Source organism: Lawsonibacter sp. JLR.KK007 (genome assembly GCF_036941135.1).
Taxonomy (GTDB): Bacteria; Bacillota; Clostridia; order Oscillospirales; family Oscillospiraceae; genus Lawsonibacter.
Genome location: NZ_JAYWSY010000002.1, coordinates 838,947 through 896,617 on the forward strand (window position 1 = coordinate 838,947; position 57,671 = coordinate 896,617).

General features: G+C 59.9%; 52 protein-coding genes and 3 pseudogenes (2 of these 55 cut by a window edge). 30 read left to right on the top strand and 25 right to left on the bottom strand.

Annotated elements, in window-relative coordinates; translation table 11 throughout:
* Positions 1-1,392: the 5' portion of a translation factor GTPase family protein gene (locus VV088_RS14035; RefSeq protein ID WP_334601321.1), read on the bottom strand. The gene continues 1,233 nt to the left of window position 1, outside the view; the window shows 1,392 of its 2,625 coding nt (coding positions 1-1,392); it begins with the start codon at positions 1,390-1,392; its stop codon lies off the left edge, out of view.
* 140 nt (positions 1,393-1,532) lie between these two features.
* Here VV088_RS14035 and VV088_RS14040 point away from each other — a divergent pair, with 140 nt between their 5' ends.
* From VV088_RS14040 to VV088_RS14060, 5 genes are all read left to right on the top strand, one after another.
* Positions 1,533-2,432 (top strand): putative ABC transporter permease, encoded by a 900-nt coding sequence (locus VV088_RS14040; protein WP_334601322.1) that lies wholly within the window; start codon positions 1,533-1,535, stop codon positions 2,430-2,432.
* A gap of 76 nt (positions 2,433-2,508) precedes the next feature.
* On the top strand, positions 2,509-3,039 hold the full coding sequence (locus VV088_RS14045; RefSeq protein ID WP_334601323.1) for a DUF1836 domain-containing protein: 531 nt from the start codon (positions 2,509-2,511) through the stop codon (positions 3,037-3,039).
* 15 nt (positions 3,040-3,054) lie between these two features.
* On the top strand, positions 3,055-3,927 hold the full coding sequence (locus tag VV088_RS14050) for a DegV family protein (protein ID WP_334601324.1): 873 nt from the start codon (positions 3,055-3,057) through the stop codon (positions 3,925-3,927).
* Between the two features lie 123 nt (positions 3,928-4,050).
* Positions 4,051-4,992 carry a 50S ribosomal protein L11 methyltransferase gene (gene prmA / locus VV088_RS14055; RefSeq protein ID WP_334601325.1) on the top strand — a complete coding sequence of 314 codons (942 nt, stop codon included), beginning with the start codon at positions 4,051-4,053 and terminating at the stop codon, positions 4,990-4,992.
* Entirely contained in the window at positions 4,989-5,978 is a 990-nt protein-coding gene (locus VV088_RS14060; RefSeq protein WP_334601326.1) for an NAD(P)-dependent oxidoreductase, read from the top strand. The genes prmA and VV088_RS14060 overlap by 4 nt, the downstream gene beginning before the upstream one ends.
* A 219-nt stretch (positions 5,979-6,197) precedes the next feature.
* Here the strand turns inward: VV088_RS14060 and VV088_RS14065 are convergent.
* The 4 genes and pseudogenes from VV088_RS14065 to VV088_RS14080 form a co-directional block, all read right to left on the bottom strand.
* A pseudogene (locus VV088_RS14065) lies at positions 6,198-6,320 on the bottom strand (alpha/beta-type small acid-soluble spore protein); the annotation flags it as partial.
* Positions 6,321-6,338: 18 nt separating this feature from the next.
* Positions 6,339-8,009, bottom strand: coding sequence for a recombinase family protein (locus VV088_RS14070; RefSeq protein WP_334601327.1), 1,671 nt, complete (start codon positions 8,007-8,009; stop codon positions 6,339-6,341).
* 36 nt (positions 8,010-8,045) lie between these two features.
* Positions 8,046-8,201 (bottom strand): hypothetical protein, encoded by a 156-nt coding sequence (locus VV088_RS14075; RefSeq protein ID WP_334601328.1) that lies wholly within the window; start codon positions 8,199-8,201, stop codon positions 8,046-8,048.
* A gap of 49 nt (positions 8,202-8,250) precedes the next feature.
* Complete coding sequence (locus tag VV088_RS14080) at positions 8,251-9,171, bottom strand: tyrosine-type recombinase/integrase (RefSeq protein ID WP_334601329.1); 921 nt, start codon at positions 9,169-9,171, stop codon at positions 8,251-8,253.
* A 298-nt stretch (positions 9,172-9,469) separates the two neighbouring features.
* On the opposite strand from VV088_RS14080, the gene istA reads away from it, so the two are divergent.
* The 3 genes and pseudogenes from istA to istB all read left to right on the top strand — a co-directional run bounded on the left by istA (position 9,470) and on the right by istB (position 11,595).
* Positions 9,470-10,081, top strand: a complete 612-nt coding sequence (gene istA, locus VV088_RS14085; protein ID WP_334601330.1) for an IS21 family transposase — start codon at positions 9,470-9,472, stop codon at positions 10,079-10,081.
* A 35-nt stretch (positions 10,082-10,116) separates the two neighbouring features.
* The gene (locus tag VV088_RS22805) at positions 10,117-10,749 is read left to right on the top strand and encodes a Mu transposase domain-containing protein (RefSeq protein WP_442913160.1); all 633 of its coding nucleotides are present in this window, start codon (positions 10,117-10,119) and stop codon (positions 10,747-10,749) included.
* Positions 10,742-11,595, top strand: a pseudogene (istB, locus tag VV088_RS14095) (IS21-like element helper ATPase IstB). The gene VV088_RS22805 and the pseudogene istB overlap by 8 nt, the downstream one beginning before the upstream one ends.
* Positions 11,596-11,908: 313 nt before the next feature.
* On the opposite strand, the gene VV088_RS14100 reads toward istB, so the two are convergent.
* Positions 11,909-12,793, bottom strand: coding sequence for a LysR family transcriptional regulator (locus VV088_RS14100; RefSeq protein ID WP_334601331.1), 885 nt, complete (start codon positions 12,791-12,793; stop codon positions 11,909-11,911).
* Between the two features lie 133 nt (positions 12,794-12,926).
* Here VV088_RS14100 and VV088_RS14105 point away from each other — a divergent pair, with 133 nt between their 5' ends.
* From VV088_RS14105 to VV088_RS14115, 3 genes are read left to right on the top strand one after another with little or no spacing between them, the layout of a single operon-like run.
* Complete coding sequence (locus tag VV088_RS14105; protein ID WP_334602072.1) at positions 12,927-13,904, top strand: alpha/beta hydrolase; 978 nt, start codon at positions 12,927-12,929, stop codon at positions 13,902-13,904.
* A gap of 14 nt (positions 13,905-13,918) precedes the next feature.
* A complete protein-coding gene (locus VV088_RS14110) occupies positions 13,919-14,683 on the top strand; it encodes a carboxymuconolactone decarboxylase family protein (RefSeq protein ID WP_334601332.1) in 765 nt (254 codons plus the stop codon).
* The gene (locus tag VV088_RS14115) at positions 14,680-16,962 is read left to right on the top strand and encodes a flavodoxin (protein ID WP_334601333.1); all 2,283 of its coding nucleotides are present in this window, start codon (positions 14,680-14,682) and stop codon (positions 16,960-16,962) included. The genes VV088_RS14110 and VV088_RS14115 overlap by 4 nt, the downstream gene beginning before the upstream one ends.
* 199 nt (positions 16,963-17,161) lie before the next feature.
* Here the strand turns inward: VV088_RS14115 and VV088_RS14120 are convergent, their stop codons facing one another.
* The 9 genes from VV088_RS14120 to VV088_RS14160 form a co-directional block, all read right to left on the bottom strand.
* Positions 17,162-17,785, bottom strand: coding sequence for a hypothetical protein (locus tag VV088_RS14120; RefSeq protein WP_334601334.1), 624 nt, complete (start codon positions 17,783-17,785; stop codon positions 17,162-17,164).
* 378 nt (positions 17,786-18,163) lie between these two features.
* Positions 18,164-18,676 (bottom strand): O-acetyl-ADP-ribose deacetylase, encoded by a 513-nt coding sequence (locus VV088_RS14125; RefSeq protein WP_334601335.1) that lies wholly within the window; start codon positions 18,674-18,676, stop codon positions 18,164-18,166.
* Between the two features lie 622 nt (positions 18,677-19,298).
* A complete protein-coding gene (locus VV088_RS14130) occupies positions 19,299-20,840 on the bottom strand; it encodes a hypothetical protein (protein ID WP_334601336.1) in 1,542 nt (513 codons plus the stop codon).
* Positions 20,840-21,820: a carbohydrate kinase family protein gene (locus VV088_RS14135; protein WP_334601337.1), complete on the bottom strand. Its 981-nt coding sequence runs from the start codon at positions 21,818-21,820 to the stop codon at positions 20,840-20,842. The genes VV088_RS14130 and VV088_RS14135 overlap by 1 nt, the downstream gene beginning before the upstream one ends.
* A 9-nt stretch (positions 21,821-21,829) precedes the next feature.
* Entirely contained in the window at positions 21,830-23,323 is a 1,494-nt protein-coding gene (locus VV088_RS14140) for a glycoside hydrolase family 32 protein (protein ID WP_325228775.1), read from the bottom strand.
* Positions 23,324-23,448: 125 nt separating this feature from the next.
* Positions 23,449-25,125, bottom strand: coding sequence for an ABC transporter substrate-binding protein (locus VV088_RS14145; RefSeq protein ID WP_334601338.1), 1,677 nt, complete (start codon positions 25,123-25,125; stop codon positions 23,449-23,451).
* Positions 25,126-25,139: 14 nt separating this feature from the next.
* Complete coding sequence (locus tag VV088_RS14150) at positions 25,140-25,355, bottom strand: hypothetical protein (RefSeq protein ID WP_334601339.1); 216 nt, start codon at positions 25,353-25,355, stop codon at positions 25,140-25,142.
* Between the two features lie 46 nt (positions 25,356-25,401).
* Entirely contained in the window at positions 25,402-26,307 is a 906-nt protein-coding gene (locus VV088_RS14155; RefSeq protein ID WP_334601340.1) for a carbohydrate ABC transporter permease, read from the bottom strand.
* Positions 26,308-26,326: 19 nt separating this feature from the next.
* Positions 26,327-27,271 (bottom strand): ABC transporter permease, encoded by a 945-nt coding sequence (locus VV088_RS14160; RefSeq protein ID WP_334601341.1) that lies wholly within the window; start codon positions 27,269-27,271, stop codon positions 26,327-26,329.
* Positions 27,272-27,658: 387 nt separating this feature from the next.
* On the opposite strand from VV088_RS14160, the gene VV088_RS14165 reads away from it, so the two are divergent.
* From VV088_RS14165 to VV088_RS14175, 3 genes are read left to right on the top strand one after another with little or no spacing between them, the layout of a single operon-like run.
* The gene (locus VV088_RS14165) at positions 27,659-28,723 is read left to right on the top strand and encodes a LacI family DNA-binding transcriptional regulator (protein ID WP_300693180.1); all 1,065 of its coding nucleotides are present in this window, start codon (positions 27,659-27,661) and stop codon (positions 28,721-28,723) included.
* A complete protein-coding gene (locus tag VV088_RS14170) occupies positions 28,720-29,382 on the top strand; it encodes a YesL family protein (RefSeq protein WP_300693179.1) in 663 nt (220 codons plus the stop codon). Before VV088_RS14165 ends, VV088_RS14170 begins: the two co-directional genes overlap by 4 nt.
* Positions 29,379-30,110 carry a hypothetical protein gene (locus tag VV088_RS14175; RefSeq protein WP_334601342.1) on the top strand — a complete coding sequence of 244 codons (732 nt, stop codon included), beginning with the start codon at positions 29,379-29,381 and terminating at the stop codon, positions 30,108-30,110. Before VV088_RS14170 ends, VV088_RS14175 begins: the two co-directional genes overlap by 4 nt.
* Before the next feature lie 69 nt (positions 30,111-30,179).
* On the opposite strand, the gene VV088_RS14180 is transcribed toward VV088_RS14175, so the two are convergent.
* Positions 30,180-32,177, bottom strand: a complete 1,998-nt coding sequence (locus tag VV088_RS14180) for a glycoside hydrolase family 31 protein (RefSeq protein ID WP_334601343.1) — start codon at positions 32,175-32,177, stop codon at positions 30,180-30,182.
* Between the two features lie 132 nt (positions 32,178-32,309).
* On the opposite strand from VV088_RS14180, the gene VV088_RS14185 reads away from it, so the two are divergent.
* The 6 genes from VV088_RS14185 (at position 32,310) to VV088_RS14210 (ending at position 38,924) form a co-directional block, all read left to right on the top strand.
* Complete coding sequence (locus tag VV088_RS14185; RefSeq protein ID WP_334601344.1) at positions 32,310-33,101, top strand: ABC transporter permease; 792 nt, start codon at positions 32,310-32,312, stop codon at positions 33,099-33,101.
* 5 nt (positions 33,102-33,106) lie between these two features.
* Entirely contained in the window at positions 33,107-33,916 is an 810-nt protein-coding gene (locus VV088_RS14190) for an ABC transporter permease (RefSeq protein ID WP_334601345.1), read from the top strand.
* A gap of 37 nt (positions 33,917-33,953) precedes the next feature.
* Positions 33,954-35,027 (top strand): phosphotransferase, encoded by a 1,074-nt coding sequence (locus VV088_RS14195; RefSeq protein ID WP_334601346.1) that lies wholly within the window; start codon positions 33,954-33,956, stop codon positions 35,025-35,027.
* Positions 35,024-36,016, top strand: coding sequence for an ABC transporter ATP-binding protein (locus VV088_RS14200; RefSeq protein ID WP_334601347.1), 993 nt, complete (start codon positions 35,024-35,026; stop codon positions 36,014-36,016). Before VV088_RS14195 ends, VV088_RS14200 begins: the two co-directional genes overlap by 4 nt.
* Positions 36,017-36,259: 243 nt before the next feature.
* Entirely contained in the window at positions 36,260-36,643 is a 384-nt protein-coding gene (locus VV088_RS14205) for a BlaI/MecI/CopY family transcriptional regulator (RefSeq protein WP_334601348.1), read from the top strand.
* Positions 36,636-38,924, top strand: a complete 2,289-nt coding sequence (locus VV088_RS14210; protein WP_334601349.1) for a M56 family metallopeptidase — start codon at positions 36,636-36,638, stop codon at positions 38,922-38,924. Before VV088_RS14205 ends, VV088_RS14210 begins: the two co-directional genes overlap by 8 nt.
* A gap of 47 nt (positions 38,925-38,971) precedes the next feature.
* Here VV088_RS14210 and bioA read toward each other — a convergent pair whose 3' ends face one another.
* The 8 genes from bioA to VV088_RS14250 form a co-directional block, all read right to left on the bottom strand.
* On the bottom strand, positions 38,972-40,171 hold the full coding sequence (gene bioA / locus VV088_RS14215) for an adenosylmethionine--8-amino-7-oxononanoate transaminase (protein WP_334601350.1): 1,200 nt from the start codon (positions 40,169-40,171) through the stop codon (positions 38,972-38,974).
* A 12-nt stretch (positions 40,172-40,183) separates the two neighbouring features.
* Positions 40,184-40,867, bottom strand: a complete 684-nt coding sequence (gene bioD / locus VV088_RS14220) for a dethiobiotin synthase (protein ID WP_334601351.1) — start codon at positions 40,865-40,867, stop codon at positions 40,184-40,186.
* Positions 40,864-41,826, bottom strand: coding sequence for a biotin synthase BioB (bioB, locus tag VV088_RS14225; protein WP_334601352.1), 963 nt, complete (start codon positions 41,824-41,826; stop codon positions 40,864-40,866). The genes bioD and bioB overlap by 4 nt, the downstream gene beginning before the upstream one ends.
* Positions 41,813-42,346, bottom strand: a complete 534-nt coding sequence (locus tag VV088_RS14230; protein ID WP_334602073.1) for a biotin transporter BioY — start codon at positions 42,344-42,346, stop codon at positions 41,813-41,815. The genes bioB and VV088_RS14230 overlap by 14 nt, the downstream gene beginning before the upstream one ends.
* A 185-nt stretch (positions 42,347-42,531) precedes the next feature.
* A complete protein-coding gene (gene glyA, locus VV088_RS14235; protein ID WP_334601353.1) occupies positions 42,532-43,776 on the bottom strand; it encodes a serine hydroxymethyltransferase in 1,245 nt (414 codons plus the stop codon).
* 84 nt (positions 43,777-43,860) lie between these two features.
* Entirely contained in the window at positions 43,861-44,673 is an 813-nt protein-coding gene (locus VV088_RS14240; protein ID WP_334601354.1) for a carbon-nitrogen hydrolase family protein, read from the bottom strand.
* A 19-nt stretch (positions 44,674-44,692) separates the two neighbouring features.
* Complete coding sequence (locus tag VV088_RS14245) at positions 44,693-45,628, bottom strand: AEC family transporter (RefSeq protein WP_334601355.1); 936 nt, start codon at positions 45,626-45,628, stop codon at positions 44,693-44,695.
* A gap of 64 nt (positions 45,629-45,692) precedes the next feature.
* A complete protein-coding gene (locus tag VV088_RS14250; protein ID WP_334601356.1) occupies positions 45,693-46,469 on the bottom strand; it encodes an enoyl-CoA hydratase-related protein in 777 nt (258 codons plus the stop codon).
* A gap of 465 nt (positions 46,470-46,934) precedes the next feature.
* Here VV088_RS14250 and VV088_RS14255 point away from each other — a divergent pair, with 465 nt between their 5' ends.
* Positions 46,935-48,464 (top strand): oligosaccharide flippase family protein, encoded by a 1,530-nt coding sequence (locus VV088_RS14255; RefSeq protein ID WP_334601357.1) that lies wholly within the window; start codon positions 46,935-46,937, stop codon positions 48,462-48,464.
* Positions 48,465-48,501: 37 nt separating this feature from the next.
* Here the strand turns inward: VV088_RS14255 and VV088_RS14260 are convergent, their stop codons facing one another.
* Positions 48,502-49,902 (bottom strand): MATE family efflux transporter, encoded by a 1,401-nt coding sequence (locus VV088_RS14260; RefSeq protein ID WP_442913161.1) that lies wholly within the window; start codon positions 49,900-49,902, stop codon positions 48,502-48,504.
* A 306-nt stretch (positions 49,903-50,208) separates the two neighbouring features.
* Here VV088_RS14260 and VV088_RS14265 point away from each other — a divergent pair.
* From VV088_RS14265 to VV088_RS14305, 9 genes and pseudogenes are all read left to right on the top strand, one after another.
* Positions 50,209-50,751: pseudogene (locus VV088_RS14265) on the top strand (M42 family peptidase); the annotation flags it as partial.
* Between the two features lie 95 nt (positions 50,752-50,846).
* Entirely contained in the window at positions 50,847-51,107 is a 261-nt protein-coding gene (locus tag VV088_RS14270; protein ID WP_334602074.1) for a hypothetical protein, read from the top strand.
* Positions 51,101-52,159 (top strand): M42 family metallopeptidase, encoded by a 1,059-nt coding sequence (locus VV088_RS14275; RefSeq protein ID WP_334601359.1) that lies wholly within the window; start codon positions 51,101-51,103, stop codon positions 52,157-52,159. The genes VV088_RS14270 and VV088_RS14275 overlap by 7 nt, the downstream gene beginning before the upstream one ends.
* A 5-nt stretch (positions 52,160-52,164) precedes the next feature.
* Positions 52,165-52,932, top strand: a complete 768-nt coding sequence (locus VV088_RS14280) for a DUF4253 domain-containing protein (RefSeq protein WP_334601360.1) — start codon at positions 52,165-52,167, stop codon at positions 52,930-52,932.
* 10 nt (positions 52,933-52,942) lie between these two features.
* Entirely contained in the window at positions 52,943-53,929 is a 987-nt protein-coding gene (locus VV088_RS14285) for a M42 family metallopeptidase (RefSeq protein ID WP_334601361.1), read from the top strand.
* 153 nt (positions 53,930-54,082) lie between these two features.
* Positions 54,083-54,850, top strand: a complete 768-nt coding sequence (locus VV088_RS14290) for a hypothetical protein (protein ID WP_334601362.1) — start codon at positions 54,083-54,085, stop codon at positions 54,848-54,850.
* Positions 54,851-54,934: 84 nt separating this feature from the next.
* Positions 54,935-56,059 (top strand): glycosyltransferase, encoded by a 1,125-nt coding sequence (locus tag VV088_RS14295; protein WP_334601363.1) that lies wholly within the window; start codon positions 54,935-54,937, stop codon positions 56,057-56,059.
* Positions 56,056-57,153 carry a phosphodiester glycosidase family protein gene (locus tag VV088_RS14300; protein WP_334601364.1) on the top strand — a complete coding sequence of 366 codons (1,098 nt, stop codon included), beginning with the start codon at positions 56,056-56,058 and terminating at the stop codon, positions 57,151-57,153. The genes VV088_RS14295 and VV088_RS14300 overlap by 4 nt, the downstream gene beginning before the upstream one ends.
* A 12-nt stretch (positions 57,154-57,165) precedes the next feature.
* Positions 57,166-57,671, top strand: the 5' end (the start) of a protein-coding gene (locus tag VV088_RS14305; RefSeq protein ID WP_334601365.1) for a hypothetical protein. It continues 820 nt past the right edge of the window; 506 of the gene's 1,326 nt are visible here — the first part of the coding sequence; its start codon is at positions 57,166-57,168; the stop codon falls past the right edge of the window.

Consider the following 57,671-nt stretch of genomic DNA (forward strand, 5'->3'; position numbering starts at 1 on the left):
CACCCCCCGGTGCCGTTTCTCCAGCAGGTGGGTAACGATCAGCCGCTGCCAGTTCAGGTCCAGCTGGTCGGTGGAACAGGCGGAGGCGATGCGCAGCCCGCTCCCCCGGGGGCCAGGCTCCAGCAGCAGGTGGACCTCGGCGTAGTGCCGCAGGGGTTCAAAGTGGCCCACTCCCTCCACGGCGTTGGCAATGGTCTCCCGGTAGACGATGTTCCCCGCGCCAAAGGACACCATCACCCCGAACCGCTCCTGGATCAGCCGGGTCATCACCTCCAGCTGGACCTCCCCCATGAGCTGGAGGTGGATCTCCCCCAAGGACTCGTTCCACACCACCCGGAGCTGGGGGTCCTCCTCCTCCAGCTGGCGGAGGTTCCGGAGCATGGTGTGAACGTCGCAGTCCGGAGGCAGGATCACCTGGTAGGTGAGCACCGGCTCCAGCTCGGGCTGCAAGGCGGGGGGCTCCGCCCCCAGCCCATCCCCCGGACGGGTCCGGGTCAGACCGGTGAGGGCGCATACCGTCCCGGCGGGGGCCTCGTCGATGGTCTGGTACTTCGCGCCGGAGTAGACCCGGATCTGGTTCACCTTCTCCTGCCAGTCCTCCCCCTCCAGCACGGTGCGCACCTTGAGGGAACCGCCGGTGATCTTCAGATAGGTGAGCCGGTCGTTCCCGTCCCGGGCGATTTTAAAGACCTGTGCGGCGAAGTCCGGCGGGTAGGACGGCGCCTCAGTGTACCGAGACAGGCCGTCCAGCAGCCCCTCCACCCCCTCCAGCCTCAGGGCCGAGCCGAAGAAACAGGGAAAGGCCAGCCGCCGGGCGGCGAGGGAGGCGGCGTCCGCCGCAGTGATCTCGCCCCCCTCCAGGTATTGCTCCATCAGCCCCTCGTCCAGGGTGGCCAGATCCTCCTGGAGAGGGGCCAGGCCGGCGGAAAAATCCAGGCAGCCGCCGTCAAGCTTGCTCTGGAGCTGGGCCAGGAGGGCCTCCCGGTCGCTGCCTGCCAGATCCATCTTGTTGACAAAGAGGAACGTGGGGACGCTGTGCCGCGCCAGCAGCTGCCACAGGGTGCGGGTGTGGCCCTGGATGCCGTCGGAGCCGCTGATGACCAGAACGGCGCAGTCCAGCACCGATAGCGTGCGCTCCATCTCGGCGGAGAAGTCCACATGACCCGGAGTATCCAGCAGGGTGAAGGCGGTCTCCCCCCAGGAGAACTCCGCCTGCTTGGAGAAGATGGTGATGCCCCGCTCCCGCTCCTGGATGTCGGTGTCCAGAAAGGCGTCCCGGTGGTCCACCCGGCCCAGCTTCCGCACCGCTCCGCCGAGGTACAGCATCCCCTCGGACAGGGTGGTCTTCCCCGCGTCCACATGGGCCAATATTCCCAAAACCAGCTTCTTCATCCGGCGTCCGCCTCTCATTGCGTTTTGTTTAAGGATACATGGTCTCCGCTCCCTCTGTCAAGGCAAAATCCTGTTCCGGACTGGACAAGCTCCCCGGAAACGGATATAATATGGAAAGTTTTTGTGAAAGGGGCATGGCAATGCCGGCAATGCTGTACCGTTTCCTCTGGATCTTCTTTATCTACGCCTTTCTGGGCTGGTGCACCGAGGTGAGCTACGCCGCTCTGGTCACCGGGAAATTTGTCAACCGGGGCTTCCTCAACGGGCCCTGGTGTCCCGTCTACGGCTTCGGCGTGGTCATCGTGCTGGGCTGCCTCACCCCGCTGTCCGGACATCTGCCCGCCCTGTTTGCCGGGTCCGTCCTGCTCACCTCCCTTCTGGAGTGGCTCACCGGCTTTGCGCTGGAAAAGCTCTTTCACCAGCAGTGGTGGGATTACTCCGACCAGCCCTTCAATCTCAGCGGATACATCTGCCTGCGCTTCTCCATCGCCTGGGGCTTCGCCTGCGTGTTTGTGGTCCGGCTGCTCCACCCCACGGTGCTGGCCCTGATCCACCTGATCCCCCGCCTTGTGGGGATCGTGCTGCTGGGGCTACTGGGGGCGGTGATGGCGGTAGACCTGGCCGCCACCGTGGCCGCCATCATCCAGCTGAACCGCCGCCTGGCCCAGATCGACGAGCTGGCCGCCAGAATCAAGGAGGCCTCCAATGAGTTTGGCGAAAATCTGGCCGACAAGGTGCTGGACGCTGTGGAGCGCAGCGCCGGCTGGAAGGAGGAGCTGGAGGAGCTGTCCTTCAAGCTGTCGGAACGCCGTGCGGAGCTGGCCGACGAGCGGGAGGAATGGGAGCAGCGCCGGGAGGAGCGGCGGGAGCAGGCCCGCCTCCAGCTGGAGGAGTGGCACGCGTCTATGCAGGAGCTGCTGGATCAAAAGTCCTTCGGCCACCGCCGCCTGCTGAAGGCCTTCCCCCGCCTGCGGTCGCTCGACCACAGCCGCGCCCTGGAACGCCTCCACCGCCGGATCGAACATTTTCGAAATCGGTAACCGATCCGCTCTTTACAATGCCAGAAATTCTGTGATATAATGACTGACATTATATTCGAGGAGGAAGATCCCTTCAATGGACGAACTATACACACTGAAACAGCGCATGGAACAGGAGCGGCCCGTCCCGTGGGAGGATCTGCCCGATCTGGCGCTGTACATGGATCAGCTGATCTCCTACATGCCCCGGCAGCTGATCCGCTTTGACGGCGGCCCCGCCCTCACCTCCGCCATGGTGAACAACTATATCAAGGACGGCCTGGTCCCCCGGGCGGAGGGCAAGCGGTACGGCCCCATCCACCTGGGCTATCTCACCGCCGTGGTGGCCCTGAAGCAGGTGCTCACCGTCCGGGACATCGGCGCGCTGATGGAAGCCGGCCGCTCCCTGGAAAAGACTCCCTCGGAGCAGTACGCCTACTTCTGCAACGCCCTGGACCAGGCGCTCACCGATACCGCCCAGTCCATCGATCCGGAGGCGGGCCGGTCCGACCTGGCCCGGATCGCCCTGGATCTCGCGGTGCGCAGCTACGCCAACCAGCTGGCCTGCCAACGCATCCTCAGCATCCTTCAGCCCCATGAGGGCAAGCGCAAAAAAGAATCAGAGTAAAGGAGTGCTTCATCATTGTCCAGCTTTGTTATTCTCACCGATTCCTCTGCCGATCTGTCCGCCAGTATGGTTCAGCAACTGGATGTTCAGGTACTGCCACTGAGCTTTGTCCTGGACGGACACACCTACCATGATCACCCCGACAACCGGGACATGGACCCCCGCCTCTTTTATGAGCGCCTGCGCAACGGGGATATGGCCACTACCAGCGCCGTCAACGTGGCCCAGTACACCGAGGCTTTGGAACCCCTGCTCCAGGCCGGGCAGGATGTACTGATCCTGGCCTTCTCCTCCGGCCTGTCCACCACCTACAACTCCTCCCTCATCGCCGTGGAGGAACTGCAGGCCAAATATCCGGACCGGAAGCTGTTCACCGTGGACACCCTGTGCGCCTCTCTGGGCCAGGGCCTGTTGGTGTGGTACGCCGCCCAGGCCCGGGCCAGGGGCGGCTCCATCGAGGAGGTCCGGGACTGGATCGAGGAACACAAACTGAACCTGTGCCACCAGTTCACGGTGGACGACCTCTACTTCCTCAAGCGGGGCGGGCGCATCTCCTCCGCCACCGCCCTGGTGGGCTCCATGCTGCATATCAAGCCCGTCCTCCATGTGGACAACGAGGGACACCTGATCAACACCGGCAAGGTCAGAGGGCGGCAGGCCGCCTTGAAGGCCCTGGTGGACCGGATGGAGCACACTGCCATCGACTCCGGCAGCCTCACCGTCTTCATCAGTCACGGCGACTGCCTGGAGGACGCTCAGACAGTGGCGGACATGGTAAAAAAACGCTTCGGGGTCCAGGAGGTCTATATCAACTACGTGGGACCAGTCATCGGCGCGCACTCCGGACCGGGCACGCTGGCGTTGTTCTACATGGGAACGGACCGGTAAGCCATGTCCGGCGGTTGGAAATTCATGTCGGAGGACGCGGAGCGGGTTTTGTTCTGCTGGAACGGCCTGCCCCGCGACGCATGGTTTCAGGACTGGCCGGGAAAATAGATTGGAGGTGCAGCAATGGATGAGATCAAATGGCTGGAGGCGGCCGTCAACACCACCCCGGACCAGCTGGACCGGGTGTGCGCCCAGCTGGCCGCCGCCGGGATGGACAGCGTGGTTATTGAGGATGAACAGGAGTTCCTCACCTTTTTGGAGCAAAACCGGCAGTACTGGGACTACGTGGACCAGGAGCTGCTGGACCGGATGAAGGGCGTTACCCGGGTGAAGTTTTACGTCACCGATGACGGGGAGGGCCGGAAGCAGCTGGAGCAATACACCCGGAGCCTGGAGGCGGAGTACACCGTCACCCCCCTCACCGACAACGACTGGGCCTACAGCTGGCAGAAGTATTACAAGCCTCTGGAAATCGGGGCGCGGCTCTATGTGGTCCCGGAGTGGCTGCGGAAGGAGCCCGTCCCGGCAGGGCGGGTGCCCTTCTACCTCAACCCCGGCCTCACCTTCGGCACCGGCTCCCACGCCTCCACCCAGCTGTGCCTGGAGGGGGTGGAGGAGCACACTCTCCCCGGCCGGGACGTGCTGGACCTGGGCTGCGGCAGCGGGATTTTATCCATCGCCGCCCTGTGTCTGGGGGCCAAATCCGCCGTGGCCGTGGACATCGACCCCAAGGCGGTGGATGTGGCTTATGAAAACGCCGCCCTCAACGGCATTGGCAGGGACCGGTACACCGTCCAGGCGGGGAACGTGCTGTCCGACACCGCGCTGGCGGCGGAGCTGGCGCAGAACAAGTACCATCTGGTGCTGGCCAACATCGTGGCCGATGTAATCATCCCCCTGGCCCCCCAGGTCCCCGGCCTGCTGGCGGAGGACGGGGTATTTCTCTGCTCCGGCATCATCGACACCCGCACCCATGAGGTGGAGGCGGCCCTGAAGCAGGCGGGGCTCACCCTCATCAGAAAGCGGGAGAAAAACGGCTGGGCGGCATTGGAGGCGACCCTATGAAGCTGCTGATTTTCGGGCCCAAGGCCCGCTATGACCTGTACCTCCCGGAATTCGTCCAACAAATACCTGTGGAGACGATATTTGCCAGCGCCCCTGCCCCCTCCCTTCAGGCGGCGGCGGACAACCCGGACACGGAAGTGATCTTTGCCGACGCCATCACTCCGATCAGCCGGGAGATGATGGACCTTCTGCCCAATCTGAGGATGATCCACTCGGAGGGGGTGGCCTTCAACGCCATCGACATTGAGGCCGCCCGGGAGCGGGGCGTCTTCGTGTGCAACAACAAGGGCTGCAACGCCGTCTCGGTGGCGGAGCATGCGGTAATGCTCATGCTGATGGCCCTGCGCTGCGGGGTAACCGGACACCGGGCTGTTTTGGCCGGACAACAGATCCAGTTCAAGGAGCAGTTCATGGTATCCAGCTCCCCAGAGCTGGGAGAGCAGACGGTCGGCCTCGTCGGGCTGGGGGACATCGGCGCCGCCGCCGCCCGGCTGCTGCGCCCATTTGGCTGTCAGCTGTACTACTACACTGCCCACCGCCGTCCGCTCGAGACCGAGCAGGAGCTGGGCGTTACTTATCTCCCCTTGGAGGAGCTCGCCGCACGGTGCAGCATCCTCTCCCTCCACTGCGCCGTCAACCGCCAGACCACCCACATGGTCAATGCGGAGCTGCTTGCCCATGTCAGGCCGGGGACCATCCTGGTGAACACCGCGCGGGGACAGCTGGTGGACAACCTGGCGGTCCGTCAGGCCCTTATCGATGGCCGGCTGGGCGGCATCGCCATCGACACCTTCGACCCCGAACCCACCCCAGCCAACCACCCCCTGGTGGACCTGCCCGCTGGGGTCGCAGAACGGGCGGTCTTCTCCCCTCATCTGGGCGGCATCACCGGCGGCTCCTTCCGCCGGGCCCACCAGAATATGTGGAATTCCGTGAAGCTGATCCTGGAAGGTCAGCGGCCTAATTTTATTGTAAATGGATTATAACCCCGGAACGCCGCCCACTGGGCGGCGTTTTTTCACCCCATCGGAGCAAACGCTGACGGGCCCGATCCGCAAATCAAAAGGCCGGACGCCGCCTCGGAGAAAACTGTCTCTGGAACCGGAGTGCCCGGTCCCCACTGACAGCGCTCTCTGATCTGCGTGCGTCCGGCCTGTTATGCGCCTACTTCATCAGGCTGCGGCCATACGTCTGAATGGACCCAGTTACTTCAGGCCGTTCTCGTAGGACTCGATCATCTTCTTGACCATCTGGCCGCCCACAGAACCAGCCTGCTTGCTGGTCAGGTCGCCGTTGTAGCCCTGCTTCAGGTTGACGCCCACCTCCCTTGGTGTGCCTCCTCCATCTTAAGCAGGCTTCTCTTCAGAACATTTTTCGCCATTTTCAGCCAATTCCCCGATGAATTTGTAGAAAATCCGCACACTCTGCCGATAGGGCTGGTTGGCCCGGGCCGGGACCTTGTGTCCGCCGTTTTCGTACACCTTGGGACCGATCTCAATGCGCTCCACAAAGGTCAGCAGGGTATCCCGGTCCAGCTGCTCCAGGTGGGTGTACTGCTTGGCCAGCTCAAAAAAGCGGGTGTAATTGTCCACCGCTTCCTGGACGGCATCGGGGGCGCTCAGCTCCTCCAGCGCGGCTTTCAGACCGGCGGACTCCTTCTCTAGGTCACATACCATACGCTCCAGCCGGTCGTCATCCAGCTTGCCCATCGCGTTGTCGGTGTACAGCTTGGTAACGATCTTGTCGATGGTAGCAAGTCGCGCCTCTGCCCGCTCCTTTTGCAGCTGCCGGGCCTTGAGATTCTCCTCGCTGCCCATCCGCCTGACCGCCTCCTGAACCAACTCCTCCACTTCCTCATCGCTGAGAGCCAGCAGGCTGTTCAGGTCTCGCCGCACCAGTTCCACCAGGTCGGCGTAGCGGATGCGCACCCCTTGGCAGGGTTCGGCGATGTCCTGCCGCTGGTGGGTACAGGAGAGATACCAGTACTTTTCCCGCTCCCCTTTGTACACCGTGCCGCAGGAGCACAAGGCGTGTCCGCATTTGGCGCACACCGCCACGCCGCCGAAGATGCTCTTTCGTACATGGTCGTAGGCCCGGTAGTCCCGGCTGCCCCGGCCCAGATTTTCCTGGGCACGCTGGAATAGGGCATTGTCCACCAGCGGCGGGTGGGTGTCCTCGGTCACCGCCCACTTGTCCCTCGGGACGGCTGCTTTTTTCTTGGACTTAACGCTGACCTTTTTGCTCCGGCCCAGCAGGGTGTGACCCAAGTACACTGGGTTTTTCAGGATACGCTTCACCGTGGTGTAGTTCCAGGTATCCGACGCATGGGACGCGCCCTCCTCGCTGAACTCGTCCCGGTACAGCACTCGGTATTTCAGCGGCGGGATGATGCCGTCGGCGTTCAGGTCCAGGGCGATTTTCCGGGAAGAATCCCCCGCCGCCGCCCGCTGGAAGATGCGCTCCACCACCGGGGCAGTGGCCTCATCGGGGGTCAGGCGGTACCGGTTCTCCCGGTCCTTCCGGTAGCCGTAGGGTGGACAGGCGCAGTACTGGCCGCTCTCCCGCTTGCTTCTCAACACATCCTTGACCTTGCGGGAGCCATCCCGGAGGTAGACCTCATTCATGGCAAAGAGGAACGGGGCCATAATGTTGTCGTGCTCCGTGTCGAAGTTGTCCGCGATGGCGAGGAACTGGATGCCGTGCTCCGGGAAAAACTGCTCGGCGTAGTAGCTGGCCTCCCGCATATCGCGGCCCAGCCGGCTGAGGTCCTTGGTGATGACCAGGTTGGCCTTGCCCTGCTCCAGCTGCTTGAGCATCTCCTTGAAGCCGGGGCGGTTGAAGTTGCCGCCGGAGTAGCCGTCGTCCACAAATTCCCGGACGAGAGTAATGCCGTTTTGCCTGCAATAGTTCTCAACGATCATGCGCTGATTGGTGATACTGGACGATTCCCCGCCCTGGGCCTCCTCGTTGGACAGCCGCAGGTAGGCAAAGCCCAGTGTGAATCTGCCGGTTTTCATGCTCGCCTCCTCCGATGAACCGGCCCACTGGGTTGATTATACCCCATGGCGCTCGACCCCGTCAACGGACCGGGCAGCTGGAATATTTTGGGCTATCCGCTCCGCCATTAGCTCGGAGAGCGGGCGTGTCCCCTGAAAGACCCGCCGCAGCTCGTAGGTGACCTGGCCCATGGTGATAGTCTGCTGTTCCATTACATCGCCTCCAGGGCTAGTTTGCACTGGAATTCGGCGGTTTATCCCACTATTTCCCATCGGCACCGTCCTTTGGAATGGAGGCCAGGTAGCCCCGGGGCACATCGGGCCGCTCATGGCCCAGGAGTTGGGAAACCCGTAGGCTGGCGCTGAGGGGACTTAGGCCGCCGTCAATCAACTCCTGATAGGTCCGGGCGGCATAGCTGTGGCGCAGGCCGTGGTGGGTCATGGGACGGATGGAGTCCTCGTCCTGAATTTGGGGCCTCACTTTATAGATGTACTGCTGGAGCCGGGCGATGGCAATGTCGGTGGACACACCGTCAGGGACGAACAGCTTATGTCCCCGGGGCGTGACAGACAGCAGCTTTTTCAATTCGATGGAAATACTCTCGTTGATGGGTGCGGTGCGAACCTTGCCGCCCTTGCCCTTGATGGTGATGGCGTTTTCCCGGAGTGCCTGCTCCGCGGTGGCCGTGTCAATGCGGAAACACTCATGGATACGCAGTCCAGCGTACCATGTCAGGCAGGCGATGGCGGCAAAGTCTTCATGGCCGTCCACCATACAGGTCGCCAGAAACCGGTGGAACTCCCGGACACTCCAGGTGCAGTCCACACCACCAAAGCGGCGGCGCTCCAATTCCACCGCCAGCTCGTCATTAGAGGGCAGGCGATATTTCGCCCGCTCCATCTTGTCGTTGAAAAAGCGGATCGCCGCCAGATCGGTTTTAATAGTGGAGGCGGATTTTTCCCGCTCCTGCATATAGAGAACGTAAGCGGTCAGATGCTTGCCGTTGATGTTCGCCAGCTTTTGCAGCCGGTATTCCTCGGACAGAAACCTACAGAACCGCTGCATGGCCTCGTAGTACCGCTCCTTGGTGCGGAAACTGCCCTGGCGGTTGTGCCGGGCGGTCTTGTCCAGTTGAGCGATGAGGGTTTGGTAAATACCGGGATTTTTCGTTTTTATTGTCATAGCATTGCTCCTTATTTTTACAGATAATGGTCAAATGGGCATAGTCTGCCTAGTGGCATAGGCAGCTGTTTCTGCCCGATTTCTGATAAAACAGACCGTTTTCTATGTTGTCACTGCCGCTGAACGCCTTGAAATTGCGGGACTCTGAGGACAATGAACAGCGTGTAGAGAACGTGTCAGTGCCAATGATAAAATGAAAGAAAACGCCGAGGAAAAAATGTAGTTTTGTGGCGGAGAGGAGGGAAAAAAGATAGACTCCCAATCAGGGCGAAAAAGAGCCCGGAAAGGGAGTCAGGAAATGAAAGGAGCACAGTGGATGGATATCCGAAGCGACAGACAAAAAGGGCTGAGCTATGTGGAGCTGGGCCGGAAGTACCACATGGACCCGCGAACAGCAAAGCGGTACGCGGAATCGCCGCAGAAGCCGGAGTACACATTAAGCGAACCGAAGCCCACGAAGATGGACCCGTACAAGCAGATCGTGGACGAGTGGCTGGAAGAGGCGCCGTATTCAGCGCTGCGGATCCTGGAGAAGCTGCGGGAGATGGGATTCAACGGAGGTTACAGTATTGTCAAGGCGTATGTGAGCAGCCGGAAGATGGACTTGAATGAGAAAGCAACGGTGCGGTTTGAGACGATGCCCGGAAAGCAAGGGCAGATGGACTGGGGATTCTTCGAGGATCACCTGGTGTACGAGGACGGGAAGTGGAAGAAGCTGTACTGTTTTCTGATAATCCTGGGGTATTCGAGGATGCGGTATATAGAATTTGTCACGGATATGAGCACAAATACGTTGATACGGTGCCATCAGAACGCGTTTCGGTATTTCGGAGGCTACCCGGAGGAGATTCTGTATGATAACATGTCCCCGCAAGGGGGATGCGATGGCTCTAAGCGGCAAAGCCGCTAAGAGCCATCCAAAAGCAGGTAGTCATCAAGCGGCTTTTGAAGCAGGAGGACTCCACGCTAAACCGGCAGTTTGAGGACTTCGCGGGATTCTATGGGTTCAAGCCCATTCTGTGCCGGCCATATCGGGGTCAGACGAAGGGGAAAGTAGAGCGGACGGTGCAGTTTGTCAGAGATAATTTTATGGTGGGGATCCAGTACAACAGCCTGGCGGACTTGAACGGACAGGCTCTGGCCTGGTGCAATAAGGTCAATGGGAAAGTCCACGCCACCACCAACGAAATTCCCTTTGAGAGGTTGAAAAAAGAGGGGCTGAGCCCTCTCTCCCGCGAGTACATTATCGACAAAATCAACCTGAGGCGAGTACAAAAAGACTGCCTCATCTCCTACGCCGGCAATCAGTACTCCGTGCCAGCGGAGTATATCGGCAAAGATGTGGCAGTCGTGGCCCTCGACAGTATGCTGGCTGCGTATTACGAGGGAAAGCAGATCGCTCTGCACCGAATATCGTATCAGAGAAAGGACATGGTTGTCAATCCTCAGCACTATAGAAGGCTTACGCTGAAACAGACAATAGATGCGGAAAATGTTCTGCTGGAACAGGGCAAAGTGATAGATTTCCCCTTGAAGCCCTCCGATTTATCCAGATATGACGAGGTGCTGTATGACTGAATTTACCATGGACAGGCTGAGGGAAAACCTGGAAAGCCTTAAGATGAAAAACACCCTGGAGATTCTGGACAACTACCTGGAACGGGCGGTGGCGGACAAGCTCAACATTGTGGAGGTTTTGGATCACATTTTCTCAGAAGAAGCCAAATCCAAGCGGAGACGGGCCTATGAGAAGCAGATCCACTGGATAGCTCTTAGCGGCTTTGCCGCTTAGAGCTATCGCGTCCCCCTTGCGGGGAGATGTCCGGCTTCCCCATTAAGAAGACCCTGGACGACTTCGATTTCTCTTTCCAGCCCTCCATCGATAAACGCCAGATCGACGAACTGGCCACCATGCGCTTCCTGGAAAACGGGGAGAATGTGGTCTTCCTTGGCCCGCCCGGCGTGGGCAAGACCCATCTGGCCTCCGCTTTGGGCCTGGTGGCGGCACAGCACCGTTTCTCCACCTACTACATCAACTGCCACCAGCTCATTGAGCAGCTGAAAAAGGCTCATTTTGAGAACCGTCTGCCGGACAAGCTCAAGGTTCTCGCCAAGTACAGGATGCTTATCATCGACGAGATCGGCTACCTCCCCATGGACATCCAGGGCGCAAACCTGTTCTTCCAGTTGATTGCCAGGCGATATGAGAAGACGTCCACCGTCTTTACCTCCAACAAGACCTTCTCCCAGTGGAACGAGGTCTTTGCCGACGTCACCATCGCCTCCGCCATCCTGGACCGTGTCCTGCATCACTGCACCGTTATCAACATCAAGGGTGAGTCTTACCGCCTGAAGGAACGCAAGGAATTTATGCGCCAGAAACAGCAAATCGTGAACACTCTTTTTGAACAAGGAAACGCTTAGTTTTGTTACCCCCCCCCTCCGCCGAAAAACTACAAAATTTCTTCGGCGTTTTCTTACAATTTCAAATCGGCGTTGACACACAAAAACCCATCATCATCGTTGTCTACAACAGAGAAGACCCACCGGAAAACATCAATCGGTTGGATGGGGCCGAACCGCTGGGCTAGGAGTCAAAAAAACAATTCCACCACATTTTCTTGTATCCACGATGACGGTCCAATCCTATCTAATGAAGGAAGTGGCTCAGATCTGCCCAGCAGTTTAAACCTTCCTGGTTTGGAGTTTGTATGGGCTACCATGAGCTTCCCTCAATTTACTCTAAAGCAGAGTAGTGCTCCTTCATCTCATTCAGCAGCACCTCTGCCGCCGGGGAAAACACCGCATACTTTTTCCAGGCCAAAAACAGTTTGGAATGAAGGGTCGGCGTCAGGGGCCGGAAGCACAGGGGACTGTCCGGGCCGGTGTCCGTCAGCTTGCCAAAGGAGAGCAGGCAGCCCAAGCCCTCCCGAGCCAAAACTCCGCCGTTGTAAGCCAGATTGCAGGTCGCCACGATGTTGAGCCTGTCTACTTTCTCCTGGAACCAGTCTGAAAGCTCCTTTTGCAGACCTTGCCGCGGACAGATCAACGGAACATCCAGCAGGTCCTCCGGCACAACTGCCTCCCGTTCCGCCAGCGGGTGGTCCTTCCGCAGAATGATGCCCCAGGTGTCCGCACCGGGCAGGGGGAGGTAATTGTATTTGGACAGGTCGTTGGATTCCACCAGCACAGCAAAGTCGAGCAGGCCTTGCTCCAAACGCTCCGCCAGATCGCTCCGATCTCCGCTGTACAGATGTACCCGGATACGGGGGTACTGCGCCTGCACCGCCTTGATCCGCCGGGCCAGGTGTTTGATGCCGTCCGATTCCGCACAGCCGATGTGGATATCCCCGCCGGAAATCTCACCCATAGCCTTGAATTCCTCCGCCGTTTTGTCTACCATGTCCAGGATGTCCTCCGCCCTCCGGCGCAGCAGCATCCCCTCGTCCGTCAGCCGGACGCTGAAGCTGCTTCGAACAAAGAGCTTCTTACCCAGCTCCGCCTCCAGATCCTTGAGCTGCTTGGACAGGGTGGGCTGAGATATATGGAGCCGTTCCGCAGCGTGGGTAACGCTGCCCTCCCGGGCCACCTCCAGAAAATAGCGTAGTACCCGAATTTCCATGATCGACACCTCCGGCTACAGTATAACAAACCATGTTATTCTGTGTAAGAATAATATGATATAGAAAACAAGTATTTGCTATCTCGTTTCGTTATGCTTTATCATAGGAGCAAACAGTTTTAAGGAGGAACCTATCATGGAAGAGAAACTGACATTGACCCAGGAATGGGATAAGACCTTCCCCAAGAGCGAGAACGTTGACCACAGCAAGGTGACCTTCCACAACCGCTATGGCATCACCCTGGCTGCCGACCTCTACGTCCCCAAGGGCGCGTCCAGCAAACTGCCCGCCATCGCTGTCTGCGGACCCTTCGGCGCGGTGAAGGAACAGTCCGCCGGCCTGTATGCCCAGACCATGGCGGAGCGGGGCTTCCTCACCCTCGCGTTCGATCCCTCCTTCACCGGTGAGAGTGGAGGCGCTCCCCGGTATATGGCCTCTCCCGACATCAACACCGAGGACTTCCAGGCGGCGGTGGACTATCTCTCTCTGCGGGACGATGTGGACCCGGAGAAGATCGGCATCATCGGCATCTGCGGCTGGGGTGGTCTGGCATTGAATGTGGCGGCCCTGGACACCCGCATCAAGGCTTCCGTGGCCTCCACCATGTATGACATGAGCCGGGTGAACTCCAACGGCTACTTTGATGGGGAGGACAGCGAGGAGGCCCGCTATGCCAAACGCAAGGCTTTGAACGCTCAGAGGCTGGTTGACTACAAGAGCGGCGAGTACGCCCTGGGCGGCGGCGTGGCCGACCCCATGCCGGAGGACGCTCCCTTCTACTTCAAGGACTATCACGATTACTACAAGACCCCGCGGGGTTATCACCCCAGGTCCCTCAATTCCAACGGCGGCTGGAATGTCACCGGCTGTATGTCCTTCCTCAACCAACCCATCCTGGCCTATGCGGGGGAGATTCGCTCCGCCGTTCTGGTGATGCACGGGGACAAGGCCCACTCCTGCTACTTCGGAAAGGACGCTTTTGCCAGGCTGAAGGGGGACAACAAGGAACTGCTGCTCATCCCCGGTGCTGTCCACACCGACCTCTACGACCGGACGGATATTATCCCCTTCGACAAGCTGGTTGAGTTCTTCCAAAAAAATCTGAAATAAAAGGAGGTCCCGGCATGGTAAAACAGACTGCGGGCAGGGATGCCCTGAATGATTTTGCTCCCAAGTTTGCGGAGCTGAACGATGATGTGCTGTTTGGCGAGGTCTGGTCGAGGGAGGATAAGCTGTCGCTGAAAACACGCTCCATCGTGACCATCACCGCCCTCATCAGCAAGGGGATCGTGGACAGCTCCCTGACCTATCACCTCTCCACCGCCCGGGAGAACGGCGTGACCCGCACCGAGATGGCGGAAATCCTGACCCATCTGGCCTTCTACGCCGGATGGCCCAACGCCTGGGCCGCATTCCGTATGGCAAAGGAGGTCTATGCCGGGGACGGCGAACAGGAACAGCACGGCGGCTTCTTTGGGCAGGGTGAACCGAATACAGCCTTCGCGCAGTATTTCACTGGCGGCAGTTACCTCAAGCCCCTGACTGATCCCCAAAAGACGGTGTTCATCGCCAACGTCACCTTTGAGCCGCGTTGCCGCAACAACTGGCACATCCACCACGCCCAAAGCGGTGGCGGGCAGCTCCTGATCTGCGTGGACGGCGAGGGCTGGTATCAGGAGGATGGGAAACCTGCCCAAAGCCTAAAACCCGGCGATGTGGTCACAATTCCAGCTGGTGTGAAGCATTGGCATGGGGCCAAGGCAGACTGCTGGTTCAGCCATCTGGCGGTGGAGTGTCCGGGTGAGGACACATCCAATGAGTGGCTGGAGCCGGTAACAGATGACATCTATGATGGGCTGTCTTTGCGCAGAAAGGAAGAACCAAAATGAAAAACAGATTTCTTTCCCTTTCTATGGCAGTCTGCATGATTTGCCTTCTCATATTGACCTCCTGCTCTGCGGCGGAGGTCCCCGCTGACAATGGCGGAACGAACTTGGATAGCACAGCGCTCACATCTGCGGCTCAGCCTGTGGAAGCGTTTACCGATGTGCCCTCTGACGCCTGGTACGCCGAGGCCGTTCAATACTGCCAGGGGAAGGGCTTGATGGCCGGCACTTCCAACACCACCTTTGCCCCGGAGGCCACCCTGACCCGCGCCATGTTGGTCACGATTCTGTGGCGGCAGGCGGAAAAGCCGGTGGTGAATTACCTCATGCAGTTTTCCGACGTCCCTGAGGGCCAGTGGTACAGCGAGGCCGTCCGCTGGGCAGCCAGCGAAACGCTGGTGGCCGGCTATGGCGATGGCCGCTTTGGTACCAATGATCCCATTACCCAGGAGCAGCTGGATTTGATTTTTCAGCGATATACAGATCAGCCTGTCACTGACGGTATTCCCGGCTTTGACGGCAGCTCCAGGCACACTACACGGGCCCAAGCCGCGACGGCGGTGATGAACTATGCCCAGCTTTCCCGGCGGGGTACGGGGAAGGTGCTGGTGGCCTATTTCTCCGCTACCGGAAATACCCGTCCGGTGGCGGAAAAAGTGGCGGAGGTGACAGGCGGCGACCTCTTTGAAATCGTCCCCGCCCAGCCCTACACCGCCGCCGACCTGAACTACAACACCGAATGCCGGGCCAACGCCGAGCAGAACGACCCCGGCGCCCGGCCCGCCATCGCCAGCACCGTGGAGAATATGGAGCAGTATGATGCGGTGTTCATCGGCTACCCCATCTGGTGGGGCCGCGCCCCCAAGATCATCCATACCTTTCTGGAGACCTATAACCTGAGCGGCAAGACCGTCGCCGCCTTCTGCACCTCCGGGGGCAGCCCTCACGAGGACGCCACCCTCCGGGGCTATGAGCCGGACGCCGTTTGGCTGGAGGGCCGGCGGTTCTCGGGCGCCTCTCAGGTGGAGGACTGGGTCAATGGATTGGATTTACCCAAAGCTGCGGAGGAGGAAAACAAGATGTACCTTCAAATCGGCAATACGGTCTGGACTGCGACCCTGGAGGACAATCCCTCGGCCACAGCGTGGAAGGGGCTGTTGGCCAAAGGACCGCTGACCGTGGATATGAGCGATTATGGCGGGTTTGAGAAGGTAGGCAGTATCGGCACGGCTCTTGCCCAAACCAACCGGCAAATTACCACCAGGCCAGGGGATATCATCCTCTATCAGGGCAGCAGCGTCACCATCTACTATGATCAAAACACCTGGAATTTTACCCTTCTGGGGCACATCGACGGCGTTACAGAAGCTGAGCTTCGTCAAGTGCTGCAAGCCGGCGGAGGCAATGTCTCCGTTACTTTTTCGCTGGAGCGGCCAGGGGACAGCGGAGCCGGAGTGTTCAATTTTGAAGCCAGAAGCGTTACCCTCAACAGCGGCTATACCATGCCCATCAACGGCCTGGGGACCTACAGCCTCCGCGGAGCGACCTGTGTCCATTCGGTAAAGTCCGCTCTGCAAAGCGGGGTCCGGCTGATTGATACTGCCTCCGCCTATGGCAACGAGGAAGAAGTAGGCCGAGCCATCCGGGAGGCCATTGACGAGGGCGTCATAAAACGGGAAGATGTGTTCATCATCACGAAGATCTACCCCGGCAGCGAAATGGCAGACCCGGAGCAGTCCATCCAGGCGTGTCTGGACCGGCTGGACATTGACTATGTGGATATGATGCTCCTGCACCACCCGGACCGGAACGATGTGAAAGCGTACAGGGCAATGGAAAAATTTGTGGAGGACGGAACAATCCGTTCCCTGGGTCTGTCCAACTGGTATGTAGAGGAGTTGGAATCTTTCTTGCCCCAGGTGACAATCACCCCGGCCCTGGTTCAGAACGAGATCCACCCCTACTATCAGGAGAATGATGTGATCCCCTATATCCAGAACCTTGGGATCGTGGTCCAGGGTTGGTATCCCCTGGGGGGCCGGGGCCATAGGTTGGAGCTGCTGGGGGACGAGGTGATCTCCGGAATCGCCAAGGCCCACGGGGTCTCCTCCGCCCAGGTGATCCTTCGCTGGAATCTGCAAAAGGGCGTGGCAGTCATCCCCGGCTCCAGCAACCCCGACCATATCAAGGAGAACGCCGAATTGTACGGCTTCGAGCTGACCAATGGGGAAATGGCGCAGATCAACGCCCTTGACCGGAACGAAAAGCACGATTGGTATTAAAATGAACCTCCCTATATACTGCTCCAGGCTGTGTATAGGGAGGTTTTTTATTTGCTCAAAAATTCATCCTGAAAGAATCAAATTTACCCTTGACAAAAGTTCTCGGTTCGACATTTGTATCGGATTCCATGGGCTTTTCTCCTTAAAAAGATGGGTTGTGAATCCCAGAAGGGCCTGATTCTGGAGGCCTGGGACTATATCAAATCTCCAGCCCAAACTCCTTTGCCAAAGAAGCCAGTTTTGCCTTATCAGAGGTAGCAGCAATCAATTCGTCAAGTCGGCCAAGAGGCGCCAGCAGCTGCATAAGTTTCCCATAGAAAGAATCCCGTTCGGCTTTCCCTTCAGCCTGCCCAGCAGCAAATCCTCGTTGTTCCACTTTGTCAAGAACTTCGCACATGGAAATACCTCCTTCTTCTTCACTGCGTAATAAATCGCTGTTGTTTACAACATGGATGAATCTGTCGTCCCTTGTCAGGGCCGCCATCAGCTTCAACACTTCGTCCACATGGGTCAGTTTTTCGGGGGATGGGATGTAGTCTCCACTGATCCGGCTTTGAACAAAGTAGTCGGTCACAATTCGAAAGTCACTTTTGAATCGCTTGACCTGCTCCGGGGTGAGATATGCGATATCGATGATGTTGAGCCTGTAGTCGTTAACGAACGGCTTCAGTTCATCCGGGACATCGACTCCAAAGCACTCAAACAACGTTGTTGGTCCATCCCATGGTTTCTTCCTAAAGTGCAGCACCAGAGTGATTGCCGGATAGGCGGGGAAGGGGATAATATTGGAATCCCTATTCCGCTTTGCCGACTCATGCTGCAAAACCTGCTCCTTATAGGATGCCCCATCATAGCTAAACACCACAGGGGCATATCTTGGTCAACATCTGTTTGATTCGCTGTCCCATAGAGAGCCAGCCGAATACAACCATTCTTCCAGAATTTTGCTACATCCCGCTCCTGCTCATGGATGGCGCCGCCCGCCTTGAACTGCGATTGTGGCATTGCCGGCTCCAATTCATCTTCCTTCCACCCTCTTATTATATCACGATAGAGGAAATTTGGGAAGAGCTGTGCCAAAAGGCAATTATTCCAGAATACATCAACCAGTAGGGATGGACTGAACACCCATCAAGACGATCAAAAAACATCTCCACCACATTTCTTTGTATCCACGAATAAGTCTGCCCTTTCGGTGCGGTTAGGCCAACCCTTCTATGGCATCTTGGCACAGCTTGTAAATCCTTTGATTAAAGCAGGACATGATTACAGCGATTGGATAATCCTGATTTTCAACCAGCCAAGCGCTCACCGTCCTTATGGCTATAGGTTCAGCCTCCTCCAACGGGTAGCCATATACTCCGGTGGAGATGGCGGGGAAGGCAATGCTGTGGATACCATACTTCTTGGCTAACTCCAGGCTGTTTCGATAGCAGCTTGCCAGCAGCTCCGCATCGCGGGGCCTTCCTGCATAGACCGGCCCCACCGTATGGATGACATATTTGGCTTTCAAGTGATACCCCCTGGTGATTTTGGCCTCCCCAGTCTCACAGCCGTGCAATGTCCGGCACTCCGCCAGTAACTCCGGGCCGGCAGCACGATGAATAGCGCCGTCTACCCCACCGCCGCCCAGCAGGCTCTTATTGGCCGCATTGACGATGCACTCTACATCCAGCTTGGTGATATCCCCCAGGTCAATAGTTATTTGCTTCATGTGGCTCTCCTCCTGTTTATCTATGAGCAGAGTATATTCCAGAAACAGCCCAATTTCAAGAACAATACTTGCAATTTTAGCTGTCTTGTGCTATACTCCACGACAGTAAGTGGATTTCTCTTGAGATACTCTGTCATTGTCCCTTTCAACCCAGACACAGTATCCCAACTAAAATGACCTACAAAAGGTCCTGAGTAATTCACCATTACTCGGGGCCTTTTCTTTGTTTTTATCGGCTTTCCTATCTAAATCGGTTGAAATCCACCTCTAAAAATTCCGATTCCTTTCATTTAAATTCCCTCCAATTCAGATAGCCGCAGTCCAAAATGGTTGGGACATTGGGGGCGTTTTGGGAGGGACTATGACACCATTTGTGGTTGTCCCTTTCAAACTGGACACAGTATCCCAACTAAAATGACCTACAAAAGGTCCTGAGTAATTCACCATTACTCGGGACCTTTTCTTTGCTTTTATCGCTCTTTCTGCTTGAATCAGACAAAATCCGCCTCTAAAAGTTCCGTTGGCTGCGTTCAATTTGGCTGCGGGCAAGCTCTTGCCGCCAGTGTTCTGAACAACCGCCTCTTTCGGCATCACATTCTTCTCCCAAAAACAGAAGAAATGATCAAGGCCGTGTGTACTGTTCCAGCGATGTGAACTGTACGCTGTTATCCTTCGCGAACAGTTGAACAGGCTTGCCGCTGGCGCCATACAGGCGGACCGTAAGGGCCGCCGCGCCGTCGATGTAGAAGACACCTACGGAGCCCTCTTGTATATAGGTAAAGGAATAGGTTTTCCCCGGCTGGAGTTCCGCCGCCGTCTCAGCAATCAGGGTGTCCCCCTCATTGAACCAAAGCTGGAGCTTGTGTTCAGTGGGATTGACCCCAATGAACTTGTTCAATCCGGGGTCGCCGTCAAAGTCAAAGCTCAGGCCAAACATTCCCTCTTTCTCATAGCAGAACTCGCCGCGGATCAGAAAGCTCTCATAGCAGGTAAAGACGTCCGTATAGACGTAGGAATCCTTAGCCTTTACAAGCACCTCCGGTTTCTTTGCCGCCAGCGCCCGGCGGGCGGTAAAGCCTTCCGCGACAGAATCCACCGGCGCCAGCGCCAAATCCCCGTTTTCTTTCTGAATCATCTTCTGTACTGCCAGATTGCCCGCCCAGTCGGTGACTCCCACGGTGGAGGACATCACCTCAGACCGGCGGGCCCAGCCCACCATGTAGGAATTTACGCCGTCCTCCACATGCTTGGCGGCGTAGAACAGCTTGCCGTCCAGCCGCTTGGCCTCTCCATAGGGGCCGTAGGGGGTGTCGGAGCTGGCAAACCAGAGGGTATCGTCCTGGCCCGAGTAGGTGAGATACCAGGTGTCACCCAGACGGAAGGTATCGCTGCACTCCAGGTTCCAGAAGCGTTCCGTGGGGTCGGAGAAGATGATGCCGTCATAGGTGCTGGTCTGCAGGTCGGCGCTCAGTGTAAACTTCAAGATCCGGGCCACGCCGTCCTGGGCGGCGGTCACCGTCAGGGTGATGTTCCCGCTGTCAGGATCGTAGTAGGCCTGGGGGTCGCGGAAGTCCCGCTTCTGGCCCAGCTCCTCGGGCGGGATCAGCTCCCAGTCCGGCCGCTTTGTAAACGCCAAGGGGCTGTCCCCCTCCGCCACCATGATTTTTTCCTTAAACTCCATCGGTCCATCGGTGTGGCCGGTGTAGAACAAATAGTATTTCTCACCCACCTTTACCACAGAACCGGTACCGATCCAGTCATCCTGGGCGCCCGGGGTAGACTCCAGGATCGCCTCGTCATATTCGGTGTAGCGGACAAAATCCGTTGTGGTGGCCAGATAAATGGAGTGGTTGCGGGAATCGCCCTTATCCTTCAGGTAATAGATGTAATAGACGCCGTCCTCATAGAAGGGCATAGTGTCCCCCACATAGGGCTGCTCGCCTCCATCCGGGGCGGGCCGGAAATACGCCTGATAGTTGTAAGCCGCCTCCTGCTGCTCCGGCGTGGTCAGTTGGGAAAAATCTTTGTCCGTTCCCGGGGTGGCAAAGCTGCCGTCACCATCGGAATTTTGTCCGCAGCCGCTAAGTAAAAACGTGGTCAATAAAAACAACACCAGGCAGACCGGCGCGGCCCCAATATTCATTCCAGCGTTTCCCTTCCGCATCACAGACCACCTCTGGTTCCGTTCACAAGCGTTTCCACCTCCGTCTGTTCCGGCATGGAGCGGATCGCGCCCTTTCTGGTGGTGACAAGGTAGGCGGCGGCGTTGGCGAAGCGCAGCATATCGGTCAGATCCGATTCGGTCAAATTTTCCGTGCCATGTTCCAGAACAAAATTCAGCGCGCAGGCGCAGAAGGTGTCCCCCGCGCCAGTGGTCTCGATGGTGCCGCCCAGCTTGACGGCGGGGACAAACACCCGTCTGCCGCCGTAGTAGGAGTAGCTGCCCGCCCCACCGGCAGTGACGTTCAAAATGCGGATGTTGGGGTGCTGCTCCTGAAGGGCGGCGGCGCCCTTGTCAAAGTCCGTCTGGCCGGTCATGAATTCCAGCTCATTGTCGGCAATCTTCAGCACGTCGCATTGCCCCAGGCCCCAGGCGATCTGCGCCCGGGCATCCTCCAGGCTGGCCCACAGGGGCGGGCGGAGGTTGGGATCAAAGGACACCAGAGCTCCGGCGTCTTTTGCGCAGGCCACTGCCCGTTTGGTGGCCTCACGCACGCCGGGATGGGTCATGGACAGAGTGCCGAAGTGGAAGATACGGCTATTGGCGATCACATCCTCCGGCACCTCGTCGGCGGTAAGCAGCAGATCCGCACCGGGGTCACGGTAGAACGAGAAATCCCGATCGCCGTTGGCGAAGGTCTGCACAAAGGCCAGGGTCGTGTGGGCGGCGGGGTCCATCACCAGATTCGTCAGGTCGATGCCGGCCTGTTCCACCACCTTGCGGAGCTGGCGGCCAAACATATCCTCCCCCACCTTGCCCACAAAGGCGGTGGACTTCCCCAGCTTTTGCAGCATGGCCAGCACATTGCAGGGCGCGCCGCCGGGGTTGGCCTCCAGCAGCGGATTTCCTTGTTCACTGACTCCGTTCTGCGTAAAGTCGATCAGCAGTTCTCCAAGGGCCACAACGTCAAATGTTTGCTTCATTTCTGCCTCCTATTCCCCGTCCAGATCGTACTTTTCAATGTCCATGGCGACCTTTCCGTCGGCAAAGAACCGGAAGCCGTCCGCGGACTGGTCAGTATACATGGTCGCCGACAGGGTCTGCTCGCCGTGATTGACAAAGATCTCCACACTGAAGCGGTCCAGAATCATGCGGAAGGTGATCGCTCCGCCAGTTTGGGGGACCTTGCACCTCCGCTGGTGGATGATGGCCCGGCGCGAGCCGGAAAATTTGCGGTCGATTTTCAGGATGGACTCGTAGGGCCGGAAGCTGATCGCTGTATGGTAAGTATTGTCCTGCCCGAACCAGACGGAGAATTTTTTGTAGATATGCGCCTCATCGCCGGGTCTCAGGGTGATGGTGACGTCCACCTTTCGGCCCTTGATCCCCTCCAGGGTCAGCTCTCCCTGGAAGTCCACGTTTTGATAGGAGACACGTCCGCTTCGCAGCCCGTCCAGCTCCCGGACCGGCCACTGATACAGCCGGCCATTTTTGATGGACAGCTCCCTGGGCACCGTCATCTGCCCAAACCAGGGGGCCTTCAGGGAGGCGATGGACAGGGTGTCCCAGTTCTGCATCCAGGCGATCATAATCCGCCGCCCATCGGGGGCCAGCAGAGTCTGGGGGGCGTAGAAATCAATGCCGTAGTCAATAGCCTGGTCGTGCTCCTCCCGGAAGGTCTTGCTCTGCTCATCAAAGCTGCCAATCAGGCACAGAGTCCCGTTGCCGTTGTGGTACTCGAACCCGCTGGGCAGCATGTCCTGAGGGCTGGTCAGAAGGACGTAGTTCCTGTCCAGTTTGAAGAAGTCCGGGCACTCCCACATCAGACCGAACCGGCTTTTGTTCTCGGCCAGCACGCTCTCGAACGTCCAGTGGAACCCGTCCGGGCTGGAGTAGAGGAGAATCTGGCCGCTGCCGTCCGCCGGGCGGTTCCCCGCCACGCAGCGGTAGGTTCCGTCCTCCTCCCGCCAGAGTTTCGGGTCCCGGAAATCCACCTTGCTGCCGCCCTCGGGGATGTCGGCGGCGGTCAGAACTGGATTGCCGGAGTACTTCTCATAGTTCACGCCGTCTCCCACCGCGACGCACTGGGTCTGCCTGTCGTCGCTGGTTCCGTCGGGCAGCTTGGGTCCGGCGGAGACCCCCGTATACATCAGCAGCTGCCGGCCGTCAGCCAGCTCCACCGCGCTGCCGGAAAAGCACCCGTCCTTGTCGGCCAGAGTATCTGGAGCCAGGGCGGCGGGGAGGTGCTCCCAGTGGAGCAGGTCCTCGCTGACCGCGTGCCCCCAGTGCATGGGGCCCCATTTGGACTCGTAGGGGTAATACTGATAAAACAGGTGGTATTTCCCCTTGTAATAGGAAAAGCCGTTGGGATCGTTCATCCATCCCACCCGGGAAGACAGGTGGAACGAGGGGCGGGCCTGAGGCGGGATCAGCTGCTCCGCGATCTCCTCATGTCTCCGCGCTTCCCTTAAAATGTTACTGCTCATAGGAACCTCCATCATTGCACACGCCCGCCATAGAGGGCGTTTTATTCTGACCTTTTTAAAACGCCCCCGCCCCCACAGGGAGGGACGGGGGAACGTAGGAACGGCAGCTTTCTGCCTGGGAACGTTTACTTCTGGGCCTCCAGATAGGCGTCGAAATACTTCTGATACAGGGCCACATACTCGTCCAGCTTATAGGACTGGAGGTCGGCCTGGAACTGCTCCCAGTCGGCGTCGGAGAAGCCCTCCAGGACGGCGCGGGCCTTGAACTCGTTGACGCACTTGCCGATATCGGCGCCCAGGTTGGAATCGGTCACGGAGTCCTCCTGAGTCATGAAGAAGCTGGGCAGGCAGTACTTGGCGGTGCAGACGGGGGTGTAGATCTCCTTGATCCAGTCCAGGCGGTAAGCGGCGTCATCGGGCAGAGTGACGTACTCGCCGTAGTAGCTGTCCAGGATGGCCAGGGGGCCGTTGATGCTCTCGGCTTCCCGGACCTCCACGGGGGACTTGTCGCCCAGAGGGGCGTGCTGGAGCATGGGCTCGCCCTTGGCGTTGGTGCCCATGGTGAAGATGTCGAAGCCGTCATCCTCGCCATAGGTGCCCCAGTTGTTCTGGGGGGACTGGAGGGGAGCGTACATCTGGTCCAGCCAGGCGCAGACCAGGGCGGGATTCTCGGCCACGGAGGTGACAACGCAGCGGCCGCGCTGGAAGCCGGAGGTGTAGGAGGCGGTGGCGGGAGTGAGGTTCACGGTGTCAGCCTTCAGCATGGGCAGGGGCGCCCAGCCCTCCAGGGAGGGGGCGACGTTGCCCACGTCCCAGGTGAAGCAGACGCCGTAGCGGCCGCTCTTGCCCTTGGCCACGTAGGTGGACCAGTCCTGGGTGAAGGCTTCCACGTCGATCAGCTTCTCCTCATACAGCTTGTGCAGCCAGGCGGTGCCCTTCTTGAAGCCCTCGGAGGTGGCCACGCTGACCACCTTGCCCTCGTCGGTCACGGCCAGGTGCTTCAAGGCGTCGGGATCGCCATAACCCTCGCCAAAGCCGTTGATGAGGATGAAGGGGTCCTGGCCGCCGTCGTTGACGATGCAGGACATGGGGATGATGTCGCCGTCGATGTTGAACTGGGCTTTCAGGGCAGCGGCGTTGTCACGGAAGGCGATGAGGACGGCCTCGAACTCGTCCACGGTGGTGGGCATCTCCAGGCCCAGGAAGTCCAGCCACGCGGTGTTGATGAAGGGCATGTTGCCCAGCAGCTGGATGGCGGTGTTGTGGTAGCCCAGCTGCTCGATCCAGGGCAGGCCCCAGATGTGGCCCTCCGAGTCCCTGCACATGGCCTCATACTCAGGCACCTGCTCAAAGACCTTTTTCAGGTTGGGCATATACTTGTCAATATAGTCCTCCAGGGGGATGATAACGCCCTGCTTGGAGTACTTCAGCAGATCGACCTCGCCAAAGCCTGCGTCGAACACGAAATCGGGCAGGGTCTTGGCGTTGGACATCTCCAGCTGGATGGTGTCGCCCCACTGGTCTTTCTGAATGGCCCGCCACTCCACATGGACGTTGGTCTGCTCCTCCAGGCGCTGGAAGATGGTGCGGTTGTTGGGGTCGGACTCGGTGCCGGCGGGGAACTGGGTCAGGCCCTTGATGGTGGCCTTCTCCGCCAGGGGCATGGCCACCTCGGCGGGGTCTACCTCCAGGCCCTTGCTGTTTCCGCCCAGCTTGTTGCCGCCGCCGCAGCCTGCCAGCAAACCTGTGGTCATAACCAGCGCCAGGGCAAGGGAGATGCTTCTGCGAACAAACTTTTTCATATCAATTCTCCTTTTTAATTTATTTCAAGTTTCTCAATGATTTTATTCAGGAGTGCCAGCATCTGCTGGTTGGTCTTTTCCCTTGCCTCCACCATATTTCCGGCGGCAATGGCCGCCCCTTCATCCAGGTGTTCCAGCATGGCAATTCCCTCCCGCAGCGCGGTGGTTCCCTCCATGATTTGGTCGATTTTCTGCATGACATATGCGATGGTGATTTTCTCATTTTCCATGGTGCGTCTCCTTTGTCTGAGCAGGTATATCCGCCTGTACGGGGCCTTATCCCTTCACGGCGCCGGCCATAATGCCGTTATCGAAGTACTTTTGGAAGAAGGGATACATGATCATCAGGGGAATGCTGGAGATGATAATCGTGGCGTACTTGAGCAGCTCGGCCAGCTGGGCCCGCTCGGCGGTGCTCTGGATGTCGGAGACCATACCGGCCTCAGGCTGGCTCTGGATCAGGATGGAACGGAGGACCAGCTGCAAAGGCTGCTTAGCGGGGTCCTTCAGGTAGATCATGGCGTCAAAGTAGCTGTTCCACATGCCCACGAAGTTCCACATGGAGATGGTGGCGATGATGGGGGTGCAGACGGGGATCAGGATCTTGAAGAAGTAGGCCATTTCGGTGGCTCCGTCAATGTCCGCCGCCTCCTGGAGGTCCCGGGGGATGCCCTGGTAGTAGGTGCGGGCAATAATCATGTTCCACACGTTGAAGGCGCAGGGCAGCAGGATGGCCAAGGGGTTGTCCAGCAGGTTGAGGTCGTTGATCAGCAGGTAGGTGGGGATCAGGCCGCCGCCGAAGAACATGGTGATGACAAAGATCACATTGAAGAAGCCTCTGCCCCGGAAATCGGGCCGGGACATGGGGTAGGCGGCCAACAGGGTGACGACCCCGCCCAGGATGGTGGCTTCAATGGAGTAGAGCAGGGCGTTCTTAAAGCCCACCCAGATCTGGGCGTTGCCCAGCACCCGCTCATAGGCCATCAGCGTCCACTTGCTGAAATCGAAGGTCACGCCCTTGTTCTGGAGGGTGATGGGGTCGATAAAGGACGAAAGGATGATATAGATAATGGGAAAAATAATGGCAGCCAGAAACAGGCCAAGGATGGTATATGCCACGATCAGGAGGGCCCTGTCGCCGGCGGACTGCCGGGCAAAGGCGCTGCTTTTTTTATGCTTCACACATTCTCTCCCCTTTCTGTCAAATGCCCTTGCCGTCGTTCATTTTCTTGACAACGGCATTCATGGAGATCAGGAGGATCACGTTGATGACGGTATTGAACAGGCCCACGGCGGTGGAGAAGCTGTAGTCGCCGTTGATCAGGCCCTGCTTATACACATAGGTGGAGATGATCTCGGAGGAGGCCATATTCAGGTCGGTCTGGAGGGCGTAGGCCTTCTCAAAGCCGATGCTCATGATGTTGCCCACCGACATGATGAACTGGATGAGCACCGTGTCCTTGATGGCGGGCCACTCCACCGCCTTGATCTGCTGGATGATGTTGGCGCCGTCCAGGATGGCGGCCTCCTTCAGGTCCTTGCTGGCGTTGGAGAGGGCGGCCGTATAAATAATGGAGGCCCAGCCCGCGCCCTGCCAGATTCCGCTGGCAATATAGATGGTCCGGAATGCCTCCGGCATGGTCATAAAGTTATAGTTGGTACCCAAAAGCATGTTGATCATGCCCGTGGGGGACAGAAGAATCCGCACAATACCGCACAGCACGATGACAGAGATGAAGTTGGGCATATACAGCACCAGCTGGATCTTTTGCTTTCTGCTCTTGCTCAGAATGCGGTTGAGCAGGAAGGCCAGCAGAATGGGGGCCGGAAACCCCCACAGCAGGCCGAACACGCTCAGCTTCAGGGTATTGGCCAGGTAGCTCAGGAAATCCGGGGACGTCAGGAAGCGCTCAAAGTGATACATCCCCACAAATTCGCTGCCAAAGATGCCAGCGAAGGGGTTGTAGTCCATGAACGCAATGGCGATGCCGCCCATGGGGATGTAGCGGAAAACAATCGTCAGCACAAAGGCAGGCATGATAAAGAATGCGTACAGCTGCCAGTGCTGCCGGATGTACACCAGAGAGTTGTGCAGCTTGGTGTTTCCGCCCTTTGGGACAACAGCGCTTGTCTGGGGCTTGCTCATAGATCTTCCTCCTTCTGTTTTTTCCTCTCCCAAAAAAATGAGCAAATGCACCATTATAATTTGAACACATGTATTTGCACATTTCTTGGATTTGGTAAGTTTACATTAGCACGACACTTTGCATATGTCAACTGTATTATTGTATTTGCAGTGTAGAATTTTTGGAGCAAATATTGTGACAATTGATGTTGTCATTCGCACAACCTCAAACTTGACATTTGCACCTATTTGTGGTACGATGTGCAAAATAAAATAGAGGAACCTCTGATTGATTCGTGTTTCCCCCGTTTCCGGCGGGGGAAGCGCCTGAACATTCAGGGCTTAAAACAGTGAGAATCGATTCCATCAGAGGTTCCTTGAAAAGGCACAAAAGTGAGGAGGCATTCCATGAAGCGGGTCACCATTCAAGATATTGCGGACGCCCTGGGTGTTTCACGAAACACCGTGTCTAAGGCAATCAACAACTCTGACGGTCTGGCGGAGGCGACAAGGGAAAAAATTCTCCAGAAAGCGGTGGAAATGGGCTATAAGCAGTTCTCCTATGTGGCCGCCCTCTCAGGAAACAGCAGGTTTGTGCCCTCCGGGGACTCAGAGCCCCCTGCGGCAGCCAGCGAAATTGCCGTGTTCACCGCAAACCTCTCTCTGCTGTCCAACCACTTTGCCATCCCCATGCTGGACCGGTTCAAGCAGGAGCTGTCTCAGCTGGGCTATTCGTTCAATATTTATAAGGTGGACCGGGAGAATCTGGCCCAGCACACCCTCCCGGCCACATTTGACCCGGAGCGGGCCAGCGCCATCATGTGCATAGAGATGTTTGACCGGGCCTATGACGAGATGGTCTGCACGCTGGGACTGCCTGTGCTGTTCGTGGACGGCCCCCATAAGCGGTATGGCGATTCTCTCCCCGCCGACCAGCTGCTGATGGACAATACCACCGGGATTACCAAGCTGGTCCATGATTTATTGGGGAAGGGCATCCGGAAAATCGGCTTTATTGGCGATTATGAGCACTGCCAGTCCTTTTTTGAGCGCTATGTCGCCTTCCGTTCCGCTATGACCCTGGCCGGCGTCCCCGTGGACGAGGCGTTCTGCATCAAGCAGCATTCCGCGGATATGGATGTCCCCCTCTCCGCTTTGCCGGAGCTGCCGGAGGTGTTTCTCTGCGCCAACGACTTTATCGCTGTGGACACTATGCAGGCGCTGCGCAAGCTGGGCAAATCGGTCCCAGGCGATATCCTGTTATGTGGGTTCGACGACGCCCCGGAATCCAGGATCATGACCCCCGCGCTGACCACCGTCCACATCCACACCCAGATCATGGCCTTTACCGCCCTCCATCTCTTGCTGTCCAGGATGAAAGAGCCCTATCTGGACTACCGGACCGTCTATACGGCTACTGAGCTGATCTGCCGGGATTCCACAAAGCTGACCGTGAAGGAGGGCGCGACATGAAATTTCTTTCCTACGACAGTCCCTTTGGCCAGCTGGTGATGAAGCTGTGCTACAGCTGCTGCCTGAATATCCTCTGGTTCCTCTGCTGCATTCCCATCGTTACCATTGGGGCGTCCACCACGGCGCTGTACTACACCTCCCTGAAAATTGTCCGGGGGGAGGACCACGCCCTGACCCGCATGTTCTTCCGCTCCTTCCGGGAAAATTTCCGCCAGTCCACTACCCTGTGGCTGATCCTGCTGGCCGTTGGCGGGCTGCTGGCCAGCGACGGATACATTGTGTATCACCTCCGCGCCTCCTCTACCGGCGCCGCCGCCGTTCTGTGGACCTTGACCCTGGCCCTGGTGATCGCCGCGGCGGTGGCTTACACCATCGTTTTGCTGTTTGTCTTTCCCCTGGTGGCCAGCGTCTCCAACACCAACTGGGCTATGCTGAAAAATTCCTTTTTCATCGGGACGCACTATCTCTTCTGCACCATTCTGGTGTTTGCAGTACATTTTGCCATGTTCTTTCTGGTGGTCAGCGTATTTACCCCGCTGATTATCTTCGGAGAGGGCCTGTGCGCCCTGCTCAGCGCCTATCTGATGAACAATGTGCTGCGCGCCTGCTCCTATGACCCGGAGGAGGAGAGCGCCCCAGAGGCTGGTGGGGACATATGAGTCTGACGAGAGAGGAAACGGCCGCCCGGAGGGCGGCCGTTCAAAAGATGAGCCTGGCTGGTAAACTGGAATATATCTTCACCTACTTTAAGCTTCCCATCCTGCTGGGGCTCGTGGCGCTATACCTGGTTTCCTCCGCGGCGTACCGGCAGATCACAAAAAAAGAAGTTATTCTGTACACGGCCCACATCAATATTTCCGCCGGGGATGAGCTGGAAGCCCGATTGACCGGGGGCTTTCTCTCCGCCAGCGGAGCCAATCCCAAACGGACTGAGATCGACCTGTCCCGGGGACTCTATTTGTCGGACAACCCCTCCCTGGAGAACCACGAATATCAGTACGCCTCCAGCCTGAAGCTCATGGCCGCCATCAGTGCGGAGCAGCTGGACGTCGTCCTGATGAACAAGGAGGGGTATGATCTTTTTTCCCAGAGAGGCTATCTCCTGGACCTGTCCGGCCTGCTCCCTTCGGACGGCGCCCTGTACCGCCGTCTGGAGCCTCACCTGGCCGTAAACACAGTGATTCTGGAGGACAACTCCATTGAATACACCCTCAACCAGGCGGAGCAGTACAGGGCGGTGACGGAGGAGGTCGTAAACGGGCTGGACCTCTCCCTGTTCCCCCTGTTTCAGGGGGCCGGCTTCTCGGAGCCCGTATATCTCGGCGTGGTGGGCAACAGCCCCCGGCTTCCCGCCGTTGTCCAGTATATTGCGTATTTGGCATCGTAATCTGCCCAAAACAGGGAGGGGGACAGGCGGTGAAACTCGCTTGTCCCTCTCTGATTGGAGCAGCCCTTTTTATGACATTTTTTTCAGCAGCCTTCTGTTTGCCGGATTATCATAGTCCTTATACGTTCCGTCATCGTCATACAGCCAATATTCAGCCCCCGGATCCCCCAGCAGTTCAAGGGCGTCTGACTGAAGCTCAGCCACGCATTCGGCCGCCTTGGCAACTGGAATACATTTCCCGGAGCGAATAAACAGAGGCACTTCATTCAGGGCAATTTCCACATAATGGTGCCCCGGAGACAATGTCTCTTGCTGGATGGAGCCGTCAGGCATAAACTTGACGAACCGCATTTCTTCTGGCAGATAGACATACCGTCCCTTTGCGTTCTGGGTATAGACGGGGGCAATCATGATCTCCCCGCCCAGCATCAGCTGGTCCTCCACCCGGGGAGCGAACGTGTCTTGTGGATACTCAAAGGCCAGAGGCTTGAAATACAGATCGTCCGAGAGGGCTGCTTTCATATATTCGCTGTAAAGATAGGGCAGCAAACGGTAGCGGACCCCCACAATATGGCGGAAATCCTCCACGCCCTCAAATTGATAGCACTCCTGCGCCCTTGTGTCGATGGCGGAGTGATTCCGCATCAGCGGCGTGAACACACCGAGAGCCAGCCAGCGCAGCAGAAGGTCCCGGGTCGTGTGGCCGCCAAAGCCGCCCAGATCCGCTCCCGCATACAAAAAGCCGCACATATTCAGCGCCGGCATCATTTGCAGATTCAGCAGGATATGGCTCCACCAGGACTTGTTGTCCCCGGTCCAAATCCCGCCGCAGCGGTGCATTCCAATGTAGGAGGAGCGGGAAAACAGCAGAAACCGCTTGTCCGGAGCGATCCGCTCAAAGCCCTCGTCCGCCGCCCTGGTCATGTTGCAGCCAAACAGATTATGTACCTTATCATGGCGGACCATGCGGCCATCTATCTGGTGATAGAAGGCTTTGTAATAGTCCTGATGATTCTGAAGCCCTGTCAGGGCCTCCCGGACCTGAAACATGGATACCGTGCCCGTCTCATCCTCCACATATTCCCGCATCAGCCGGGAGGCCGCCTCCAGCCCCTCCGGCGTATAAAAGATCGCGGGCTCGTTCATATCGTTCCAGAAGCCCTCGATCCCCTGTTCAATGAGGGGACGGTAACAGCCGCCGAACCAGCGTCTGGCCTCCGGATTCAGGACGTCCGGAAAGTGGGTATCTCCCGGCCATACCGCCGCCACAAAATCGCTGCCGTCTGCCCTCTTGCAGAAATATCCGTTTTTGACTCCCTCCTCATAGACCGGGTATCCTTTCTCCACCTTGACTCCCGCGTCGATAATGGGGATCAGTCTGATGTTGCGCTCCTTCATTTCCTTGACAAACCCGGGAAAATCCTCAAATTCCCCTCCGTTTACGGTGAAATCCTTAAAATCCTGCATATAGTCGATATCCATGTAGAGCATATCAATGGGAATGTGATTGGATCGGTATCCGTCCGCGACCCGCCGGAAATCCTCCTTTGTCCGGTAGCCCCACCGGCTTTGGCCGAATCCAAAGGCGAATTTAGGAGGAATATAGCTCCTCCCGATGATTTTCCGGAACTGCTTCACCACCGCATAGGGTGTTTCCCCATCTATCATATAGAAGTACAGATCTGCCTCCTGGCAGCTGATCTCCAAAATATCGGAACAGGTAGAGCCGATATCAAAGGTGACCTTGGCGGGATCATCCACAAACAGGCCAAAATTGTGTTCTCCCGCTATCACGATGAAGTTGTGGGCGCCGTACAGGGACTGTGTGCTCTCCATATGGTGCGGGTCGTCCGAGGCGTGGCTGATGTAGCAATGCCCCCGCTTGTTGATCCCCCTGACTGCCTCGCCCAGCCCATAGACGATATCATCCTTGGCCAGCTCATACCGCCAGCGAAAGCCCTCCTGAAGGCTGACGGTTCCCAGGGGCGGGGCTTCTTCCGTCTCTGTTATATGTTCGGTCACAGCTTCCGTCTCAAAGGGATGTCCGTACTTGAATTTCCAAATCATAGCCATGTGCTCCTTTCGTCTGCCGCAAATGGGTCACCGTTTTTCTTGCGAGTACTCGCGCGTTTACTATAACAGAGCAGCAGGGCTTTGACAACATAAAATAAAAATTTTTGATATCAATGGGGTCTCGAAATGAATGCCTACTTATTTGTCTCCAAAATCAGGATACAGACCGCGCTGGCCTACCGGTTCAACGTGATCTCCACCATTCTGATTCAGTGCCTGATCATGTACGCCATGTCCTGCTTCTGGGCCGCCGCCTACAGCGGCGCGGAGACGGTGTCCGGCGTGAGCCAGCGGGACATGATTACCTACACCACCATCTCCGTCATTATGGGAAACCTGCTGACCATGGGCGTCCAGGACCGGATCGCCCGAAGCGTCCGGACGGGCAGCGTGGCCCTGGACCTGCTCAAGCCGGTCAATATCTACGGAATCTATCTGGCGGAGGACCTGGGTGACTGTGCCGCCGCCTTTTTCCAGAAGGCCGTCCCCCTGCTGCTGGTGGGGACCGTCCTGTTTGGAGTTCCAGCGCCCGCGTCCCCGCTCCACCTTCTGCTATTCCTGCTCAGCTTTGCCATTGGTTACCTCATCAACTGGATTCTGGCGGCCCTGCTGGGGCTGTGCGCCTTCAAGACGCTGACCCTTGGCCCGTTGGCCAACGCCAAAGGCTTTATCATGAAGCTGCTCTCAGGCAGTATTTTTCCCCTGTGGTTTTTCCCCGCCGGGTTTCGCCGGGTACTGGAGGCGCTGCCCTTCATGAACATCTACCAGCTCCCCCTGGGCATCTACATCGGGCAGTACGCGATGGATGAAATCCTGCTCCGCATGGCGCTTCAGTTGTTCTGGTGCGCGGCGCTGTGGGTCCTGTTTCACGTGCTGCAAACGAAAATGGCGGCGGCCATACTGATTCAAGGGGGGTGAGCGGGGTGAAAACCATACGATATTACGCCTCTGTGGCCGCTATCTCCATCAGGCAGTCCATCCAGTCCCGGCTGGAGTACCCCTTTATGCTCATCGGCCATGTGTTGGCCAACTGCATCCAGTGGGTGGTGGGCTTTGCCACCATCAAGTTCGTGGTGGACCAGTTCGGCAGCATCGGCGGCTGGGGCTACGAAAGCTTGGCGTTTTTGTACGGCATGTCGGTGTTGAGCCACGGCCTGGCGGTGGTGCTCTTCATCCAGACCTGGTTCCTGGGTTACTGGATGATCGACGGGGAGTTTGACCGGTTCCTGCTGCGGCCCATGAACCTGGTCTTCCAGTTCCTGTTCGACGACTTCAACCTGATCGGCTTCACCGACATCCTCCCCGGCCTGATGGTGTTTGTCTACGGGTGTGTCAAGGTACACCTGAGCCCAAGCTGCGGCAATATTCTGCTGATTCTCTGCACATTGGCGGGTGGGACGCTGATCCGGGGGGCGGTGTGGATGTTCTGCGGCTCCATGTCCTTCTGGACCAAGAGCCCCGCCAATTTCACCGACATGGTGGGGGAGCTGTTCGAGCGGGTGTCCATGTACCCCCTTACCATCTATCCCCGGTGGGTCCAGACCCTGTTCACCGTTCTCCTGCCTCTGGCGTGGATCACCTTCTGGCCCGTCAAGGACCTCCTGGAGCCGGGAACCGGCATCCTTCCCGTGCCGATGGCGGCCGTCACCCTGGCGGTGGGGCTGCTCCTGTTCGCGGGGAGCTGCGCGGTATTCCGGGCCGGGATGGGGAGGTACGAGAGTGCCGGGAGCTAAGAGAGCGATCATAGCACGAAAGAGGTGTATCTGTTTTATGGATGTTACGGAGATAGTTCAGCTTTATCGCAGGGACCCGCCATCCAGCTGGGAATACAAAGACACCAGCCGGGGGGAGGAGGATTTCCGCCGCACGGTCTTCCCGGAGTGGGCGGATCAGAGGCTGGTCATTAAAATTGCCTGTAATGATTTTACGTCCCCGCGCCGCGTACAGATCTGGCAGAAAACGGCGGCGGCTTACAGCGCGATGGGGTATTACTGTCCCCAGATCATCGCCGGTAAAAATGGGAATCTGGCGGAAACCGTGGAATATGAGGGCAGAGCCTGCGTTGTGTACGCGGAAGAGCGGTCCCGATTTCAGACGGCGGACCAGCTTGGAGAAAGGGTAATCCTGCAAAACGGACGGTATATTTACCATGACGACGCCCTCCGGTTCCTCTGCGAGGTTGGTTCGGCGGGACTGGATTTCGGGGAGTTTCCCTCTGGTTTGTGCATTTTGGAGCGGTTCTGCCCCTCTGACCCCTGTGATGAAATCATGGAGTGCGCCCTGGAGTTCAAGGGGGTCATAGAGGAACAGCTCCCCCAATTTACACAACGGTTTCAGAGAATATGGTCCCGCTTTCTCGCGAATCGCGGTGTTTTGGAGCAGCTGTACAGCCAGCTCCCAGTCTCTGTCTTTCAGGCCGACCTGAACCCGGGCAATATTCTGCTGGACGCTGATATGCGCTTTGCCGGCGTGCTGGATTTCAACCTTTCCGGCAGGGATACCGCGCTGAATGTTTTGTTCCGGGAGCTGTGGATCAATTTTGACGAGGACATCTTCGACAAGAGGGAAAATAACATGTATTATGTGGAGCAGAACAGTGAAAAGGCGCTCCAGTCCTTCCTTGAGAACCTTCTTCTGATAAAAGACAGCTATCACTTTACCCAGGCGGAAAAGAAAGCCGCGCCGCTGCTCTACCGGTATTTGAGGCCCTTCTGGTGGCGTCCCCTTCATGCGCTGAAACGGGATCAGAACGATCCGGCGAAGGTGGGAAAGATCCTGGACTGGATCGAGAATGAGCAGACGCGCAGCATTGATTTTGAGGGGATCATGGAGGCCCGGTCATGAACATCATTGAAGTGAGCCATCTGGTGAAGGAATACAAAAAAATCAAAAAGGAGCGCGGACTGCGGGGGGCGGTAAAAAACCTCTTTGTACAGAACACAGAAACTGTCCGAGCGGTGGACGACATCTCTTTTTCCATTGAAAAAGGGGACATTGTAGGCTACATAGGCCCCAACGGCGCGGGAAAAAGCACCACTGTGAAGATGCTCTCCGGCATCATGCGGCCCACCAGCGGCGAGATCCTGATCGACGGCATATCCCCCCAAAAGGACCGCAAACGGGTGGTGCGGAATCTGGGGGTGGTGTTTGGACAGCGCAGCCAGCTGAACTGGGACCTGCGGCTGGGCGAGACCTTTGAGCTGCTGAAACGAATCTACCAGATCGAGGATAAAACCTACACCGAAAACCTGGGAACGCTCAACGAGATTTTTCAGATCGACCGCTTTATTGACACTCCGGTGCGCCAGCTCTCCCTTGGGCAGCGGATGCGGGGGGACCTGGTGGCGGCTATGCTCCACTCGCCGGAGGTTCTGTTTTTGGACGAACCCACCATCGGTTTGGACGTGGAGGCGAAATATTCCGTCCGGAAGTTTATCAAGGAGGTCAACCAACGGGGCAAGACCACCATTATCCTGACCACCCACGATTTAGGCGATATCCAGGAGCTGTGCCGGCGGGTCATTATCATTAACGAGGGAGCGGTCATTGAGGACGGTTCGCTGGACGAACTGATTGACAAGATCGCCCCTTACCGCCATCTCATTATCGACTTCTATCACCCTGTTACCATTCCCCACCCCCATGCGGAGATTGTCTCCGTCCGTGAGGCCCGCTCTGTCTACCGTTTCCGCAAGGATGAGATCACCGCCGCCCGGCTGATCGAGGATATTTCCCATACGGCTCCCATCAAGGAAGTGGGCTTGGAGGAGGCAAAGATCGATGATATTATTCGGACGGTGTATCACCAAAGAAAAGCTTCAGTGCAGAGCTGAGGAATGCCGGTGTTCCACTGCTCCGAACACGATTCCGCCTTCCGCATCCTTATGTTGTTCCCTTCCAATCCGACACAGTATCCCCACCAAAATGATCCACAAGAGGGCCTGAGCTGACTGCAGCTTAGGCCCCGCTTTGTTGTGCGCTGAAATCTTGCCCGAAAAAAGGTTGACAAGTGTTTACCTTTCTGGTATACTGATGGCAAAAGAGGTAAGCAGATACTTACCAAAGGAGGGATCGTTTTGAAGACAGAGCTTTCGGATGGAGAGTGGACCCTGATGAAGGTGCTGTGGGAGTCGGCTCCCATGACCATCACCCAGCTCACCGGGGCGATGAAGGACCGCACTGGCTGGAGCAAGCACACCATCATATCCATGCTCTCCCGGCTGGAGGCCAAGGGGGCGGTAAGCTACCAGAGCAATGGCCGGGCCAAGGCCTATTCCCCGGTGCTCCGGCAGGGGGAGGCGGTGAAGCGGGAGATGAACCAATTTCTGGACAAGGTGTTTGACGGCCGGCTGGGCGTTATGCTCAACGCGGTGATGGACAGCCGGCCGCTGACCCAGGAGGACCTGGATGAGCTGTCGGCCATATTGGAAAAGGCGAAGGGGGAGGGCATCCATGACTGAGATTTTGATCACATCATCTGTGCTGATTTTGGCGCTGCTGGCGCTGCGGAAGCTGTTCCGGACCAGCCTGTCCCGGCGGGTGCAGTACGCTCTGTGGGGACTGGTCCTCCTGCGGCTGCTGGTGCCGGTGAGCCTGCCGGCGGTGGATTTTTCCGTCCTCACTGCGGCCAAGCCGGTGGAGCAGAGGGTGGCCCGGGGCATTGCCTCCCGGCCGGTCTACGTTCCGGTGGCCCGTGCCCCGCTGGCCGAGCACCCCACCGCCCCCGACGTGGCCCCGGAACAGGCGGAGATCCCGGAAGGGGGATCTGCATGGCTGATCAAGACGGAGGAGACCGCCGTGCAGTACCGGCGGCTGTCCGCGCAGACGGTGCTGGCCAGCCTCTGGCTGGCGGGGAGCGGCGCGGCGGCGGTGTTTCTGCTGGCCGTCAACGGGCGCTTCTGGCTGCGGCTGCGGCGGACCCGGCAGTCCTGGCCGGTGAGGGGCTGTTCCCTGCCCGTCTATCTGGTGGAGACAGGGCTGTCCTCCCCCTGCCTGTTCGGGCTGTTCCGGCCCGCCGTCTATCTGACCCCCGCCGCCATCTCCTCTCCGGAGCGGATGCGCCACGTTCTGGCTCATGAGCTGACCCACGCCCGCCACCTGGATCACATCTGGACCCTGCTGCGGGGGGCGTGTCTGGCGGTGTACTGGTTCGACCCGCTGGTGTGGATCGCCTCTGCAGCGGCCAAGACCGACTGCGAGCTGGCCTGCGACGAAGGGGCTCTGGCCCGGCTGGAGGAGGGGGAGCGCATCCCCTACGGACAGACGCTGCTGGCCTTGATCCCTGTGCGGAGGACGGCTAACCCCATGCTGGCGGCCACCACCATGGCCGCCGGGAAGAAGCAGCTGAAGGACCGCTTTACCCGCATCGCCAAAAAGCCCCGGCAGTTTGCGGCGGCGGCCGTGACAGCGGCCCTGCTGGCGGGGGTGGTTTCCGCCTGCACCTTCACCGGAGCGGTGACACCCGAGGTGAGCCTTCCGGAGCCCCAGGAGGACGTTGGCCTGCAAGCCCTCACCGGGGAGGAACTGCGCTGGTTTAACGAGGAGTTTTTCAACTGCGCGGACTCGGAAGACGCCTCCACTGGCGGTATGGGCTACACCATCCGCAACCAGTTTGCCAGCCCCTGGTACCCCTATGACGACGTGAAGGACATCGACCTGTTTGAGCTGTTCTACTGCGATGGAACCACGCAGTTCAGTGTGGAGGAGCTCAGGGCGTTCCTGGGCGGCGAGATGGAGGACCTGCCCTGCCCCGCCTACCGGCTGACCGCTGCGGAGCTTGACAGCACCTTGGTCCGGTACACCGGCCTTACCCTGGACCAGACCAACCGGATTGGAATGGAGAATTTCACCTATCTGGCGGAATACGACGCTTATTACTGGATGCACGGCGACACCAACTACTGCGGCGATCTGGCCTTCCTGGCTGGGACGCGGGTGGGCAGCACAGTAAAGCTCTACCAGAGCGACGGCGGCTACTGGACCTGCGTCACCCTGGAGGAGCAGGAGGACGGCAGCTATTGGTTCGTCTCCAACCAGGCGTGTGAGAAGCCGGCCATCCCCACCCCCATACCCGCCGGAGAGCCGGAGGTGGTCATCCCCCTGGACAGCCTGGAGCCCTACCAGGCCCCCGCCGTCACCCTGGAGACGCGCACAGGGGATTTTGAGGATACCTACGAAAACCGTCTGGCCAACTGGAACATTGACGGACGCAACGTGGTGGTCTACCGCGGGGTGGACGGCGTGATTCGGGCCGCCGTCCGGGAGGGGGACACGATGCATGTGTTCTTGACCGGCCTGAGCGAAAACACCAGCGTGTTTTTCTTCTACGACCTGTTTGGCCGCGACGGCTTTACCATCTCTTATGAGGTGGAGACGAATGGGGCCTACCCGGCGCCTGTCACAGACTATTTCTACTTCGATGAAGCCGGCGCTCCCGTTCTTCTGCTCCGCAGCGAGGACGGCGGAATCATGCAGCTGGACCTGGATGGAGACGGGAGCAGCGAGTTGATTTCAGACCGGCAGATGTTCCTTCAGCGGGACGGCAGGCTTTATGAGCTGGATGGGGCGGACTGGTTCAACATCGTGCTGGAGGCTCACGCCCCTCCTGCAAGCATGGAAAGCCACTGGGACCAGTACTCCAAATGCCTCTGGCTTCACGCGGCCGGAGAGGGGTGGGACGCGGCTGGCGCGCTGTACTTTGACGGCGAGCAGGTCCTCTTCTTCCAAGAGGCGGCGGATTAGCAGAAACGCGGGACAGAGCGCAATGCTCCGTCCCGCGTTTTCCGTTGTTACCGCTGAAACCACGCCTTCATGGTGCTCAGGACCTGTACCAGTTCCTCCTCCTGGATGACGTAGGGCACCATGGCGTACATATAATTCAGGAAAGGACGGCTGAACACCCCCCGCTGGCAGGCAAACTGCTGATAGCCCTGTAGCACAGCGGGGTCCAGAACCTCCACACAGACGCAGCCGCCCATGATCCGGACCTCCTTGACCCTGGGGTCTGTGAAGCCCTCCAGCTCCCGGCGGGTAACCGCCTCAATGCGGCGGATCTTGGACATGTAGTCCTCCCGCTCAAACAGTTCAATGGACTTCAGCGCCGCCGAGCAGGCCAGCGCGTTGCCCATGAAGGTGGGGCCGTGCATCAGGGCATGGGCCGGATCGTCGTCGTAAAAGCCTTGGTAGACCTTCTGGCTGGCCACCGTGACCGCATGGCCGATGTAGCCGCCGGTCAAGGCTTTGCCCAGCACCAGGATGTCCGGCAGGACCAGGTCGGCCACGAACCGGTTGCCGGTCCGGCCGAATCCGGTGGCCACCTCGTCAAAGATCAGGAGCACGCCGTACTGGTCGCACAGCTCCCGGGCCCGCTTCAGGAAGGAGACGTCATACATCCGCATCCCGCCGGCCCCCTGGAGCAGCGGCTCCACCAGCAGGCAGTTCAGCCGGTTGTGGTAACGGCCAAAAGCCTCCTCCAGGGCCTGAATCCGGGTGGGGATATGGACGACATGGGGGCTGGGACCGTAGGCGTTGAGGACGAAGTGGTAATCCTCGTCGTCCCCGGCCTCCATGGTCTTGAAGGTGTCCCCGTGGTAGGCGTGCTCCAGGGCCAGGATCATGGTGCGCCGGGTGTCCCCCTGGTTCATGTAATACTGCAGGGCCATTTTCAGCGCGACCTCCACCGCCACGCTCCCCGAGTCGGAGAAGAAGCAGTAGTCCAGATCGCCGGGCAGGAACTGCTCCAGCCGTTGGGAGAGCGCCTGGGCCGGTTCGTGGGTCAGCCCGCCCAGCATTACGTGGGAGAAGCGGCCCACCTGGGCGGTGATGGCCTCGTTCAGCTCGGGGTGCTTGTAGCCGTGGATGACGCTCCACCAGGAGGAGACCGAATCGATCAGCTTTTGCTCTCTGGTGTACAGGTAGACGCCGCTGGCGTCTATGATCTCGTAGGGCGCGCCCATAGTCTTCATCTGCTGGTAGGGATACCAGATCATGCTGTTTTCCTCCTATTCATACAGGGAGCGCAGCCGCTCCGCCGGGATGTTCAGATGGGTATCGCCGTCCCGGACCAGGGCGGCGGCGCGGACGCCGGTAAGGTGCTCGCACAGCTTGACGTTGTCCTCGTGCATCCTGTTTCCCGGCTGGAAGCGGTTAAAGATGATCCCTTTCAGCGGGATGCCCTGCCGGTCCAGGTAGGAGGCGGTCAGCCCTACGGCGTTGATGGCGCCCAGCCCGGCGTCCGCCACCAGCAGACAGCCCAAGCCGCAGGCCCGGATCACGTCGGTCAGCCAAAGCTCCTCTCCGTCAAACCGGAGGGGGCAGAGGATGCCGCCAGAGCCCTCCACCGTGATATAGTCATAGCGGCGGCAGACCGCCTGGTAGCCCTGCAGGACCCGGTCCAGACAGACCGGCCCGCCCTCCAGCTGGGCGGCCAGATGGGGGGAGACGGCGTGTTCGTAGACGTAGGGGCACATCTCCTCCAGGGGCTGGTCCAGGCCCGAGACCTTTTTCACATACAGGGCGTCGCCAGGGATCAGCGTCCCGTCCGGACGGCGCTGGTTGCCGCTCATGGCGGCCTTGTAGTAGGCGGCGGAGGCGCCGTCCCGGCGCAGTGCGTCCACAATCAGGCCGGAGACGAAGGTTTTGCCCACATCGGTCCCCGTCCCGGTGATAAACAGTCCCTTGCTCACAGCCGCACCTCATAGCCCAGCTCCTGGAGCAGGCGCAGGTCGGTCTCCACCGTGATGCCCGCCGTGGTGAGCATGTCCCCCGAGATGGCCGCGTTGGCGCCGGACTGGAAGCAGCCCCGGCCCTTGTCCTCCAGCAACCCCCGGCCGCCCGCCAGGCGAATGGAGGCGTCGGGCAGGAGGAAGCGGTAGACCGCTGTGATCCGCAGGAGCTCGTCACCGCCTAGCGGTTCGTTTTGGGCCAGCGGGGTGCCGGGGATGGGGTTGAGCATGTTTACCGGCACGCTTTTGATCCCAAGCTCCCGCAGGGAGAGGGCCATATCGATCCGGTCTTCCACCGTCTCGCCCAGCCCCATGATGCCGCCAGAGCACACCGTCAGTCCGGCGGCCTGGGCGGCGCGGATGGCCGCCACCTTGTCGTCAAAGGTGTGGGTGGTGCAGACGTTGGGAAAATTCCGGCAAGAGGTTTCCAGATTGTTGTGGGCCCGCTCCGCCCCGGCCTCCTTCAGCCTGCGGTACTGCTCCTCGTCCAGCAGCCCTGCCGAGACGCAAACCGAAATACCCACCTCGCTCCGGATCTGCCGGATGGCCTCGCACAGCGCGTCCACCTCTCCGCTGGACAGGCGTTTGCCGGAGGTGACGATGGAGTAGCGCAGCACCCCCTGATCCCGGTTCACCCTGGCCTGGGCGGTCAGCTCTTCGGCGGAGAGGAGGGGGTACTCTGCCGCGCCGGTGTGGTTGTGGGCGGACTGGGCGCAGAACCGGCAGTTTTCCGAGCATTTTCCGCTTTTGCCGTTGATGATGGTGCACAGATCAAAGCGGGTTCCGCAGAAGTGCCGGCGGATCTGATCGGCGCACCGGCACAGCTCCTCCAGGGGCTGCTCATACAGCTCCAGCGCCTCCTGCCGGGTGATCTCCTGCCCGTCCAGGACCTGCCGGGTCAGTGTCTCAAGTCTGGTCATAGACAGCACGCTCCTTCTCCTTGACCAGCGGGATCAGCCGCTTGCCCAGGATCGCCCCTACGATGCACAGCGCGATGTCCCCGGGGACGGCCAGGATAAAGCAGTACAGGAACAAGGGCCACAGCCCGATGGGGGAGTTCAGATAGAAATTGCTCATGAAGTAGTAGTAGACCATTCCGAAGAGGTAGACAATGGCCAGCCCCGCAAAGTTGGCCGCCAGCAGACTGCCGTAACCGGGCCGCTCAGTCCTCCCGGCGATTACGCCGGTGACATAGGCCCCTGCCGCAAAGCCGATGAGATAGCCAAAGCTGGGCTGAAATATGTAGGCGGGTCCGCCGCCCTGGGCGAAGATGGGCAGTCCGGCCAGCCCGAGGAGCAAGTAAGCGCCTGTGGCGCAGATGGCCAGTCTGCCGCCCAGCAGCAGTCCGGCCATCATGGTGAACAGGTACTGCAGGGTGAATGGGACCACCGGGATGGGGATCTTGATAAATGCCCCCGCGGCGATGAGCGCGACAAACATCGCGCACAGGACCAGTTCCTTGGTTTTTCCAGATTTCACAGTATTACCTCCCAGAATAAAGTTGTTTTGGCTTGTGCTGGCACCGATAGTAGCACAGTACGCCCTATTTGTCAACCTATTTTTTAAACGGTTTACAACTAGAGAAAAAGAAAGGACCTGGAACCGTCCGTTCCAGGTCCTTCCGCTCAGCGGTACAGGGGATAGCGGGCGCACAGCTCTGTGACACCCTGGCGGGTGGCCTCCGCCGTTTCCTCAAAGTGGAAGATGGTGTCGGAGATCCAGCCGGCGATCAGGTCCATCTCGGTGGGACCAAAGCCCCGGGTGGTGACGGCGGGGGTGCCCAGCCGCAGGCCGGAGGTGATGAAGGGGCTGCGGGGCTCGTTGGGGACCGCGTTTTTGTTGGCCGTGATATACACCTCGTCCAGGCGGTTCTGCAGCTCCTTGCCGGTGACGTCCAGCCCCCGCAGGTCCAGCAGCATCAGGTGGTTGTCGGTGCCGCCGGACACCAGCTTCAGATTCCGATTCAGCAGGCCCTGGGCCAGCGCCTGGGCGTTTTCCGCCACCTTGCGGCCGTACTCCTGGAAGGAGGGCTGCAGGGCCTCCCCGAAGCACACCGCCTTGGCGGCGATGACGTGCATCAGCGGGCCGCCCTGGGTGCCCGGGAAGATGGCCTTGTTGAATTTCTTACCCAGCTCCTCGTCCCGGCAGAGGATCACGCCGCCCCGGGGCCCCCGCAGGGTCTTGTGGGTGGTGGTGGTGACCACGTCGGCGTAGGGCACCGGGTTCTGGTGGACCCCGGCGGCCACCAGACCGGCGATGTGGGCCATGTCCACAAAGAGGTAGGCCCCTGCGCTTCTGGCGATTTCGGCAAAGCGGGCGAAGTCAATGGCCCTGGGGTAGGCGGAGGCCCCGGCGATGATCATTTTGGGCTTCTTCTCCTGGGCCAGCTTATCCAGAGCATCGTAGTCGATCAGGCCGTCCTCGTCCACACCGTAGGGGACGATATTATACAGCAGACCGGACTGGTTCACCGGGGAGCCGTGGGTTAGGTGGCCGCCGTTGTCCAGGCTCATGCCCAGCACCGTGTCGCCGGGCTGGCACAGGGCCTGATACACCGCCATGTTGGCCTGGGCTCCGGAGTGGGGCTGCACGTTGGCGTAGCTGGCCCCGAACAGCTGGCACACCCGGCGGATGGCCTCGTTTTCCACCAGGTCCACATCCTCACAGCCGCCGTAGTACCGCTTGCCGGGGTAGCCCTCGGCGTATTTGTTGGTCAGCACCGAGCCCATGGCCGCCATCACCGCCTCGCTGACGATGTTCTCCGAGGCGATCAGCTCAATGTTCCGGTTCTGCCGCTGAAATTCCAGGTCGATCATGTCCCCGATGACGGGGTCCATCTTTTTGACCAGTGCCAGATTGTCTTGAAACATAAAAAATCCTCTCTTCTGTTGGTAATGGTACTGATTGTAACACAGATCGCGGCGCTGTGCAAGGGAATCGGGAAACAAAGGCGGTCAGACCCGGCGGACGGCATACAGGTCGGTCCTTCTGGCGGACAGAAGGGGGAGCTGCCGCCGCACCGCCTCCAGCTGGGACAGGTCCAGCTCCACCACCGCCGCCTCGGACGCCTCCCCGGCCCGGTAGAGCACCTCGCCCCAGGGGGAGACGGCCATGGAGTTGGCGTAGGACACGTAGCCCTCGTAGGAGCGGGCGGGAGCCGCTCCCACGGTGAACAGCTGGTTGTCCACCGCCCGCTGGCGGAACATCAGCTCCCAGTGGGCTGGGCCGGTGGTCATGTTGAAGGCAGCGGGAACGAAGATGCACCGGGCCCCCTCCAGGGCCATGATCCGGGCCAGCTCGGGGAAGCGGAAGTCAAAGCAGATGCACAGCCCCATTTTGCCGAACTCGGTGTCAAAAAGGGTGACCTCATTTCCCGCCGTGAAGGTATCCGACTCCTTGAAATACTGCCCGCCCTCCACATCAATGTCGAACAGGTGGACCTTCCGGTGGACCGCGATCACCCGACCGGACCGGTCGAAGACGAAGGAGGCGTTGTAGAGCCTCCCGTCCTCCAGCAGGGGGATGGAGCCGCCTACCAGATACACGCCGTTTTCCCGGGCGGCCCGGCTGAGACAGGCGGTGGAGGGCCCCTCCCGCGTCTCGGCGTTGGCGGTAAAGGCGGCGTTCTCGTAGGGACAGCAGAACATTTCTCCCAGAATGACCAGATCCGCTCCGCGTCCCGCCGCATCCCGGATGTGCTGGGACGCCCGGTCCAGATTGGTCTGCTTATCGGCGGAGACCGCCATTTGAATGATTCCGACCTTCATAAACATACTCCTTTCCCAATTACAGCAGCAGGGAGACGAGGGGGATGGTGACGATGCACAGCAGGCTGGACAGAAAGACGGTCCGGGCCGCCAGCTGGGTGCAGCCGCCGTACTGCTCACCCAGGAGGGCGGCGGCAGCGGGGGCGGGCATGGCCAGATTGATCAGGGCCGCGCCGGCTATCAGCGGGTCCACGCCGGGGATCAGGCGGATCAGCGCCCAGGCGGCCAGCGGGAAGAGGAGTAGACGGGTCCCGGAGGCGGTGAAGACGTCCCGGTCCCGCAGGATGTCCGCCGCCTTCCCCTGGGACAGGTTCATGCCGGTGATGATCATGGACAGGGGGGTGGTGGCGTCGGACAGGTAGCCCAGCGGGGCCGAGAGGGCCTGGGGCAGCGGCAGCTGGGTGAAGTACAGCAGCAGGCCGATGGCCATGGACAGGTTGATCACGCTGAACACCGCCCGCCCCCAGGAGAGGGGGTGGCCGGAGCGGCTCTGGGGCAGGTCCATGCACACCATCCGCGCCCCCACGCTGTACAGCAGCAGGTTGAAGGGGATGCCCAGGATCACCGTCAGGGTGAGGCCCTCCTCACCGAAGAGGGCCAGCGCCACCGGAAAGCCCATAAAGCCATTGTTGCAGAAGGTGGTGCAGCAGCACCACATCCCCCGCCGCCCCTCCGGCACCTGGAACAGCCGGGCCAGCGCCAGAGACAGCCCGGCGAACAGGGGGTAGATCACCGCGCCAATCAGGAAGATGCACCCGCCCAGCCGCAGAAAGCCCGGATCAAAGGGGCGGATCATGGAGTGGATGATGGTGGCGGGAACGGTGACCTTCATCAGCAGGGTGCTCATGGGCTTGGAGGCTTCGGCGGGGAGCAGTCCGCTCCGCACCACAAAAAACCCCACTCCAATGAGCAGGAACAGTCCAACCAGATTGGAAAACAGGACGGCCAGGTCCATGGGTAATCATCTCTCTATCCAAAATAAACCGCCGGCGGATAGTCCGCCGGCGGCCGGTTTCAGTTCAGCGGTTTTTGAACGCGGTGATTTTTTCCTTGTTGACAAAGGCCCTCATAGCGTCCTTCTGGTCCTCGGTGGCGAAGCACAGGCCAAAGGCTTCGGCCTCGAAGGCGGCGCCGGTGGCCATATCGGTCTGCATCCCCCGGCGGATGGCCGCCTTGGACTGGCGGACCGCCACCTGGGCGTTGGCGGCGATGGCGTTGGCCAGCTCAATGGCCTTGTCCATCAGCTCCTCGGCGGGGTAGACGTGGCTGACCAGACCGATGCGCTGGGCCTCCTCCGCCTTGATGGTTTTGGCGGTGAGGATCAGCTCCATGGCGTTGGACACGCCCACGATCCGGGCCAGACGCTGGGTGCCGCCGAAGCCGGGGGTGATGCCCAGACCCACCTCGGGCTGGCCGAACTTGGCCTTGTCGCTGGCCAGACGGATGTCGCAGGCCATGGACAGCTCGCAGCCGCCCCCCAGGGCGAAGCCGTTGACGGCGGCGATGGTGGGCTTGGTCAGGTTCTCCAGCTTCAGGAAAACCCCGTTGCCGTAAGCGCCGAAGGCCTTGCCCTCCACGGCGGTGAAGCCGGACATCTGGCCGATGTCCGCCCCGGCCACAAAGGACCGGCCCGCCCCGGTGACAACGGCCACCAGGATCTCCGGGTCATTCTCCACCTGATCCAGCACGGCGTTCAGGTCCTCCAGCACCTGCTTGTCCAGGGCGTTCAGCGCCTCGGGCCGGTTCATGGTAACAATGCCCACAGGGCCCTTCTTCTCAAGCGTTACAAAAGACATAGGAAAATTCCTCCTTATTTTTAAGTGGTGTCTCCATTATAGCGGATAGTTCAGGAAAGGGCAAGGAAAGTTTTCACCGATGTTACCTCATATTTATTTTACATGCCAGAATTTCTGCCAAAAGTCAACAAAAGAAATTTTATCATGTATAATAAAAGAATGGAGATGGTTAAAAAGTGAAAAAAGAAGACTATATAAAGCTATTTATCTGCAATGTACAAAGACGTAGGATGCAAGGAGGTATATCCCTTGCCGAATTGGGAAGCCGCAGTCATGTCCCACTGTGGATGTTGGAAGAACTGGAGCAGGGAACGCTTCCCAAAGAAATAATGGTAACGGATGCTCTGCGTCTGGCAATGGTATTTCACTGTCCGGTCCATGAGTTGTTTCGATAGGGGAACACAGCAAAAGCTTCTGTCCTAACCCTGCCCCCTCCCGAATAGAGTGTCAGGAGGGGGGATCGTCTTGTCTGAAAAAATGCTGTCCGCCGGAAAGGGCGCGCTGTTTCTCACGGCGCTGAGCGCCGTCTCCCAGCTGCTGGGCTTTGGCTACCGGGTGGTGCTCTCCCGGCTGGTGGGGGCGGAGGTGATGGGGCTGTACCAGCTGATCATGCCGGTGAACTCAGTGCTGATGGCCCTCACCGCGGTGGGGCTGACCTCGGCGGTATCCAACCTGACCTCCCAGCACCTGGCCCTGGGCAGCCGCAAAGCGGCGGACCAGACCATCGCCACCTGCTTAAGGCTGTTTTTTCTGCTGCTCCTCCCGGTGGGAGCGGTGGTGATCCTGGGGTCGGACGCCATTTCCGTCTACCTCCTGGGGGACGCCCGCACCCAGCTGGGGCTGATCCTGCTGGTCCCCTGCGTGGCCCTCACCGGGGTGGAGAACTGCCACAAGCACTACTTCTACGGCTCCGGCATCGTGCGGCCCCCGGCCATCGTGGAGCTGCTGGAGCAGTTTGTCCGAACCTTTGCGGTGATTTCCCTGCTGCTCCTCTTCCTGCCCCAGTACCCGGAGCGGGTGGTGGGTCTGATTGTGGCGGGGATGATCCTTTGCGAGGTCTTTTCCTCCTGCACGTTGGTGGTGCTGTACCGTCGGCGGCGGGGACCCCTCACCGGCCGGGGGGAGGAGGGAAACATCCGGCGGCGGCGGGTGCTGTCCATCGCCCTCCCGGTGGGGCTGAACGCCCTGCTGGGCAATCTGCTCAACGCGGCCAACTCCGCCCTTATCCCCCAAAAGCTGGTGGAGGGGGGCGCGGACCGGTCCGCCGCCGTGTCCCAGTTCGGGGTGGTGTGCGGGATGACCATGCCCATGCTCTCCCTGCCCATCGTGTTTCTGGGGGCGCTGAACCTGGTGCTGGTGCCCCGGCTGTCCCGGGCCTGCGCCCTGAACCGCCCCGGGGAGTGCCGGAGGCTGGTGTCCCAGGCTATCTCGGCGGTGTCCCTGCTGACCCTGCCCTCTATGGCCTTTATGGTGGTGGTGGGCCCCGACCTGGGGCGGGCCATGTTTCACCAGGACGGGGTGGGGGAGTACCTCGTCCCGCTGGCCTGCGTTATGGCCATGAGCTGCGGCTGCTCGGTGCTGTGCGCCTCGCTGAACGGCATAGGCCGTCAGCGGGCGGTGGCGGCGATTTCCCTGCTGGGGGGAGCGGTCCAGCTGGGCTTTACCCTGGCGTTAGTACCCCTGTCCGGAGTGGGGATGGCGGGCTATGTGGCCGGAGCGGTGGTGTCCACCGCGCTGGAGCTGGCGCTGTGCCTGTGGCAGATCGTCCGGGCCACCGGGCTGCGGCTGGAGCCTTTCCGGTGGATGGCCGCCCCCGGTCTGGCCGCGCTGCTGTCGGGGCTGACGGGCAACCTGCTGTTTCGGCTCCTGAAGGACAGCGGCGGCGCTCCCGTCCCGGCGGGGGTGGGGACGCTGGTCTTCTCCCTGGTTCTCTACCTGGCCGCCCTGCAGGCCCAGGGGGTCAAGGCGTGGGACGTCCTGCGGCTGGACTGGTAAAGCAAACAGCCCCGTCCAGGCGGACGGGGCTGTCAGGTCAGGAATTCTGCTTCATGGGGGCGATCTCCTTTTTGTAGACGTGGCAGAGGAACAGGGCGCTGGAGGCAACCGCGAACAGGTCGGCAAAGGGAAAGGCCCACCACACGGCGTCCAGACTTCCGGTCTGGGCCAGAAGAAACGCTGCGGGCAGCAGAACCACCAGCTGGCGGATGGCAGAGACAGCCAGAGACAGCACCCCATGCCCCAGCGCCTGGAATACCGAGCTGCTGACGATGCAGAACCCGGCGAACAGAAAACTGATGGAGATAATGCGCAGGGCGGGCACGCCAATAGCCAGCAGGGCGGCTGGATCCTCCCCCTCAGCGGTGAACAGGCCGAGGAATACCTGGGGGAACAGCTGGAACAGGGCAAAGCCCGCCACCATAATACCCATGGCGTAGGCGATGGCCAGCTTGGCGGTTTTTACAATCCGGTCGGGCTTGCGGGCGCCGTAGTTGTAGGCCACGATGGGTACCATGCCGTTGTTCAGTCCGAATACCGGCATAAAGATAAAGGACTGGAGCTTGAAATAGATGCCGAAGACCGCCGTGGCGGTGGAGGTGAAGGCGATCAGGATCTGGTTCATGCCGAACACCATCACCGAACCGATGGACTGCATGATGATGGAGGGCAGTCCCACGCTGTAGATGTTGCCGATGATCTCCCGGCTGGGCCGCAGGCCCTTGAAGGACATCTGGATCTCCGGGTTGTGGGTCAGGGCCAGGTACAGGCCCACCAGTCCTCCGGCGATCTGACCGGCCACGGTGGCCACGGCGGCGCCCGCCACCTCCAGCCGGGGGAAGCCGAACAGGCCGAAGATCAGGATGGGGTCCAGGATCAGGTTGATGACCGAGCCGACCCCCTGAATGACCATGGCGTACACCGTCCGGCCAGTGGCCTGGACCAGCCGCTCGCAGGTGACGGACAGGAAGATACCGATACAGGCCCCGGTTACGATGGTCAGGTAGTCGGCGCCGTAGCGGACGATGCCAGGGATGTCGGTCTGGATGATGTAGTAGGTCCGGGCAAAGGTCAGGCCCAGGACGGTGAACACCAGTCCGCTGACGATTTCCAGCAGAGTGCCGTTCATGGCGGTGCGGTTGGCCCGCTCCTGATCCTTCTGGCCCAGACTGCGGGAGAGCAGGGCGTTGATGCCCACGCCGGTGCCCACCGCCACGGCGATCATCAGGTTCTGCACCGGGAAGGCCAGCGAGACCGCATTCAGCGCGTCCTCGCTCAGCTTGGACACAAAATAACTGTCTACCACATTGTAGCACGCCTGGATCAGCATGGAAATGATCATGGGAACTGCCATATTCAAGAGCAGCTTGTTCTCGGGCATAATGCCCATTTTATTTTCACTTGCGGGCTGTGACACCAGAAATTCCTCCTTTTTCATCCTTCTTCTCAGCAGAGGATTATTATAGGGGAAAGAAAAATTTATGTCAATGGCAGTTTCGACTGAATTTGTATTTTTTGAAAGAACTTGCGTCTTTTCAAACTTTGTATTAGGATAGAGATATCTTGGAACGCTATTCTTTAAGAATGGAGGCATTCTGCTTTGAACTATGAAGAGACGCTGAGCCGCTTGTGCGCCCTGTCCGCACCCAGCGGCTTTGAGGGTCCGGCGGTCCAGGCGGCGGCGGAACTGCTCCGTCCCCTGGCAGACGAGGTGTACACCACCCGGCTGGGCAGCGTGGTGGGGGTGCGCCGGTGCGGCCGGGAGAACGCCCAAAAGCTGCTGCTGGACGCCCACCTGGACGAGATCGGCCTGATTGTCACCGGCCACGAGGAGGGCTTTCTCCGCTTCGCCCCTCTGGGCGGGGTGGACCCCCGGATGCTCCCCGACCGGGAGGTGGTCCTGCTCACCGACCCGCCCATCCACGGGGTGGTGGCCTGCCTGCCCCCTCACGTCCAAACGGCGGACGATATGAACAACTCCCTGCCCATCAAGGACCTCTATATCGACGTGGGACTGTCCCAGGAGGAAGCGGAGACCCGCATCCCTGCCGGCACTCCCGTCACCTACCGGGGGGGCTGCGCCCCGCTGGGGGAGGAGCTGCTGTGCGGCAAGGCGCTGGATGACCGGTGCGGCTTCGCCGTCCTGCTGGACGTACTGGAGCGGTTAAAGGACACGCCGCTTGACGTGGACCTGTACGTCCTGGGTTCCACCCAGGAGGAGACCCACAGTACCGGGGCCATTACCGCCGCCTATGAGCTTGCTCCCAACCTGTGCGTGGCGGTGGACGTCACCCATGGGGACAGCCCCGACGCCTCCAAACACGAGACCTTTAAGCTGGGCGGGGGCCGGTTGTCGGGGTTGGCCCCAACTGTGCCCGGTCCCTGTCGTGGCGGCTTAAGGAGCTGGCAGAGCTGGCAGAGGAAGAGATCCCCTTCCAGATTGAAGTCATGTCCGGCTCCAGCGGCACCAACGCCTGGCCCATCCAGGTCAGCCGGGAAGGGGTAGCCACCGCCGTGCTGTCTATCCCGGAGCGGTATATGCACACCCCAGTGGAGGTGGTCCACCGCAAGGATTTAGAGGATACCGCCAAGCTGCTGGCCGCCTTTGTGGAGAGTTTGGGAGAGGGGGAAGAGACATGCTGAACACCTTAAAGGAGCTGTGCCTGCTCAACGGCGTATCCGGAGAGGAGGACGAAGTGCGCTGGTATCTCGCCAACCAGGCGAGAAAGGCCGCCCCCTCTGTCCACGTCCGCACCGACGCCATTGGAAACCTGATCGTCTTTAAAAAGGGCAAAAAGTCCACCGGGAACAGGCTGATGCTGGCCGCCCACATGGACGAGGTGGGGATCATCGTCACCCGCATCACCGACGAGGGCTTCCTCAAGTTTGACTTTGTGGGCGGGGTGGACCGCCGGGTGGCCATCGGCAAGCCGGTGGTCATTGGACACAACAAGGTTCCCGGAGTCATCGGCCTGAAGGCCATCCACCTGACCACCAAGGAGGAGCGGAAAAAGGTCCCCAAAACCGAATCGCTCTATATCGATATCGGGGCCAAGGACAAACCGTCCGCCGAACGGCTGGTGCAGCTGGGGGACTACGGCGCGTTTGTCTGTGAGCCGGAGGAGTTCGGGGACGGCCTGTTCAAAGCCAAGGCCATTGACGACCGGGTGGGCTGCGCCGTCATGCTCAAGCTGCTGGAGGAGGACCTGCCCCTGGATGTGACCTTCGCCTTCACCGCCCAGGAGGAGGTGGGCACTCGGGGGGCCTTCGGGGCGGCCTTCTCGGTCACCCCGGAGATCGCCCTGGTGCTGGAGACCACTACCGCCGCCGGCCTGCCCGGGGTGGAGAGCCACCGCCGGGTGTGCGCCCCCGGCAAGGGGCCGGTGATCTCCTATATGGACGGCTCCGCCATCTATGACCGGGAACTTTTTGAGACCCTGCGCCGTCTATCTGAGGAGAACGGCATCCCCTGGCAGACCAAGGAGTATATCGCCGGGGGCAACGACGCCCGCACCATCCAGCGCGCCAAGGCCGGGGTGAGGGTGGCGGCAATGTCCGCCGCCACCCGCTATCTCCACGCCCCCGCCAGCGTGGGCAGCGTGGCCGACTTTGAACACATGCTCCAGCTCACCCGGCTGTTCCTGGCCGAGATGGCCCAGCGGCTGGAGGAGGGAATAAAGATAGAAAGAGAGTGATTTCGATGCACGGAGAACACACGATTGAAGAACAGGTGGAGCAGCTGAAGGAGTATCTGGGCTGTCCCTGCACCTACTATCCTCCTTCCAATGACTGCCAGCTGATGGGCTCCGACTTCTATCAGGCCCGAGCCCGTGGAAAAAAGGAGGGCTTTGTCCCCATGCTGATCGCGGTGGACGAGCTTCTGCTGGAGTGCTTCGAGCTCAACGGGGAGGACAAGAGTGCCGAACAGGCGCGGCAGGAGCTGCTGTCCGCCCCGCTGGAGTCGGGGAAGGAGCTCCTGCAAAAATGGCTGAGGGAAGCAAAGGAGGGCTGGGCGGAGGCCGACCCCGAATTCTATGCCAACTGGGACGCCCATGTGATCGGCGAGGTGTCCGGCGGCGAGAAAATCGACCGCTTTTTGAGCCTTTGGGACTATGACGGAAAACAAACCATTCCCATCGTTCTGGCTGAGATTCCGGTCAAACATCCCTGGGAGGTCTTCGCTTACCTGCCCTTCGGCGGCTGGAACGAATGTCCCGCCGCCGAGGAGCACATGGCGGTGGCCAAGTACTGGTTCGAGAAGTACGAGGCCGTCCCCGCCCTCATGACCCCCGATGTGCTGGAGTACACCATCCCCTTTGGCACCTCTGTCCCCAGCTGGCAGGCCCTGGACCTGGCCCTGGAGCAGTACGCCTACTGCAACGACATTGTGGACCAGGGGGTGGAGACCGTTGGGCGGCTGGCCGACGGCCTGATGAAATCTCATAACTGGTATTTCTGGTGGGATTGAGGAGGAAAGCATGGAACTGATTGAAATTTTACGGACTTTGAACCAGGCCCACGGTCCCTCCGGGGACGAGGGGGAAATCCGGGAGAAGATTGCGGAGCTGGCCCGGCCCTTTGCCGATGAGCTCACCGTTGACACGATGGGCAGCCTGATCGTCCATAAAAAGGGGGAAGGCCCCCGGGTGATGTTTGCCGCCCACATGGACTCCATCGGCTTTATCGTCACCCACATTGAGGAGGAGGGCTTCCTCCGGGTGGGCAGGCTGGGGGGCGTTGTCCCCAAGGAGGCGGCCTACAGCGCGGTGCGGTTCAAGAACGGCGTGCGCGGGGTGTTTGTCCCCGAGGAGAAGGCGGACTTCGGCCGGCTGAAGCTGGACGAGTGCTTCCTCGACATTGGCGCAAAGGACGAGGCGGACGCCAAAAAACTGGTCCAGGTGGGGGACACCTGCATCTATGACCAGCCCCTCCACGTCCAGAGGGAGCGGGTGACCTCCCCCTATCTGGATGACCGCCTGGCCTGCGCCGTGCTGCTGTGCGCCCTGGAGCGAATTGAGAGGCCAACCTGCGACCTGTATCTGGTGTTCACCGTGCAGGAGGAGGTGGGCCTGCGGGGGGCCAAAACCGCTGCCTGGCAGGTGGAGCCGGAGGTGGGCATTGCGGTGGACGTCACCGATGTGGACGACACGCCCGGCTCGGAACGGTGCGGCACCACCCGGCTGGGCAAGGGAGCGGCGGTGAAGGTGATGGACTCCTCCATCATCTGCCACCCGGAGGTCGTGGCCCGGCTGGAGGAGCTGGCGCGCCGGGAGGAGATCCCCTTCCAGCGGGACATCATGCGGGGAGGCGGCACCGACGCTGGAGCCATCCATACTACCCGGCTGGGGGTGAGGACCGGGGGGATCTCCATCCCCTGCCGCTATATCCACACCCCGACGGAGACCGCCAGCCTCCAGGATGCGGCGGCCTGCGTCCGGCTGACGGTGGCTTTTGCCCAGCAATAAACGGCCAGGAACCGGAAATTTGGATACTTTTCCCGTTTTATGTCTTGCAAAAAAAGAAGTTATCTGGTACAATACTAAAATGTCCGAATATTTGGGCACAGATGCAATACTCGGCCGGGCCAAGGCGGCCCGCAGCAAGGAGAATGAAGACACATGGATAAGAAACAGAGAGAAGCACGCCGCCAACAGGAAGATATCGCCCTGCAGAGAGGTCTGCTGTGGGTGGTGGGAGCCGTGGTGCTGGAGGTCCTGCTGGTGCTGCTCAACCGCTTCTATATCAATTACTCCCTCAGTGAGGCCGGAGTCAACACCTTCCTCGCCCTGCATGAGGTGCTGAAGGCGGCGCGCATCGCCGTGCCAGTGGCGGCTCTGGCGGCCCTGCTGTGGACGGCCTGGCAGCTGAAGCAGGGGAAGAAGTATGCCCTGCCCCTGATCGTGACCATTGCGCTGGCCGCCCTCTCCATCTGCGTCCACGTGGCCGTCAAGTACCGGGCGGACGGCATGTCGATGCTGTATTGGCTGGTGATCGCCTGGGCGGTGCTGGCGATGGTGTTCTATATCTACCAGCGGGAGTTTTTCCTGGCCGCGTCCGCCTGCGGCATGTCGGTGCTGGCCCTGTGGTTTGTGCGCTTTGGCGCTTCCGGCCGGCCGGAGGCCATTCTGCTGGCCGCTGCGATTATCGTGGTGGGCCTGGCCTCGCTGTGGCTGAAGAAGAACGACGGCGCGCTGGGCGGTGGAGAGACCTTCCGCTTCCTGCCTAAGGGGAGCTCCTACAGTGTGCTGCTGGCCACCTGTCTGGCCAGCTTGGCTGCTGTGGCCGCCGCGATGCTGGCCGGCGGCATGGTGGCCTATTATCTGGTGTACGTTATGCTGGCTTGGCTGTTTGCCCTGTTCGTGTACTACACCGTCAAGCTGATGTAAGCTGTTGGAATACCCAGACCTCCCCGCTGTCCGGTGGGGAGGTTTTTCACATCCGCCGCGGCGAAAGCAAGGAGAGAGAAGCACATGGAGGAGCAGGAAAAAAGAGACTCGGTGGCGGTGGTGGTGCCGTCGCTGAACCCCGACCGGCGGCTGCGCTCGACGGTGGAGGGCCTTCTGTCCGCTGGCTTTACAGACGTGATCCTGGTCAACGACGGCAGCAGTCCGGAGACGCTGGAGCATTTTCAGGCGCTGGCCCACCTGCCGGAGGTCACCCTTCTGTCCCATGCGGTCAACCGGGGGAAGGGGGCGGCGCTGAAGACCGCCTTCTCCTGGCTGTTGGAGCACCGGCCCTTCTGCGCCGGGGTGGTGACGGTGGACGGTGACGGACAGCACCACCCGGAGGATGCGGCGGCCTGCGCCCGTCAGATGCTGGCGGAGGAGCGGGTGATCCTGGGCTGCCGGGACTTTTCCCGGCCCGAGGTGCCGCCCCGCTCCCGGATGGGCAACCGGATCACCAGCGCCGTCTTCCACATTTTCTGCGGTATGAAGATCTCCGACACCCAGACCGGTCTCCGGGCGATTCCCCGCCGGGACCTGGCAGTGATGGCAGCGGTGGCCGGAGAGCGGTATGAATATGAGACCAACATGCTGCTGGTCCTGAAGGACCGGCACATCCCCTATGGCGAGGCGCCCATTCGCACCATTTACCTGGAGGAGAACCGGGGTTCCCATTTTCACGCCGTGCGGGACTCCTGGCGAATCTACCGGCTGATCCTGGCCCATTTTTTCCGCTACACCCTCAGTTCCCTGGCCAGCGCGGCTGCGGACACCGGGCTGTTCGGCCTGCTGTCCTTTCTTTTGGCGGGACTGCTCACCGGGGCGGCCCTCACCGCGGCGGCGGCGGCCGGAGCGCGGGTGCTGTCCTCCCTGCTGAATTTCTCCCTGAACCGGTGGGTGGTGTTCCGGGGGGGAGGCCCGCTGGGCCGGTCCCTGATCCGGTATTACATGCTGGCCCTGCCCATGCTGCTGGCCCAGTTCCTGCTGACCGAGGGGGTCTTTCGGGCCGCTCGCATCAGCGACCGGCAGACCCTCCTGCGGACCGCCGTCTACGCGGCGGTCATGACGGCGCTGTTTGTGGGCAGCTATGTGATCCAGCACCGCTGGGTGTTCCAGGCAGGTAAGACAGAGGAAAGGAAGCCTTCTACATGAGTGAAACGAATCAACGTCAGGGCCGCCGTGAGGCGCCCGGCACGCCCCGGCGCGTCCTGCGCTGCATCGGGCGGACGCTGCTGGCCGTCCTGTCTGTGGCGGCGGTGCTGCTGGCGGGGCTGTGCATGATTATGGATGAGGTCTTCAACGGCCCCTCTGAGACGGCCCGGAACCGGCTGACTATGTCCCTGCTGGAGGCCAGCGCCACCAAATGGGTGCCGGCGGTGTTCGTCGGGCAGGAGACGGTGGATCAGATCCAGGCCAAGGTGGCTGCCGACCTGCCAGAGGGACAGTCCGATCCCACCCAGGTGGTCATCCGCAGAGAGGGGGGGCTGGAGGACGACGAGTGGGCGGAGCACCCCGATGGCCTGCGGGTGGAGGAGGTCCATGGTGATACCTACAACGCCTACGTGATGCTGATCCGGGACCCGGCCCGGGTGTACCTGTCCCCGTCCTCCAAGAGCTACTCCAAAAGCAGGCCGGGAACCCGGATCACCAAGCAGATCGAGACGGAGGGCGCAGTGGCGGCCATCAACGGCGGAGCCTTCTTCGACAATGGCACCATCAGCCCGGAGGTGGGCAGCGTGCCCTGCGGCCTGGTGGTGTCCCGGGGGGAGGTGCTGTGGAACGACGGCAGCTCCTACTACGGCTTTGCCGGCTTCAATGAGGACGATATCCTGGTGGTGTCAAAAAAAATGTCCGCCGCCGAGGCCAAGGAGGCCCGCATCCGGGACGGCTGCTGCTATGGCCCTGTGCTCATCAAGGACAGCGCCGTCAACGAGGAGGCCTACAACACCAACTCCGGCTACAACCCCCGCACCGCCATCGGGCAGCGGGCCGACGGGACTGTGATCCTGCTGTGCGTGGACGGCCGTCAGGCGGGCAGCCTGGGGGCCACCTATGCCGATGTCATCGACGTTATGGTGGAGTACGGCGCGGTCAATGCCTGCAACCTGGACGGAGGCTCCTCCACTGTGATGCTGCTGCGGGATGAGGAGGGGCAGGTGCAGACGGTGAACAATGTCTCCCTGCTCCAGGAGGAGCCCCGGCGGATGCCCACCTTCTTTATGGTGCGGCCGCTGGACGGGGAGTGAGGAGCGTACGGCATGGAACAGAAGAGAAAACGAAGTGTTTTTTATTGGGTGCTGCTGGGGATACTGATCCTGCTGCTGCTGGTGTTTGTCTATATCCGCTTTGGCCTGCTGCGGCCCTGGCTCACCCGCTATGAAGCGTCCCAGCCCAAGCATGTCAGCCAGGAGGTGTTTGACGACCTCTTTTCCCCCGCCGACTGGGGCCGGGTGTTTGACCTGGCCGGGCTGGAGGGGGACCGGGAGCGGTTTGTGGAAGCGCTGGAGGAGCTGATGGCGGGCCAGGAGCTGACCCTGGTGGAGACCTCCGCCGGGCTGTCCGGCGACCGGCGGTATCTGGTGAAGTCGGGGACGGACAGCGTGGCCGCCTTTACCCTGACCGGCGAGACGGAGGAGAAGACAGCCGCCTGGAAGCTGGGTCAGGTGGAGCTGCTGCTGGAGCTGCCCTCCAACACCCTCCTGGTCCGGACCCTGGACAGCCATCGGGTGCTGGTCGACGGCGAGGAGCTGGGGGTGGACTGCCA

Excerpts from the sequence above, each read along its gene's own strand:
- VV088_RS14040 (WP_334601322.1), top strand. The coding sequence starts at position 1,533 with ATGCCGGCAATGCTGTACCGTTTCCTCTGGATCTTCTTTATCTACGCC.
- VV088_RS14045 (WP_334601323.1), top strand. The coding sequence starts at position 2,509 with ATGGACGAACTATACACACTGAAACAGCGCATGGAACAGGAGCGGCCC.
- prmA (WP_334601325.1), top strand. The coding sequence starts at position 4,051 with ATGGATGAGATCAAATGGCTGGAGGCGGCCGTCAACACCACCCCGGAC.
- VV088_RS14060 (WP_334601326.1), top strand. The coding sequence starts at position 4,989 with ATGAAGCTGCTGATTTTCGGGCCCAAGGCCCGCTATGACCTGTACCTC.
- VV088_RS14070 (WP_334601327.1), bottom strand. The coding sequence starts at position 8,009 with ATGAAAACCGGCAGATTCACACTGGGCTTTGCCTACCTGCGGCTGTCC.
- VV088_RS14075 (WP_334601328.1), bottom strand. The coding sequence starts at position 8,201 with ATGGAACAGCAGACTATCACCATGGGCCAGGTCACCTACGAGCTGCGG.
- VV088_RS14080 (WP_334601329.1), bottom strand. The coding sequence starts at position 9,171 with ATGACAATAAAAACGAAAAATCCCGGTATTTACCAAACCCTCATCGCT.
- istA (WP_334601330.1), top strand. The coding sequence starts at position 9,470 with ATGAAAGGAGCACAGTGGATGGATATCCGAAGCGACAGACAAAAAGGG.
- VV088_RS14100 (WP_334601331.1), bottom strand. The coding sequence starts at position 12,793 with ATGGAAATTCGGGTACTACGCTATTTTCTGGAGGTGGCCCGGGAGGGC.
- VV088_RS14110 (WP_334601332.1), top strand. The coding sequence starts at position 13,919 with ATGGTAAAACAGACTGCGGGCAGGGATGCCCTGAATGATTTTGCTCCC.
- VV088_RS14115 (WP_334601333.1), top strand. The coding sequence starts at position 14,680 with ATGAAAAACAGATTTCTTTCCCTTTCTATGGCAGTCTGCATGATTTGC.
- VV088_RS14125 (WP_334601335.1), bottom strand. The coding sequence starts at position 18,676 with ATGAAGCAAATAACTATTGACCTGGGGGATATCACCAAGCTGGATGTA.
- VV088_RS14130 (WP_334601336.1), bottom strand. The coding sequence starts at position 20,840 with ATGCGGAAGGGAAACGCTGGAATGAATATTGGGGCCGCGCCGGTCTGC.
- VV088_RS14135 (WP_334601337.1), bottom strand. The coding sequence starts at position 21,820 with ATGAAGCAAACATTTGACGTTGTGGCCCTTGGAGAACTGCTGATCGAC.
- VV088_RS14140 (WP_325228775.1), bottom strand. The coding sequence starts at position 23,323 with ATGAGCAGTAACATTTTAAGGGAAGCGCGGAGACATGAGGAGATCGCG.
- VV088_RS14145 (WP_334601338.1), bottom strand. The coding sequence starts at position 25,125 with ATGAAAAAGTTTGTTCGCAGAAGCATCTCCCTTGCCCTGGCGCTGGTT.
- VV088_RS14150 (WP_334601339.1), bottom strand. The coding sequence starts at position 25,355 with ATGGAAAATGAGAAAATCACCATCGCATATGTCATGCAGAAAATCGAC.
- VV088_RS14160 (WP_334601341.1), bottom strand. The coding sequence starts at position 27,271 with ATGAGCAAGCCCCAGACAAGCGCTGTTGTCCCAAAGGGCGGAAACACC.
- VV088_RS14165 (WP_300693180.1), top strand. The coding sequence starts at position 27,659 with ATGAAGCGGGTCACCATTCAAGATATTGCGGACGCCCTGGGTGTTTCA.
- VV088_RS14170 (WP_300693179.1), top strand. The coding sequence starts at position 28,720 with ATGAAATTTCTTTCCTACGACAGTCCCTTTGGCCAGCTGGTGATGAAG.
- VV088_RS14175 (WP_334601342.1), top strand. The coding sequence starts at position 29,379 with ATGAGTCTGACGAGAGAGGAAACGGCCGCCCGGAGGGCGGCCGTTCAA.
- VV088_RS14180 (WP_334601343.1), bottom strand. The coding sequence starts at position 32,177 with ATGATTTGGAAATTCAAGTACGGACATCCCTTTGAGACGGAAGCTGTG.
- VV088_RS14185 (WP_334601344.1), top strand. The coding sequence starts at position 32,310 with ATGAATGCCTACTTATTTGTCTCCAAAATCAGGATACAGACCGCGCTG.
- VV088_RS14195 (WP_334601346.1), top strand. The coding sequence starts at position 33,954 with ATGGATGTTACGGAGATAGTTCAGCTTTATCGCAGGGACCCGCCATCC.
- VV088_RS14200 (WP_334601347.1), top strand. The coding sequence starts at position 35,024 with ATGAACATCATTGAAGTGAGCCATCTGGTGAAGGAATACAAAAAAATC.
- VV088_RS14210 (WP_334601349.1), top strand. The coding sequence starts at position 36,636 with ATGACTGAGATTTTGATCACATCATCTGTGCTGATTTTGGCGCTGCTG.
- bioA (WP_334601350.1), bottom strand. The coding sequence starts at position 40,171 with ATGATCTGGTATCCCTACCAGCAGATGAAGACTATGGGCGCGCCCTAC.
- bioB (WP_334601352.1), bottom strand. The coding sequence starts at position 41,826 with ATGACCAGACTTGAGACACTGACCCGGCAGGTCCTGGACGGGCAGGAG.
- VV088_RS14230 (WP_334602073.1), bottom strand. The coding sequence starts at position 42,346 with ATGTTTGTCGCGCTCATCGCCGCGGGGGCATTTATCAAGATCCCCATC.
- glyA (WP_334601353.1), bottom strand. The coding sequence starts at position 43,776 with ATGTTTCAAGACAATCTGGCACTGGTCAAAAAGATGGACCCCGTCATC.
- VV088_RS14240 (WP_334601354.1), bottom strand. The coding sequence starts at position 44,673 with ATGAAGGTCGGAATCATTCAAATGGCGGTCTCCGCCGATAAGCAGACC.
- VV088_RS14245 (WP_334601355.1), bottom strand. The coding sequence starts at position 45,628 with ATGGACCTGGCCGTCCTGTTTTCCAATCTGGTTGGACTGTTCCTGCTC.
- VV088_RS14250 (WP_334601356.1), bottom strand. The coding sequence starts at position 46,469 with ATGTCTTTTGTAACGCTTGAGAAGAAGGGCCCTGTGGGCATTGTTACC.
- VV088_RS14260 (WP_442913161.1), bottom strand. The coding sequence starts at position 49,902 with ATGAAAAAGGAGGAATTTCTGGTGTCACAGCCCGCAAGTGAAAATAAA.
- VV088_RS14275 (WP_334601359.1), top strand. The coding sequence starts at position 51,101 with ATGCTGAACACCTTAAAGGAGCTGTGCCTGCTCAACGGCGTATCCGGA.
- VV088_RS14280 (WP_334601360.1), top strand. The coding sequence starts at position 52,165 with ATGCACGGAGAACACACGATTGAAGAACAGGTGGAGCAGCTGAAGGAG.
- VV088_RS14285 (WP_334601361.1), top strand. The coding sequence starts at position 52,943 with ATGGAACTGATTGAAATTTTACGGACTTTGAACCAGGCCCACGGTCCC.
- VV088_RS14290 (WP_334601362.1), top strand. The coding sequence starts at position 54,083 with ATGGATAAGAAACAGAGAGAAGCACGCCGCCAACAGGAAGATATCGCC.
- VV088_RS14295 (WP_334601363.1), top strand. The coding sequence starts at position 54,935 with ATGGAGGAGCAGGAAAAAAGAGACTCGGTGGCGGTGGTGGTGCCGTCG.
- VV088_RS14300 (WP_334601364.1), top strand. The coding sequence starts at position 56,056 with ATGAGTGAAACGAATCAACGTCAGGGCCGCCGTGAGGCGCCCGGCACG.